Source organism: Lederbergia citrisecunda, from assembly GCF_018343695.1.
Classification (GTDB): Bacteria; Bacillota; Bacilli; order Bacillales; family Bacillaceae_C; genus Lederbergia; species Lederbergia citrisecunda.
In genome coordinates, this window is record NZ_JAGYPJ010000001.1 from 2,799,926 (window position 1) to 2,857,596 (window position 57,671).

At 39.2% G+C, this 57,671-nt stretch carries 52 protein-coding genes, 1 pseudogene and 2 riboswitches (2 of these 55 running past the window's edge); of the genes and pseudogenes, 5 read left to right on the forward strand and 48 right to left on the reverse strand.

What is annotated here, in order from left to right:
* The 29 genes from KHA93_RS13705 to KHA93_RS13845 form a co-directional block, all read right to left on the reverse strand.
* Nucleotides 1-42 carry the beginning of a DUF1146 family protein gene (locus KHA93_RS13705; protein WP_213112931.1) on the reverse strand. The gene continues 192 nt to the left of window position 1, outside the view, so only the first 42 of its 234 coding nucleotides appear in the window; its start codon is at nucleotides 40-42; its stop codon lies beyond the left edge, outside the window.
* Between the two features lie 123 nt (nucleotides 43-165).
* Nucleotides 166-567, reverse strand: a complete 402-nt coding sequence (locus KHA93_RS13710) for a F0F1 ATP synthase subunit epsilon (protein WP_213111242.1) — start codon at nucleotides 565-567, stop codon at nucleotides 166-168.
* 22 nt (nucleotides 568-589) lie between these two features.
* Nucleotides 590-2,011: a F0F1 ATP synthase subunit beta gene (atpD, locus tag KHA93_RS13715; RefSeq protein WP_213112932.1), complete on the reverse strand. Its 1,422-nt coding sequence runs from the start codon at nucleotides 2,009-2,011 to the stop codon at nucleotides 590-592.
* Nucleotides 2,012-2,092: 81 nt separating this feature from the next.
* Complete coding sequence (locus KHA93_RS13720) at nucleotides 2,093-2,950, reverse strand: F0F1 ATP synthase subunit gamma (RefSeq protein ID WP_213111243.1); 858 nt, start codon at nucleotides 2,948-2,950, stop codon at nucleotides 2,093-2,095.
* A gap of 72 nt (nucleotides 2,951-3,022) precedes the next feature.
* Nucleotides 3,023-4,531, reverse strand: coding sequence for a F0F1 ATP synthase subunit alpha (gene atpA / locus KHA93_RS13725; protein WP_213111244.1), 1,509 nt, complete (start codon nucleotides 4,529-4,531; stop codon nucleotides 3,023-3,025).
* 68 nt (nucleotides 4,532-4,599) lie between these two features.
* Nucleotides 4,600-5,136, reverse strand: a complete 537-nt coding sequence (locus tag KHA93_RS13730) for a F0F1 ATP synthase subunit delta (RefSeq protein ID WP_213111245.1) — start codon at nucleotides 5,134-5,136, stop codon at nucleotides 4,600-4,602.
* A 2-nt stretch (nucleotides 5,137-5,138) separates the two neighbouring features.
* Nucleotides 5,139-5,654: a F0F1 ATP synthase subunit B gene (gene atpF, locus KHA93_RS13735; protein WP_213111246.1), complete on the reverse strand. Its 516-nt coding sequence runs from the start codon at nucleotides 5,652-5,654 to the stop codon at nucleotides 5,139-5,141.
* Nucleotides 5,655-5,765: 111 nt separating this feature from the next.
* On the reverse strand, nucleotides 5,766-5,981 hold the full coding sequence (atpE, locus tag KHA93_RS13740) for a F0F1 ATP synthase subunit C (protein WP_213111247.1): 216 nt from the start codon (nucleotides 5,979-5,981) through the stop codon (nucleotides 5,766-5,768).
* Nucleotides 5,982-6,056: 75 nt separating this feature from the next.
* Nucleotides 6,057-6,773, reverse strand: coding sequence for a F0F1 ATP synthase subunit A (gene atpB, locus KHA93_RS13745; protein ID WP_213111248.1), 717 nt, complete (start codon nucleotides 6,771-6,773; stop codon nucleotides 6,057-6,059).
* Between the two features lie 6 nt (nucleotides 6,774-6,779).
* Nucleotides 6,780-7,172: an ATP synthase subunit I gene (locus KHA93_RS13750; protein WP_213111249.1), complete on the reverse strand. Its 393-nt coding sequence runs from the start codon at nucleotides 7,170-7,172 to the stop codon at nucleotides 6,780-6,782.
* A gap of 595 nt (nucleotides 7,173-7,767) precedes the next feature.
* Entirely contained in the window at nucleotides 7,768-8,397 is a 630-nt protein-coding gene (gene upp, locus KHA93_RS13755) for a uracil phosphoribosyltransferase (RefSeq protein ID WP_213111250.1), read from the reverse strand.
* 324 nt (nucleotides 8,398-8,721) lie between these two features.
* Complete coding sequence (gene glyA, locus KHA93_RS13760) at nucleotides 8,722-9,957, reverse strand: serine hydroxymethyltransferase (protein WP_213111251.1); 1,236 nt, start codon at nucleotides 9,955-9,957, stop codon at nucleotides 8,722-8,724.
* Nucleotides 9,958-10,087: 130 nt separating this feature from the next.
* Nucleotides 10,088-10,669 (reverse strand): TIGR01440 family protein, encoded by a 582-nt coding sequence (locus KHA93_RS13765; protein WP_213111252.1) that lies wholly within the window; start codon nucleotides 10,667-10,669, stop codon nucleotides 10,088-10,090.
* Nucleotides 10,670-10,756: 87 nt separating this feature from the next.
* Nucleotides 10,757-11,197, reverse strand: coding sequence for a ribose 5-phosphate isomerase B (rpiB, locus tag KHA93_RS13770; RefSeq protein WP_213111253.1), 441 nt, complete (start codon nucleotides 11,195-11,197; stop codon nucleotides 10,757-10,759).
* Nucleotides 11,198-11,270: 73 nt separating this feature from the next.
* Nucleotides 11,271-12,557 carry a methyl-accepting chemotaxis protein gene (locus KHA93_RS13775; RefSeq protein ID WP_213111254.1) on the reverse strand — a complete coding sequence of 429 codons (1,287 nt, stop codon included), beginning with the start codon at nucleotides 12,555-12,557 and terminating at the stop codon, nucleotides 11,271-11,273.
* Nucleotides 12,558-12,569: 12 nt separating this feature from the next.
* Nucleotides 12,570-13,004, reverse strand: coding sequence for a low molecular weight protein arginine phosphatase (locus tag KHA93_RS13780; RefSeq protein WP_213112933.1), 435 nt, complete (start codon nucleotides 13,002-13,004; stop codon nucleotides 12,570-12,572).
* Nucleotides 13,005-13,143: 139 nt separating this feature from the next.
* Nucleotides 13,144-13,680 (reverse strand): manganese efflux pump MntP, encoded by a 537-nt coding sequence (locus KHA93_RS13785; protein ID WP_233711162.1) that lies wholly within the window; start codon nucleotides 13,678-13,680, stop codon nucleotides 13,144-13,146.
* Between the two features lie 81 nt (nucleotides 13,681-13,761).
* Nucleotides 13,762-14,811, reverse strand: coding sequence for an L-threonylcarbamoyladenylate synthase (locus KHA93_RS13790; RefSeq protein ID WP_213111256.1), 1,050 nt, complete (start codon nucleotides 14,809-14,811; stop codon nucleotides 13,762-13,764).
* 144 nt (nucleotides 14,812-14,955) lie between these two features.
* Nucleotides 14,956-15,690 carry a stage II sporulation protein R gene (spoIIR, locus tag KHA93_RS13795; protein ID WP_349772296.1) on the reverse strand — a complete coding sequence of 245 codons (735 nt, stop codon included), beginning with the start codon at nucleotides 15,688-15,690 and terminating at the stop codon, nucleotides 14,956-14,958.
* A 58-nt stretch (nucleotides 15,691-15,748) separates the two neighbouring features.
* Entirely contained in the window at nucleotides 15,749-16,603 is an 855-nt protein-coding gene (gene prmC / locus KHA93_RS13800) for a peptide chain release factor N(5)-glutamine methyltransferase (RefSeq protein ID WP_213112935.1), read from the reverse strand.
* 2 nt (nucleotides 16,604-16,605) lie between these two features.
* A complete protein-coding gene (prfA, locus tag KHA93_RS13805; protein WP_213111257.1) occupies nucleotides 16,606-17,676 on the reverse strand; it encodes a peptide chain release factor 1 in 1,071 nt (356 codons plus the stop codon).
* A gap of 91 nt (nucleotides 17,677-17,767) precedes the next feature.
* Nucleotides 17,768-19,087, reverse strand: a complete 1,320-nt coding sequence (locus tag KHA93_RS13810) for a DUF4179 domain-containing protein (protein ID WP_213111258.1) — start codon at nucleotides 19,085-19,087, stop codon at nucleotides 17,768-17,770.
* The gene (locus KHA93_RS13815) at nucleotides 19,080-19,601 is read right to left on the reverse strand and encodes a sigma-70 family RNA polymerase sigma factor (protein WP_213111259.1); all 522 of its coding nucleotides are present in this window, start codon (nucleotides 19,599-19,601) and stop codon (nucleotides 19,080-19,082) included. The genes KHA93_RS13810 and KHA93_RS13815 overlap by 8 nt, the downstream gene beginning before the upstream one ends.
* 103 nt (nucleotides 19,602-19,704) lie before the next feature.
* Nucleotides 19,705-20,322, reverse strand: a complete 618-nt coding sequence (locus tag KHA93_RS13820) for a thymidine kinase (RefSeq protein ID WP_213111260.1) — start codon at nucleotides 20,320-20,322, stop codon at nucleotides 19,705-19,707.
* Between the two features lie 361 nt (nucleotides 20,323-20,683).
* On the reverse strand, nucleotides 20,684-20,884 hold the full coding sequence (gene rpmE / locus KHA93_RS13825; protein WP_213111261.1) for a 50S ribosomal protein L31: 201 nt from the start codon (nucleotides 20,882-20,884) through the stop codon (nucleotides 20,684-20,686).
* 168 nt (nucleotides 20,885-21,052) lie between these two features.
* A complete protein-coding gene (rho, locus tag KHA93_RS13830; protein ID WP_213111262.1) occupies nucleotides 21,053-22,339 on the reverse strand; it encodes a transcription termination factor Rho in 1,287 nt (428 codons plus the stop codon).
* Nucleotides 22,340-22,723: 384 nt separating this feature from the next.
* Nucleotides 22,724-24,010, reverse strand: coding sequence for a UDP-N-acetylglucosamine 1-carboxyvinyltransferase (gene murA, locus KHA93_RS13835; RefSeq protein ID WP_213111263.1), 1,287 nt, complete (start codon nucleotides 24,008-24,010; stop codon nucleotides 22,724-22,726).
* A gap of 487 nt (nucleotides 24,011-24,497) precedes the next feature.
* Entirely contained in the window at nucleotides 24,498-25,361 is an 864-nt protein-coding gene (gene fba, locus KHA93_RS13840) for a class II fructose-1,6-bisphosphate aldolase (protein WP_213111264.1), read from the reverse strand.
* 168 nt (nucleotides 25,362-25,529) lie between these two features.
* Nucleotides 25,530-25,904 carry a response regulator gene (locus KHA93_RS13845; protein WP_213111265.1) on the reverse strand — a complete coding sequence of 125 codons (375 nt, stop codon included), beginning with the start codon at nucleotides 25,902-25,904 and terminating at the stop codon, nucleotides 25,530-25,532.
* 357 nt (nucleotides 25,905-26,261) lie between these two features.
* Between KHA93_RS13845 and KHA93_RS13850 the strand changes: the two genes are divergently transcribed.
* A complete protein-coding gene (locus tag KHA93_RS13850; RefSeq protein WP_213111266.1) occupies nucleotides 26,262-26,783 on the forward strand; it encodes a DUF2529 domain-containing protein in 522 nt (173 codons plus the stop codon).
* A gap of 426 nt (nucleotides 26,784-27,209) precedes the next feature.
* Here KHA93_RS13850 and pyrG read toward each other — a convergent pair.
* The 12 genes and pseudogenes from pyrG to KHA93_RS13910 all read right to left on the reverse strand — a co-directional run bounded on the left by pyrG (nucleotide 27,210) and on the right by KHA93_RS13910 (nucleotide 45,142).
* A pseudogene (gene pyrG, locus KHA93_RS13855) lies at nucleotides 27,210-28,805 on the reverse strand (CTP synthase).
* 292 nt (nucleotides 28,806-29,097) lie between these two features.
* Nucleotides 29,098-30,606, reverse strand: a complete 1,509-nt coding sequence (locus KHA93_RS13860) for a DUF1846 domain-containing protein (protein ID WP_213111267.1) — start codon at nucleotides 30,604-30,606, stop codon at nucleotides 29,098-29,100.
* Between the two features lie 729 nt (nucleotides 30,607-31,335).
* Nucleotides 31,336-31,923, reverse strand: a complete 588-nt coding sequence (gene rpoE, locus KHA93_RS13865) for a DNA-directed RNA polymerase subunit delta (RefSeq protein ID WP_349772297.1) — start codon at nucleotides 31,921-31,923, stop codon at nucleotides 31,336-31,338.
* 383 nt (nucleotides 31,924-32,306) lie between these two features.
* Nucleotides 32,307-35,543: a fused isobutyryl-CoA mutase/GTPase IcmF gene (gene icmF / locus KHA93_RS13870; protein ID WP_213111269.1), complete on the reverse strand. Its 3,237-nt coding sequence runs from the start codon at nucleotides 35,541-35,543 to the stop codon at nucleotides 32,307-32,309.
* A 10-nt stretch (nucleotides 35,544-35,553) separates the two neighbouring features.
* The gene (locus KHA93_RS13875) at nucleotides 35,554-36,186 is read right to left on the reverse strand and encodes a TetR/AcrR family transcriptional regulator (RefSeq protein WP_233711163.1); all 633 of its coding nucleotides are present in this window, start codon (nucleotides 36,184-36,186) and stop codon (nucleotides 35,554-35,556) included.
* A 59-nt stretch (nucleotides 36,187-36,245) separates the two neighbouring features.
* Nucleotides 36,246-37,382, reverse strand: a complete 1,137-nt coding sequence (locus KHA93_RS13880; RefSeq protein WP_213111270.1) for an acyl-CoA dehydrogenase — start codon at nucleotides 37,380-37,382, stop codon at nucleotides 36,246-36,248.
* Between the two features lie 52 nt (nucleotides 37,383-37,434).
* Complete coding sequence (locus tag KHA93_RS13885; RefSeq protein WP_213111271.1) at nucleotides 37,435-38,574, reverse strand: acyl-CoA dehydrogenase; 1,140 nt, start codon at nucleotides 38,572-38,574, stop codon at nucleotides 37,435-37,437.
* A 24-nt stretch (nucleotides 38,575-38,598) separates the two neighbouring features.
* Nucleotides 38,599-39,450: a 3-hydroxybutyryl-CoA dehydrogenase gene (locus KHA93_RS13890; RefSeq protein ID WP_213111272.1), complete on the reverse strand. Its 852-nt coding sequence runs from the start codon at nucleotides 39,448-39,450 to the stop codon at nucleotides 38,599-38,601.
* A 1-nt stretch (nucleotide 39,451) separates the two neighbouring features.
* Nucleotides 39,452-40,648, reverse strand: a complete 1,197-nt coding sequence (locus KHA93_RS13895) for an acetyl-CoA C-acetyltransferase (protein WP_213111273.1) — start codon at nucleotides 40,646-40,648, stop codon at nucleotides 39,452-39,454.
* A 117-nt stretch (nucleotides 40,649-40,765) separates the two neighbouring features.
* The gene (locus KHA93_RS13900; RefSeq protein ID WP_233711164.1) at nucleotides 40,766-42,922 is read right to left on the reverse strand and encodes a 4Fe-4S dicluster domain-containing protein; all 2,157 of its coding nucleotides are present in this window, start codon (nucleotides 42,920-42,922) and stop codon (nucleotides 40,766-40,768) included.
* Between the two features lie 91 nt (nucleotides 42,923-43,013).
* On the reverse strand, nucleotides 43,014-44,759 hold the full coding sequence (locus KHA93_RS13905) for a methyl-accepting chemotaxis protein (RefSeq protein ID WP_213111274.1): 1,746 nt from the start codon (nucleotides 44,757-44,759) through the stop codon (nucleotides 43,014-43,016).
* A 47-nt stretch (nucleotides 44,760-44,806) separates the two neighbouring features.
* On the reverse strand, nucleotides 44,807-45,142 hold the full coding sequence (locus KHA93_RS13910; RefSeq protein ID WP_213111275.1) for a hypothetical protein: 336 nt from the start codon (nucleotides 45,140-45,142) through the stop codon (nucleotides 44,807-44,809).
* Between the two features lie 278 nt (nucleotides 45,143-45,420).
* A riboswitch (cyclic di-GMP riboswitch) is annotated at nucleotides 45,421-45,510 on the reverse strand.
* A gap of 405 nt (nucleotides 45,511-45,915) precedes the next feature.
* Here KHA93_RS13910 and KHA93_RS13915 point away from each other — a divergent pair.
* A complete protein-coding gene (locus KHA93_RS13915) occupies nucleotides 45,916-46,623 on the forward strand; it encodes a nuclease-related domain-containing protein (RefSeq protein WP_233711166.1) in 708 nt (235 codons plus the stop codon).
* Nucleotides 46,624-46,909: 286 nt separating this feature from the next.
* On the opposite strand, the gene KHA93_RS13920 is transcribed toward KHA93_RS13915, so the two are convergent.
* From KHA93_RS13920 to KHA93_RS13930, 3 genes are read right to left on the reverse strand one after another with little or no spacing between them, the layout of a single operon-like run.
* Nucleotides 46,910-48,181 (reverse strand): ABC transporter ATP-binding protein, encoded by a 1,272-nt coding sequence (locus KHA93_RS13920; protein WP_213111276.1) that lies wholly within the window; start codon nucleotides 48,179-48,181, stop codon nucleotides 46,910-46,912.
* A gap of 3 nt (nucleotides 48,182-48,184) precedes the next feature.
* Nucleotides 48,185-49,243, reverse strand: coding sequence for a FecCD family ABC transporter permease (locus KHA93_RS13925; RefSeq protein WP_233711167.1), 1,059 nt, complete (start codon nucleotides 49,241-49,243; stop codon nucleotides 48,185-48,187).
* Nucleotides 49,206-50,198, reverse strand: coding sequence for an ABC transporter substrate-binding protein (locus tag KHA93_RS13930; protein WP_213111277.1), 993 nt, complete (start codon nucleotides 50,196-50,198; stop codon nucleotides 49,206-49,208). The genes KHA93_RS13925 and KHA93_RS13930 overlap by 38 nt, the downstream gene beginning before the upstream one ends.
* A 197-nt stretch (nucleotides 50,199-50,395) precedes the next feature.
* Nucleotides 50,396-50,579, reverse strand: a riboswitch (cobalamin riboswitch).
* A 115-nt stretch (nucleotides 50,580-50,694) separates the two neighbouring features.
* On the opposite strand from KHA93_RS13930, the gene cls reads away from it, so the two are divergent.
* Nucleotides 50,695-51,897, forward strand: coding sequence for a cardiolipin synthase (gene cls, locus KHA93_RS13935; protein ID WP_213111278.1), 1,203 nt, complete (start codon nucleotides 50,695-50,697; stop codon nucleotides 51,895-51,897).
* A 153-nt stretch (nucleotides 51,898-52,050) separates the two neighbouring features.
* Here the strand turns inward: cls and argS are convergent, their stop codons facing one another.
* Together argS and KHA93_RS13945 are read right to left on the reverse strand one after the other, a co-directional pair.
* Nucleotides 52,051-53,721 carry an arginine--tRNA ligase gene (gene argS, locus KHA93_RS13940; protein WP_213111279.1) on the reverse strand — a complete coding sequence of 557 codons (1,671 nt, stop codon included), beginning with the start codon at nucleotides 53,719-53,721 and terminating at the stop codon, nucleotides 52,051-52,053.
* A complete protein-coding gene (locus KHA93_RS13945) occupies nucleotides 53,718-54,131 on the reverse strand; it encodes a YwiB family protein (protein WP_349772298.1) in 414 nt (137 codons plus the stop codon). Before KHA93_RS13945 ends, argS begins: the two co-directional genes overlap by 4 nt.
* Nucleotides 54,132-54,300: 169 nt before the next feature.
* Here KHA93_RS13945 and KHA93_RS13950 point away from each other — a divergent pair, with 169 nt between their 5' ends.
* Nucleotides 54,301-55,407: a GGDEF domain-containing protein gene (locus KHA93_RS13950; RefSeq protein WP_213111281.1), complete on the forward strand. Its 1,107-nt coding sequence runs from the start codon at nucleotides 54,301-54,303 to the stop codon at nucleotides 55,405-55,407.
* Nucleotides 55,408-55,445: 38 nt separating this feature from the next.
* Here the strand turns inward: KHA93_RS13950 and speB are convergent, their stop codons facing one another.
* Nucleotides 55,446-56,318, reverse strand: a complete 873-nt coding sequence (gene speB / locus KHA93_RS13955) for an agmatinase (RefSeq protein WP_213111282.1) — start codon at nucleotides 56,316-56,318, stop codon at nucleotides 55,446-55,448.
* A 35-nt stretch (nucleotides 56,319-56,353) separates the two neighbouring features.
* Complete coding sequence (speE, locus tag KHA93_RS13960; RefSeq protein WP_213111283.1) at nucleotides 56,354-57,217, reverse strand: spermidine synthase; 864 nt, start codon at nucleotides 57,215-57,217, stop codon at nucleotides 56,354-56,356.
* 356 nt (nucleotides 57,218-57,573) lie between these two features.
* Between speE and KHA93_RS13965 the strand changes: the two genes are divergently transcribed.
* A protein-coding gene (locus tag KHA93_RS13965; RefSeq protein ID WP_213111284.1) for a transglycosylase domain-containing protein crosses the window boundary here: on the forward strand, nucleotides 57,574-57,671 show its start. Its footprint extends 1,903 nt past the window's final position; only the first 98 of its 2,001 coding nucleotides appear in the window; its start codon is at nucleotides 57,574-57,576; its stop codon lies off the right edge, out of view.

The window sequence follows — 57,671 nt, forward strand, 5'->3', positions numbered from 1 at the left end:
GATTAAATTGATCAAGGCTTGCTGACCTAGATTCTCAAGCATCTTTAACCACCTCTGTCCCATGTTTGATTGATACATATGAACACCTTCTGATTGTAAACCAGAAGGTGTTCGATTTTTCATATCTGCTCAAGCTCCGTAAAACGGGAGCTAATTCATTCTAACTCAATGATGTTTGTATACGTCTATACGATTCATGGCCCTTTTTAGTGCCAATTCGGCGCGTCTAAAATCGATGTCATCTTGATTTCCTTGGAGTCGGCTTTCGGCACGTCTCTTTGCTTCTTCTGCACGAGCAATGTCGATGTTTTCGGATCTTTCAGCAGTTTGGGCAAGAATAGTTACTTTCTCAGGGCGAACTTCTAAAAATCCACCACTTACTGCAACATATTCTGTTTCTGTTCCGTTATTTAAACGGACAGCCCCAATTTGAAGCGGTGCAACCAATGGGATGTGCCCTGGTAGAATACCAAGTTCTCCCGATTCTGCTTTCGTGCTTACCATTTCAACCTCGGAGTCATAGACGGGACCGTCGGGAGTGACAATACTTACTTGCAATGTCTTCATTTCATACCCTCCTGGTCTCTGATTATACTTCTACGCCCATGTCTTGAGCTTTTTTAACAACATCTTCAATCGGGCCTACAAGACGGAAAGCGTCCTCTGGAAGATGGTCGTATTTTCCTTCAAGAATTTCTTTAAATCCTTTAACTGTTTCAGCTACTGGAACATAAGATCCTGGTTGACCTGTAAATTGTTCAGCAACGTGGAAGTTTTGCGATAAGAAGAATTGAACACGTCTAGCACGTGATACGACCAATTTATCTTCATCGGAAAGCTCATCCATCCCAAGGATCGCAATGATATCTTGCAATTCACGATAACGTTGTAATGTTTGCTGTACGGAACGTGCAATTTCATAATGCTCTTCTCCTACGATTTCTGGAGAAAGTGCTCTTGATGTAGAAGCAAGTGGGTCCACCGCAGGGTAAATACCCATTTCTGAAAGCTTACGCTCAAGGTTTGTCGTTGCGTCAAGGTGAGCGAACGTTGTCGCTGGCGCAGGATCCGTATAGTCATCCGCAGGAACGTAAATCGCTTGGATAGATGTAACAGAACCAACGTTTGTTGATGTAATACGTTCTTGGAGCTGACCCATTTCCGTAGCAAGTGTAGGCTGGTAACCAACCGCTGAAGGCATACGGCCAAGAAGGGCAGATACTTCAGAACCTGCTTGTGTAAAGCGGAAAATGTTGTCGATGAAGAAAAGAACGTCCTGTCCTTGTTCGTCACGGAAGTACTCAGCCATTGTTAGACCAGTCAAAGCAACACGCATACGTGCACCTGGTGGTTCGTTCATTTGTCCAAATACCATCGCTGTTTTATTGATAACTCCGGAATCTTTCATTTCATAGTAAAGGTCGTTTCCTTCACGTGTACGCTCTCCAACACCAGCGAATACGGAAATACCACCGTGTTCTTGGGCGATGTTATTGATCAATTCCTGAATTAATACCGTTTTACCAACGCCGGCACCACCGAAGAGACCAATCTTACCACCTTTAATGTAAGGAGCAAGCAAGTCAACAACTTTAATACCTGTTTCTAAAATCTCAACCTCTGTAGAAAGCTGTTCAAATTTAGGTGCTTGACGGTGAATAGAATCACGGCGCACGTCATTAGGAAGCTTTTCATCAAGGTCAATATTTTCACCTAATACGTTAAATACACGTCCTAGTGTAATATCTCCGACAGGAACGGAAATTGGTGCTGCAGTGTCAAGTACGTCCATTCCACGTTGGACTCCGTCTGTAGAAGCCATTGCGATTGTACGGACAGTATCATCACCAAGGTGAAGAGCAACTTCCAATGTCAAGTCGATATTAACTTCTGATTCGTTTTGAGCTACATACGTAACTTTAAGCGCGTTATAAATTTCAGGGAGTTGGCCATTGGCGAATTTAACGTCAACAACCGGTCCCATTACTTGTAGAACCTGTCCTTTGTTCATCATTTCCCCTCCTACCTGGGTTATAGAGGATGTTCAAAAAGTTTTTATCCTGCTTTTTGAACACTCAATTATATGAAAAAATTATTCTAGAGCTGCTACTCCACCGACAATTTCGGTAATCTCTTGAGTGATGCTTGCCTGACGTGCACGGTTAAATTGTAGTGTCAAGCTGTCGATAAGCTCACCTGCGTTATCAGTCGCACTCTTCATCGCAGTCATACCTGCAGCGTGCTCAGCTGCTTTTGCATCTAGAAGTGCACCGTAAATCAAACTTTCCGCATATTGCGGCAGCAACACTTCTAAAACTGATTCTGCAGATGGTTCATACTCATAAGACATAAGTTTTGTTGATGGTGCGATGTCAGTAAGCGGCAATACTTTCTTCTCTGTCACTTCCTGACTGATGGCACTAACGTAGTGGTTATAATACATGTATAGTTCGTCATACGTTTCATCTGAGAACATCCCAACTGCTTTGCTCGTGATTTCCATAATATCCACGAAAGAAGGCTGATCTGGAAGTCCGTTGATTTCAAGTACAACATTCATATTTCTTTTTAGGAAAAAGTCGCGACCCATACGTCCAATTGCAATAATGGCATAATCATCATTAGATTTGTGACGTTCCTGAATTTTGTTATGGACTGCACGTAAAACGTTACTATTATAAGCCCCTTTTAATCCACGGTCCGCCGTAATGACAATATAACCTGTTCGCTTAACTGGACGAGTGTCGAGCATTGGATGAGTTGCATCCCTGCTACCCATTGCAATACTTGCTGCAACTTCTTGAATTTTTTCCATGTAAGGAACGAATGCTCTTGCATTCATTTCTGCACGGTTTAATTTCGCAGCCGACACCATTTGCATGGCTTTTGTAATTTGTCTTGTTTTCTTCGTCGAGTTGATGCGAGATTGGATTTCCCTTAAGGATGCCACTGATTCTCACCACCCTTTTTTCAAAGTAGAGCAGAAACGGTTCGCACCGTTCTGCTATTTATTCACAGCTATTTATTCACTTTTCGCGAAAGTTTTTTTGAATGTATTGATTGCATCCATCATTTCTTCATCTGCAGGTAGAGCACCTGTAGTACGGATTTTCTCAAGTAATTCAGCACGATTATGATCGAGCCAAGAAGAGAGTTCTTCTTCGAAGCGAAGGATATCATGTACTGCAATATCATCAAGTAAGCCTTGAGTTAATGCATACAAAATCATAACTTGTTTTTCTACTTTAATCGGCTTGTTCAAGTCTTGTTTCAATACTTCAACTGTACGTGCACCACGTGCAAGTTTCGCTTGAGTTGCTTTGTCAAGATCCGATCCGAATTGAGCAAATGATTCAAGCTCACGGAATGATGCAAGGTCAAGACGCAACGTACCCGCAACTTTTCTCATCGCTTTAATTTGTGCAGATCCACCGACACGGGATACAGATAAACCTGCGTTAATCGCTGGACGTACACCTGAGAAGAACAAATCGGATTGCAAGAAGATCTGTCCGTCTGTAATCGAAATAACGTTCGTTGGAATGTAAGCGGAGATATCTCCTGCTTGTGTTTCAACGAATGGAAGTGCTGTTAATGAACCGCCGCCTTTTGCGTCACTCAGTTTCGCAGCACGCTCAAGTAAGCGGGAGTGCAAGTAGAAAACATCCCCTGGATAAGCTTCACGGCCTGGAGGACGACGAAGTAGCAAGGAAAGTTCACGGTACGCCGAAGCTTGTTTTGTTAAGTCATCATATACAACAAGTACGTGTTTACCGTTATACATAAACTCCTCACCCATTGTAACTCCTGTATATGCAGCAAGGAATAACAACGGTGCAGGTTGTGATGCAGATGCACTTACAACGATTGTGTAGTCAAGAGCGCCATGTCTACGAAGCGTTTCAACTGCTCCACGAACAGTTGATTCTTTTTGACCAATCGCAACGTATACACAAATCATGTTTTGGTCTGCTTGGTTCAAGATTGTATCGATTGCAACTGTTGTTTTACCAGTTTGACGGTCACCGATGATTAATTCACGTTGACCACGACCGATTGGAACAAGTGCGTCAATCGCTTTAATCCCTGTTTGTAATGGTTCATGAACCGACTTACGATCCATAACTCCTGGTGCAGGGCTTTCGATTGGACGAGTTTTAGATGTATTGATTGGACCAAGACCATCAATCGGTTGTCCAAGTGGATTTACAACACGACCAATAAGTTCTTCCCCAACAGGAACTTCCATGATACGTCCTGTACGGCGAACTTGGTCTCCTTCACGAATATCTGTGTATGGGCCAAGGATAATGATACCGACGTTGCTTTCTTCAAGGTTTTGTGCCATACCCATAACACCGTTGGAGAATTCAACAAGTTCTCCTGACATGACATTGTCCAGTCCGTAAGCGCGGGCGATTCCGTCCCCAACTTGGATAACTGTACCAACATCATTTACTTCCATATCAGACTGATAATTTTCAATTTGCTTTTTTATCAGCGCACTGATTTCTTCAGCTTTGATGCTCATGAAATTCACCCCTCATTTTTCAGCAGAATATAAAATCTGATGGAAGTTAACTTTATAAATTCCTAAAGTTAACTAATTAATGTACGCTCAAGACGGTCAAGTTTTCCACGTAGACTGCCGTCGTAAATGCGATTTTCAATTCGGATTTTTAACCCACCGAGAAGATTTGTGTCCACGATATTCTCGATGTTTAAAGAACGCCTACCAACTTTAGGTGCAAACGAAGCTGAAATACTTTCTACTTCAGTCGCAGTTAGTGGTCGTGTTGAGTATACAGTAGCTTCTGCCACTCCGTTTTCTTTATTGGCTAATTCGATAAAAGCCTCAGCTACGTCCAAGATGTCACTTTGACGATGACGGTCAATAAGCAGCTGTAATGTATGAGACACGAATGGAGAAACATTCGTGAAAACAGTTTGTAATACATTCTTTTTCTCATGAAGAGATAAATTTGGAGAGGTAAGCAAAGTGATGAAGCTTGCGTTTTCACTGACAGACTTTCTCACAACACGCAGTTCCTCTTCTATTTGTTGAACGAGATTATGTTCTTTGGCTAATTGGAAAAGAGCTAAAGCATAGCGCTCTGCGACAATGTTTTGACTCATCGCTATTCTCCTGCCCTTTGAATATAATCATTGATCAATTTTTGTTGATCTTCTTCTTTAAGTTCTTTCTCAATAACCTTAGACGCAATTAGAACTGATAAAGTTGCAACTTGTTCGCGTAAAGCAGTAATTGCTTGCTCTTTTTGTTGTTCGATTTCAATGCGAGCCAATTCTTTAAGACGTTCTGCTTCTTCACGAGCAGTAGCAATAATTTCCTGGCGTGAAATTTCGCCATGTTTTTTGGAATTCTCAATCATGTTTTGAGCTTCCAAACGAGCTTCTTTTAATAATTCTTTTTGTTCTTCTAGCAATTTACTTGCATCAGTACGACTTTTTTCAGCCGCTTCGATTTCATTTGTAATATAATCTTCACGTTGCTTCATGATGCCCATTAACGGACCCCAAGCAAACTTTTTCAGCAACGCTATAAGAATAATCATAATGACTAGTTGGAATAAGATATCGCCGCCGTTAAAATGCACACCTGCGATTTCAGCACCTAGCACGAATGTAGACACGCTCGCTCCACTCCTTTCAAAAACAACCCGAAATAGTACTGCTTATCCTAAATAAAAGGCGAAGGTTCTGGATTGTAATCTTCGCCATTTTATCCGTATTGTTTACTTAAATTACATTCTTCCTTGAACCATGAACGCGATAACAACCGCGATGATAGGAATCGCCTCAACTAATGCAACCCCGATGAACATTGTAGTTTGAAGCATACCTCTTGCTTCTGGTTGACGAGCCATACCTTCTACTGTACGAGAAACGATTAAACCGTTACCGATACCTGCTCCTAGAGCTGCCAAACCAATTGCGATTGCTGCTGCTAACATACCCATTATAAATTTCCTCCTTAATTGTATGAAAAGTATTTTTTCTTAAAATGGTTTGTCCATATAATGAACAGTTTTATATTAATGATCTGTGCTGACTTTATGTGCCAGATAGACCATCGTTAACATAGTGAAAATAAACGCCTGAATTGCTCCAATAAAGACTGAGAATCCCATCCAAGCAAGGGTTGGTATTGCTGCTGCTATCCAGCCCCATAATCCATTTGGTGCTGCCATTGAACCAGCAAGTAATCCAAGTAGGATTTCACCAGCATAAATATTACCAAAAAGACGAAGACCCAATGTTAATGTATTGGCAAATTCCTCAATGATTTTAAGTGGGAGTAAAAACCACATTGGCTTTACAAACCCTTTAAGATATCCGCCAATGCCATTTTGTTTAATACCATAATAATGAGATAACCCCACTACCATCGTCGCTAAAGTTAGCGTAATGACTGGATCGGCTGTTGGTGATTTCCACCATAATTCGTGATTGATTTGGATGGAAAAAGGTAGACCTAACATGTTGGAAACAAAAATATACATGATTAGCGTGACACCTAAAATATGAAAATGGCCTCCTGATTTCCAATCCATATTACTTTTAATGATACCTTTGACGAAATCGAATACCCATTCAAGGAAGTTTTGCATACCAGTGGGTTTTAATGCTAATTTTCTCGTACTGATAACTGCAATGAGGAAAACTATTAATGATGCAATGGTAATCATTAAAACGTTGGCGAGGTTAAACCATAGACCAAATATCTCCACTTCTGGTGCTGCATGACCCAATTAAACTCACCTCTCTTCTCTCTTTATGTGGGATTTGAAAATCTGTTGTAAAAAGAAATCTATAATAATGACTGCGTGTGCCGTCATTATTCCTATAAGGACACTGATTAGATCAAATAGATTTGGATACTTCCCCGCAATAAATACCGCTAATATGGCACTACACATTCTAATCATTGTACCAAAGGAACGCATTTTTTTACCCGATGAAGCGGCTTCACCAAATAACGTTGTTTTCCTTACTAAGTTCCAATGATTAAAAAGACTAACTGATGTGCCGAGGATCAAACCCATAAAAATTGTTTTATAGCTTGTAAATCCCCACCCCAATACATAGATTGCAATAAGGTATATTATGTACTTGCAGTGTCTATTGAATAATTGTTGGAGTTCCGGCATATCTTTTTAATCTCCTGAAAAGAAATGTCGAACTTTGAGGTTCCGCCAAATTTCGAGGCTTGGCATCGTGGAAGTTCGATGATTTAAACTAATACTAACTTTATCCATAAGCATGTGTGCACTCATGCTTTGAATCGTTATAATACAAGGGAATAACCATTTTGACCATACCCTTTGTTAGCATACAATAGCACTAAACATTAGTCAACGAGTTTTCAATGAATTTCGTACAAAGAATGTCAAGATTGTTCACAAAAAAATCATTTTAAAAATTTCTTCCAATTACGACTCATTTTGACAAAATTTTTAATAGATTACTCTGCAAAAAATGTCCGTTGATTTTCGCTACAGCCGCTCGCTTTCCGCGTTAAGGGGAATATCCCCCAGGAGTCTCGCGTCTTTCGCTGCAATCAACTCATCAGCAATAATTTGAAGTGCGCTTTCAAAATCAGTAACTTTAATATGTATAGGGACAATAGAGACGGAAATTTAATTTCCCCGTCTCTATTGCCGATTATCCATGAAAAAGTTCGGGCCTTTGTTTTCTTTATTGAAGTATCACAAAGTTTTTTAATCTTTTATTAAATGTTAATTCTTATTTCGTACCAAACAAGCGGTCTCCTGCATCACCAAGACCTGGAACGATGTAGCCATGATCATTTAATTTTTCGTCAAGTCCAGCGATATAGATATCAACGTCTGGGTGAGCCTTTTGCATTTCTTCTACTCCTTCTGGCGCTGCAATGAGGCACATGAACTTAATATTTTTCGCTCCACGTTTTTTTAGTGAATCAATCGCCGCTACAGCAGATCCACCAGTCGCTAGCATCGGATCAACTAGAATAAAATCGCGTTCTTCAACATCACTTGGGAGCTTTACGTAATATTCAACGGGCTTTAATGTTTCAGGATCACGATACAATCCGATATGTCCTACTTTGGCAGCTGGAAGCAGATTTAAAATACCATCTACCATTCCTATTCCGGCACGAAGGATCGGAACGATACCAAGCTTTTTCCCAGCTAAAATTTTTGATTTTGCTCTAGCAACTGGGGTTTCAACTTCAACTTCCTGTAGTTGCATATCCCGTGTAATTTCAAACATCATTAATGTAGCGACCTCGTCTACTAGCTCACGGAATTCCTTTGTACCTGTGTTTTTGTCGCGAATATATGTAATTTTGTGTTGAATGAGGGGATGATCGAATACATACACTTTGGCCATAATTTTACTCCTTCTTTTGTCAGATTCCATGTCTGAAATCATTAGATTTTTGTTTATCCTTCTATAACTTGTCCTTCATTATTTTACAGAATAGACTTTGCTTGAGCAAGAGATATGAGGAAATGACAAATTCTTGCCTTTTTCTGAATTTTTTTTGTCTAGATTATTAAAAAACATATTTTCTTCTATAAAAAAAACAGCTGCACTTAAAAAACGTTGCAGCTGTTTCTTTCTTTTTATTCAGATGGCTTTGTTCCAAGTATGTTGATTTTCGCTCCAGTCAACAGGAAAAATCAACAATGAACTTTAACAAAGTCATTCATATTATTCATATAACGAAAACTTTGCTGTTAATGCTTCTACACGATTTCTAGCTTCATCAAGCTTTGCTTCGTCATCGTGATTCTTCAATACAAATGCGATTAGTGATGCAATTTCATCCATTTCTTCTAAGCCAAAGCCTCTTGAAGTTACAGCTGGCGTACCGATGCGGATTCCGCTCGTTGTAAATGGACCTTCCGGATCGTATGGAATCGTGTTTTTATTTACAGTAATACCAACATCGTCCAATACTTTTTCTGCCACTTTTCCAGTAAGTCCAATGGACCGAAGATCGAGCAGCAATAAATGATTGTCTGTTCCGCCAGAAACGAGATCAAGTCCTTCTTTATTCAAAGATTCGCCAAGGCGTTTCGCATTATCGATAACATTTTGTATATATGTTTTGTAATCATCTGTTAGGGCTTCACCGAATGAAACGGCTTTAGCAGCGATGACGTGCATTAATGGGCCACCTTGAAGACCAGGGAAAACGGCTTTATCGATTTTCTTTGCGAATTCTTCTTTACAAAGCACCATTCCTCCACGAGGACCGCGCAACGTTTTATGAGTAGTCGTTGTAACAAAATGAGCATATGGAACTGGGTTTGGATGAAGGCCGACAGCTACAAGGCCAGCGATGTGTGCCATATCCACCATTAAGTAAGCCCCTACTTCATCGGCTATTTCGCGGAATTTTTTAAAATCAATCTCCCTCGGATACGCGCTTGCACCAGCTACGATTAACTTCGGTTTATGCTCAATAGCTTTTTGACGTACATCTTCGTAATTAATGCGATGATCTTTTTCGTCTACTCCATATTCCACGAAATTGTATTGAATTCCACTAAAATTAACAGGACTTCCGTGCGTCAAGTGTCCACCATGGGATAGATTCATACCGAGAACCGTATCACCATGTTCAAGAATTGTGAAATAAACTGCCATATTGGCTTGGGCACCAGAATGTGGCTGTACGTTAACATGCTCTGCTCCAAAAATATCTTTTGCTCGGTTGCGCGCTAGATCTTCGGCAACATCGACATATTCACAGCCCCCATAATAACGACGACCTGGATAACCTTCCGCATATTTATTCGTTAAAACCGAACCTTGAGCTTCCATTACAGCAGGGCTTACAAAGTTCTCAGATGCAATCAACTCAATTTTTGTGCGCTGGCGCTTTAATTCATTTTGAATCGCTTCAAATACTTGCGGATCTTGTTTTGCAATTATGCTCATTTCGCTCCCCCTCATCATTAAAAAAAGTCATGACCGTTTAATAAATTCTTTTTCATTTTACCATGTAAGAAAGTCTTTGCCAAACGAATTATCAACTTTTATCAGCAAAATCTGAACGTTTATCCAAAAATCAGCATTGAATGTTCAGTTTTTCCAGTTCGTATATCGCTCTCACTCCACCAATTAATTTCGGGCGGGTTGTCGCCATCGTTACATTTGCATTGCCTAATTTCTTCTGACCAATTCGAATTGGAACAGCGACATGTTTTATATGCATGCCGATAAATGTATCGCCGATATCAATTCCCGCATCTGCTTTAATGAATTCTACTACTACGGGTTCTTTGAACTGGTGATAAGCATATGTGGCCATTGAGCCTCCAGCATTCGGAGCAGGAATTACTGACACTTCTTCCAATCCTTTTTCAATTGCTGTTCGTTTTTCTACGACTAATGCTCTATTTAAATGCTCGCAGCATTGAAACGCTAAGTAGAAGCCTTGCTCATCTGCATATTTTTTCAGCTCAGAATAAATCACTTCGGCCGCTTCCATCGTCCCGGACGTGCCGATATTTTTCCCAGCAACTTCCGAAGTGGAACATCCGATAACTAACATTTTACCAACTTGAAGCTTTAACGCATCTCTACTTTCACGAATAATGGTTTGTAATTCTTTGCGCCATTGTTCTAAAGGCAATGTCACACTTTTCATCTCCTTCGACTATTATGATTTGACAAAATCCGGAGCGCGATTGACACGGTCCGGATTTTGTTTAATTCGATTTATTTACAAACTTAATTATTTTTCCTCATACTCTGCAATTTTTCCAATACGAGTTTGGTGGCGACCACCTTCAAAGTCAGTTTGCAGCCACGTTTGGGCAATTTCACGGGCCAATCCTGCACCGATGACACGCTCTCCCATCGCTAATATATTACTATTATTATGAAGGCGAGTCATTCTTGCGCTAAAAATGTCGTGAACGAGTGCACAACGAATCCCTTTTACTTTATTCGCTGAAATACTCATCCCGATTCCAGTACCACAAATTAAAATTCCTCTATCAAATTCCCCATTTGCCACTTTTTCTGCAACAGGTAGAGCATAATCAGGATAATCCACAGAATCTGCACACTCACAGCCAAAATCTTCATACTCTATATGTAATTCTTCTAATAACTTCCTAATCTCTTCACGGATTTGAATGCCACCATGATCCGACGCCAACGCTACCTTCAACTTCAAAACCTCCCTATTAAATAATGGGGACTGTCCCTATTGGACCTGTCCCCACTGAACCCGTCCCCGTTTATTATAATGTAAAACGGGAGATGGTGTCTTTTAATTTGTTAGCTTGTTCTCGCAGTTGGTCAGCGAGTTGGTCAATTTCTTCCATGTCTTCTGCTTGTTTTTTCGATTGTTTTGCCACTTCTTCTGCTCCAGCAGATGTTTCTTCCGCTATCGCTGCTACTTCTTGAGCTTGTGCAGAAGTAACGCTGACACTTTCCATTTGTTTGTCCACTAGATCGGAAATATTCGTAACGCTAGATGCCGATTCGTGTATCGCCTTCGTCATCGCTGTAATGGCAGAATTCGTTTGCGTCCCCTTATTCACTTCTTCATTAACAGAAGTAACTTGTGCTGCAATTTGCTTCACGACACTCGCAACCTCTGTTTGGATGTTTTGAATAAGCTCAGATATTCCTTGAACAGCTTTTGCACTTTCATCTGCCAGTTTTCTTACTTCTTCGGCGACAACTGCAAATCCTTTACCATGTTCACCGGCACGAGCTGCTTCAATCGACGCATTTAATGCAAGCAAATTGGTTTGGTTTGCAATATCACCGACAAGTTGAATAATTTGTTCAACTTTCGTAGCATTTTCTTCTAGCCTATGTACAGCTTCTAGTGATTTATTATTGCCAATCGCCAAATTCTCAATTCCATTAACGAGAGATTGAACAACTTGTTGGCTTTTTTGCAACTCATCTACCATGGTTTTCGTAATATTCTCTGATTCACGCGCCATCGTTTGAACTTTATTTGCGATTTGCGTAATATCTTCAACAGATTCCGCTGTTGCTTGAATCGCAGCAGCCGAACTTTCCGCACCTGCGGAGATTTCAGATATTGTTTGAGCAGCATTCTCTGCTTCTTCAGCCGCTTTTACTGATTTTTGAGAAATAGCGATTACGTTTTCATTCGTTTTATTAAAAGTCGCTTCAATTTGATAAACCATTTCTCTAAAATTATGAAGCATTCCATTGAACGCTTTTCCGAGTGAATTGATTTCATCATCTTTTCCATAAATTTTTACATCTGTACTTATATCCCCTTCTCCGACTTTTACAGCTGCCTGTTCAAGCCTTTGCAGAGGCCTTGTAATAAAAAATGCACCAAAATAGGTCAATATTCCCGACCAAATAATCCCGAGTAACAACGTACCAAGAGTAAATACTACCTCACTCATATATTCATCTACAAATGGATAGATAAAATAAAGAAAGAAGGCACTTGTTGAAAAAGTGATAGCTGCTACTAAAGTAATAAAAACGACTAGTTTTTTCTGCAAGCCAAATTTGTATTTGCGTTTTTTCACGTCAACATTCTCCTATTTTTCATAAATTCTTTTAATTAATTCCTTCAGTTCCATAAAAGTTGAGCGATAGATATTTACATCCCCTCCGTACGGATCGAGTACATCCAAATCAGTTCCATGCCCATTTACATATTCTTTCAATGTATATATTTTATCGGCAGCTCCTGGAAAAATGTTAAGCAACATATTTTTATGCGATGAAGTCATCGTAAGGACAAGGTATGCCCAATCCAAATCTTCTTTTGTTATTTGTTTCGATTGGTGGTTAACTTCAATTCCATGTTCTTTCAACACATGAATTGCGTTGATGGCAGCATTTTCTCCTTCCGAAGCAAACATACCACCTGACTTTGCCGCACCCTTTCCAAACCACTCGCTATTAAAAATCGCTTCCGCCATCGGGCTTCTGCAAGTATTTCCTGTACATACAAAAAGAACATTCACAATACTACCACCTTATCCATCGTCATTATTTTATTTAATAGGTAAAAAGGCCGACTAGAATATAGAGAAAATTATGGCATAATTCAATAAAAAAAGACAGCTCTCTTTAAAGAAAAGCCGCCTTTCTTACGATATCCAAATATTATGTAAATTGAAATAGAAGCTTAAGCCCAAATGCAATCAGTATAATCCCACCTAGCAATTCTCCATAAACACCGAGCAGACTTTGAACTTTCCTCCCAATCAATAGTCCACTCCACGTTAAGAGTACGGCAACTACACCAAAGCACAAGGCGGCAATTGCTGCCCTAGCTCCAAACATTCCTAAACTAAGTCCAGCTGAGAAACTATCCACACTTAAAATAAGGGAAAAAATAATGATTCCCCCGCCTACAGGCAATACAAGTGATTGCTGATCAGTTCTAAAACAAAATACAATCATTTGTAGGCCGAGAATGACAAGCAGAATTCCTCCGATATTTCCTGTAATTTTTCCAAATGTCTCTGATAACATGTGCCCTGCTAAAACGCCAATTAGTGGCATTACAACATGGAAAATGCCAACAGTAATTCCGATAAAAAAGATTTGCTTTAATCTTAGCTCATATATTCCCATGCCGAGGGAGACAGAAAAGGCGTCCATCCCGACCGCAAATGCCATGATTAATAATGTGATCATTTCTGGGAGCACTGTCTTCTTCCCCCTTTCCCCATTGGACGTGCCTATAGGGAACATATGCGAATAAAAAAGGGAATAGACTTATATTTTTTGACGAATCCAATTGTGGCCCGCAGCCTTGTCTAGTCGATTCATAATGGCTACACCTACCCCCGTTTCTGGAAACGTCTCTGAAAAAATGATATCTAGTTGAGCATCATCGAAAGCACGAAGAGAATAATATAGCGAGTGAGCGACTTCGCTTAAGTTATTTCTGCTGCCACAATCAAGAATCAAATCAGCCTCATAATAAGAAGCATTTTCTGACGAAGCCATGACCCCTACTTTTAAACCTTCATTTCTTTTTTCATTGACTAATGACTGGAGCCAATTAGGTTCACCTTCTACTAAAAATAAAGGAGCCGCAGGTGCATAATGCTTATATTTCATTCCGGGTGATTTCGGCTTTTGCTCTTTATTCTTTAATGTTGTATCCATTTCAACGTGATCTATAACGAACTCAATATCTTCCTTTGAAACTCCGCCCGGCCTTAAAATAATCGGTGTCGTTCCGGTACAATCAATCACTGTCGACTCAACGCCAACACCTGTTGGACCTCCATCAACTATACCAGCAATTTTTCCTTCCAAATCTTTTGCTACATGGTCTGCAGTTGTTGGACTTGGCTTTCCCGATCGATTTGCGCTTGGAGCAGCTATCGGAAGCCCTGATGCAGAAATAAGTGCGAGCGCCACTGGGTGATCCGGCATTCGCACCGCAACTGTATCAAGTCCTGCCGTTACATAATCGGACACAGCACCTTGCTTTTTTGGAAAAATTAACGTTAATGGACCTGGCCAAAACGCGTTCATCAGTTTCATAGACTTTTCTGGAATTGCGGCAACGAGGTCATCAAGCTGGCTTGTAGATGAAATGTGGACAATTAAAGGGTTATCCACTGGCCTTCCCTTTGCAGCAAAGATTTTAGCTACTGCTTCATCTGATTTGGCATTAGCCCCAAGTCCATATACTGTTTCTGTCGGGAAAGCGACGACTTCGTTTTTTTGTAAAAAAGTAGCTGCTTCATCTATCTGTGGATATTTTTTATTATTATCCACATTTTTATCCACAGACCATCTTTCTGTTTTCATTTTTAAAGCCTCATTCCTGTTTGTTGATATTCTAATATTTTTTAAGAGATTCGCAGTAAAATAAAGACGGTTTATACACATAATGTGGATAACAACCACATATCTAGTGGATAACTTCTGTGATTTATGTATATAAACTGCCTTTTAAAATATTTTATTAAACAATTCTACAATAAAAAATTTCACTTCTACTTTATTTTCCTCTTCTTTTACAAATGTAGGAGACTGTTCATTCTTTTGTCCATGCTCATTATCCACAGTTTTATCCACATCACTTGTAGATTTATCCACATTACTGTGGATATCATTATTCATATTTTCATCTTCCTCAAAGCCAGGGCTCACAGCTAAACTATTAGAAAAATCCAAGAAACAAAGAGGTGGAAAAAGGACACACCACCAATTAGAACCTTTTCCTTTCCCAAGTGTGATTAAGATCGCTTCATACGTGCCTGCAGGATAAAGATATTGACCATATAATTTAGTAGGAAACTGAACATTGCCGAATTCTACTTTCACTGAATAGTCAAGGTTACGTGCTGCTAATTCTTGCCTTGCAATTTCCTCCACATGATCTAGTCTTGAAGTTATTGTGGATCTTGCTGCTTCTATTGACGTTAAATCTTGTACCCAATTTGTGATCTCCGCATTAACCGCATCTCGGATCGCTCTCTTTACTTCTTGATCTGTTTCTCCATCACTGTTAGCCAATATTCTTAAACGAATCGCCTCTCCTGGAATGACAAGAGGATCAGACGCCTTTGCCATTTCCTGTTTAGGAATGAATAAACTCACCACAGTAGCGAAAACAAGAATAATTAGATATACCCAAGCTATATGTTTTTGATAGAATTTATGTTTCATATAATCATACATCATATCCATCTGCCCCCTCTAGAAGGCATTATGGACAAAATAATAGAATTCTAAACACTAATTAATTGATTTGCGTTAGTACAATTCTATCTTTTCCATTTATATCAAAGATTATCTCCGTTTTGCTATTTGGGAAAGCTTTTTTCATCAAAGCTGCGACTTCTTCTCCTTGACTAGCGCCAATTTCAAAAGCGACGAGTGCTTTTTCATTTACGATTTTTGGCAAGTCGTTAGCAAATCTTCGATAAAAATCAAGACCATCTTCTCCACCAAATAAGGCGTTATGTGGTTCATGTTCACGAACGACTTCAGATAAAATATCTTCTTCACCAATTGGAATATAAGGTGGATTTGAAATTACGATATCCCATTTTTCGTTTGAAAATGGCTCTAGTAAATCTCCATGCCGAAAATCTATTTCCGCTCCTAGCGTTTCAGCATTTTTCTGAGCTATTTTTAATGCAGCTTCTGAAATATCCGATGCAGAAACTGCCAGGTGCTGCCGCTCCAGTTTCATCGTTACCGCAATCGCTCCACTGCCAGTCCCGATATCTGCACATTTTAGCTTAGAAGACGGATCAAAATATGAATCCACCCTCTCTAACACAGCGACAATTAATTCTTCTGTTTCCGGCCTAGGAATAAGCACATGCTCATTTACACTAAATTTTCTTCCGAAAAATTCTTCGTACCCGATGATATGTTGAATCGGTCGGCCTGAAATATGCTCCTTAACTGCCTGAAGGAAATGATTGTATTTAGACTCAGGTAGAACCATTCTTAATTCCGATAGGAGCCGAGCCCTGTTCCATCCTAATATCCACATTAATAACAGCTCGCCTGCATTTTCATCTCGGCCATGTTCTTTTAAAAAAGAAGAAGCCCAATTGAGGGCTTCATACACTTTTTTGTGCATCATTATTCTTCCACGCTCTCAAGTTTTTTGGATTGATCTTCAATGATTAGAGTATCAATCACTTCGTCGAGCTTACCTTCTAAAATTTGATCAAGCTTTTGAATTGTTAACCCAATGCGATGATCTGTTACACGGTTTTGCGGGAAATTGTATGTGCGAATTCGTTCGGAACGATCACCCGTCCCAACAGCAGACTTACGGTTCGCATCATATTCAGCCTGTGCTTCTTGTTGAAACATATCATAAACTCGGGCACGCAATACTTTCATGGCTTTTTCTTTATTTTTAATCTGAGATTTTTCATCCTGACAAGAAACAACAACGCCCGTCGGAATATGTGTTAAACGAACTGCTGACATAGTCGTATTTACGCTTTGCCCACCTGGTCCGCTCGAAGCAAATGTATCAACTCGGATATCTTTTTCATGAATATCTACTTCAACTTCTTCTGCTTCAGGAAGTACAGCAACTGTCGAAGTCGATGTATGAATCCTACCGCCTGATTCCGTCTCAGGAACACGCTGTACGCGATGAGCCCCATTCTCATATTTCAACTTGGAGTAGGCACCATTTCCATTGATCATAAAAATGATTTCCTTATAGCCACCAAGTCCAGTCGAATGAGCTTCAATGACATCAATTTTCCAGTTTTGCGCTTCTGCATAACGGCTGTACATACGGTATAAATCACCCGCAAATAGCGCTGCTTCATCGCCGCCTGCTGCACCACGAATTTCCATAATGACGTTTTTATCATCATTCGGATCTTTCGGTACGAGTAGGATTTTGAGCCGAGCCTCTAGCTCCTCAAGCTGATCCTCGAGTTCACCGATTTCCTCTTTTACCATTTCACGCATGTCAGCATCCAGCTTGTCTTCAAGCATTTCTTTTGCTTCCTTATATTGAGCTTGCGCATTTTTATATTCACGATATACTTCAACGGTTTCTGCAATCGCCGATTGTTCCTTTGAATAATCCCTTAACTTTGTAGAGTCGCTGACTATTTCTGGGTCGCTTAAAAGCTCGTTCAACCTTTCGTAGCGCTCTTCTACAGATTGTAATTTATCAAACATCTTTTTCACCTCATACTGTTTGCATAAGTGCACTATTATAGTATAACGTTCACTTTATCCAAAGCAAATATTTCTTGTAAAAAAGACGTCCTTATTTAATTTTTATTTTTTCAGAGCCAACGATCCATGATGGGTAGAAGGAAAGTTCAAGGGAGATCGGACCTTTGACGGAATGTAGGCTTTTAATATTGATTGCGTGTTCATATACTTGATAATCTTCGTTATCAGCAAAATTCGAAAAGCCAGATTCCGAAATTAATTCCTTTCCATTGCGATCTTTAGGTGTACTAAACATAAAATAGGAAAACTCCTCTTTTGTACGCATCTTAAAAATTAAGTCATCTCCAGAAACTGTCACTTTAGGATTAAATCGGCTTCCTTTTGGCTGTTTGATGATTTTTTCCTTTTCGATGTCTATCACTAAATTGGCCTCATCCTTATCTATTGCTTGAATTTTATTAATAGCTAAATAAAGTTCCTTTGGTTCGTTGAAATAATTACTTTGCAAGTAGACAATTTCTTCATCATCAGAAATACGTGAGCCTGTAATACCGTTTTGAATTTTACTCCATGTTTCACCCTTTTCATCTACAAGACGTAAATCATCAAAATTTAATAGTTTTTTTGTGTTTTTTGGATCCATTTTTACATGAAGCGCCACTCTTAGTGGATAGATTTCTGCATTAACAAAGGTTATTTTTTGTCCTTGAATCGTCACATCTTTGTTAATGGCAAGTTGCTTTGCTGGCTTTACTTCTTTTAGTGTAAAAGGCATTTTGAATGCCTCAGAATAACCGCTTGCCCCTACTGTTATATCTAACTGAAAATTCCTTGCTTCATAAGGCTCTTTAAAGAAATATTCAATCATTCCTTGATAAGTAGAGCTTTTATCAGGAATATGCGGCGCCCCGAAACCAAAAGACGATTGATTTAATTCCTTTCCATCTACACTTTTTATATCTACTTTTTCAATCCACATCGATTCGTATTTTTTTTCGGGTTGCAATGAATAAAACAAAACAAGCCCATTTTCATCCGCAATCGCCCCATCTATTGTTAGCTTTACTCCATTTTTTTCTTCCGAAACACCAATTTCCTGATAATATTCATTCTCGACCGCTGCAATCATTCCTTTATCATGAATAATCATCTCAACGATTCTATCCATACCAGGAATGGCCGCGATGTAAGAAGCAAATGCAGGTGATACTCGAATGGAAGTAAAGAATCCGCCAAAAATAATAACAGCTGCTGCACAGGAAAATACCCACTTTTTAATATTTGTTTTCCTCTTTTGCTTTGCTTTTTGGAATCCTGCCAGAATAGCTGCATCTATTGCTTCTACCGGAATAGTGGCATCATCATATGTACTTTTGAAATCGGCCAGTTTCTTCTCTTCTTTTTCAAACACTCGAACCCGCTCCTTTCTCTTCCAATATGTCTCGCAGCCGCTTCAATGCTTTATGTAGCCAGGTTTTAACTGTCCCTTCCGGACATTGCATCGCCTCGGCAATTTCTTTTATTTTCATATCGTTGAAGTACTTTAACGTTAGTAGCTCACGGGACCTTTCATCGAGTTTTAACATCGCATCCTTCATTTCAAGCTCATCGAATTTTTCCGACACTGCCAAGGTCTGGATTATTTCATCATCAACTACATGCCGCTTTTTCATTTTTAATTGATCATTGCAGTAATTGATCATTATTCGAAACAGCCAAGTTTTAAAAAAATGGGCGTTCCGTAATGTTCGAATATTTTTATAGGCACGAAACGTCACTTCCTGAATGGCTTCTAAAGCCTCATTGTCGTTTTTCAAAAAAGCGAGTGCCGTTTTATATAAATCCACTTTATATTCATTCATAATTTCTAAAAAGGCTTCATCATTCCCTTTTATAGCCTTTTTAACTAGTTTCTCACCAATCACCAAAATCCCCCTTTCTATATATTAGACAGTGTAGCGTGAGAAAAGTTTTAGAAAAATTAAAAATAGTCCTTGAAGATGATCAAGGACTAACTTTATGTACTCTTTATTTACCGTTTTCAATTGGTTGATGCAAATTTGCATTCGTTCCTGCAGGTACTTCGTGATGATGTCTACATCTTGCTTCATACGCTTCGGAAGCCCCAACTAAAATAATCGGGTCATCATAACAAGCAGGTTCACCATTAATAAGACGTTGAGTTCTGCTAGCGGGTGAACCGCAAACTGCACAAACTGCATGAAGCTTTGTCACTTGTTCAGCAACAGCCATGATATGAGGCATCGGACCAAATGGTTCACCTCGAAAATCTTGATCCAACCCTGCAACGATCACTCTGTGACCACTATCTGCAAGCTGCTGAGCAACCGAGATAAGTCCGTCATCAAAAAATTGAGCTTCATCGATCGCAACTACATCGATATCTGCATGTACGGTCTTTAATATTTCAGTTGAATCTTTCACTGGTTGTGCATTCACAGCTGCCCCATTATGAGAAACAACTTCATTTATACTATAGCGGTCATCTAATTGTGGTTTAAAAACCATAACACTTTGCTTTGCGAATTGTGTTCTCCTAACACGTCGAATCAATTCTTCTGACTTTCCAGAGAACATACTTCCGCAAATGACTTCAATCCATCCTGTGTGCTTAATTATATCCATGAGATGACTGCTCCTTTCAAATTTATATAATAGGCATGCTATATGAAGGTTTATGCTTCTTATGCCAGAGTAAAAAACTTTTATACGAGAGTATGGCCACTTTATACGAGTGAAAGTGTGTTTAACCGAGAGTCCAACACTCATACGACAATCGAAACTTTTTAAAAGAGAATTATCATAACATATGCGGCAATTGAATCCACTTATGCAGGAAATATGTCATTCGTGACTACTCATGCGACTAATAAATTCCCTTATTCTGGATGTCTTTATTATGAAAAATAACCTTATCGTATCATTTTGTCCCATTTCAGGCAATAAAAAAACAGGCAAGCAATTCTTGCCCGTTTTTTTCGGTTTATTACTTAAGACCGTATTTTTTATTAAAGCGGTCAACGCGGCCATCCGCAGATGCGAATTTTTGACGTCCTGTGTAGAATGGGTGGCATTCTGAGCAAATTTCAACGCTTACCTTATCTTTTACAGATCCGCTCTCAAATTCATTTCCACAAGCACATTTAACCATTACTTTTTTATATTCTGGATGAATTCCTGCTTTCATTACTTTCATCTCCTTATGCCCTGAATCATTTGCTGAAACAGAGTTATCTATCGTGATGCTTTTTGCATATTTTACTTCAAAAATACATTTTTCATTATAACAAGTGCTTATTCAAAATGCAATATTTCAATATGAAAAAATTAAGCCTTATAGTTTTTGAACATCCTCTTAGAGAATTGTTTTTCCATTCGTATTTCCTTTTGCTTCCGCAGCTGCCAACATACTGAAAAAATCTTCGTTCGTTTTGGATTGACGGAGCTTTCGTAAAAATTTCTCTGCAAAGTCCGGGGAGTCCGACATGACCTTACGAAGCTTCCAAAGCTTTTCAAGCTGTTCTCTCGGAATAAGTAGCTCCTCTTTTCTTGTTCCGGAACGCCTAATATCGATTGCAGGGAAAATTCTTCTTTCTGCAAGCGAACGGTCAAGGTGAAGCTCGAGGTTTCCGGTTCCTTTAAACTCCTCGTAAATCACATCATCCATACGAGAACCTGTGTCGACAAGAGCTGTAGCTAAAATCGTTAAACTGCCGCCTTCTTCGATATTTCTAGCTGCTCCGAAAAATCGCTTCGGACGGTGAAATGCTGCAGGATCGATACCACCTGATAGTGTTCGTCCACTCGGTGGAATTACTAAGTTATAAGCGCGGGCAAGTCTAGTAATACTATCCATCAAAATGACGACATCGCGTTTATGCTCCACTAATCGCATCGCTCGTTCTAAAACAAGTTCAGCTACTTTTATATGATTTTCTGGTACTTCATCAAACGTAGAGCTAACAACCTCTGCATTGACTGAGCGCTCGATGTCTGTAACTTCCTCAGGACGCTCATCAATTAATAGAACGATCAATTCCGCTTCCGGATGATTCGTCGTAATTGAATTTGCAATTGATTTTAAAAGCATTGTTTTCCCAGCTTTTGGAGGTGCAACAATCAATCCACGTTGCCCGAATCCGACCGGTGAAATTAAATCCATGATTCTAGTTGATAGATTCGTTGGTGTTGTCTCAAGCTTAATTTGGCGGTCAGGATAGAGAGGTGTTAAAGCAGGAAAGTGAACCCGTTCTTTTGCACTTTCAGGATCGTCGCCATTGACTGCTTCTACATGCAATAAACCGAAATAACGTTCGTTTTCTTTTGGCGGTCTTACTTTCCCCGATACTTTATCCCCATTACGTAAATCAAAACGACGGATTTGCGAAGCGGAAATATAAATATCCTCTGAACTTGCCGAATAGTTAATCGGTCTTAAAAAACCAAACCCCTCTGATTGAATGATTTCCAGAACGCCTTCCATGAAGAAGTACCCTTCACGTTCTGCCCTGACTTTGAGGATCGCAAATATCAATTCTTTCTTAGTCAATTTGCTGTAATATGAAACCTTATATTCACGGGCTAGCTCATACAATTCTTTAAGTTTCATATCTTCCAATAGTGAAATTGTTAATTCAGCCATTTCGACACCACTCTTTTTAAATTTGATCTAAAGATAAAAGTACAAGCACCTGAGTCCTATTTTTGACTATGGCTATTTAATCTCAAAGGACTACCAGGGCTAGACAAAAAAACATACTTCATAAAAATAATATTCACAATAATACATAAAATAAGATCAAGATCGTTATTCACCGGAAAAAGGAATCTATACATACCTTAGGTAGAAAAAACTCTCGTTGAAAAAACATTGATTAGGAGGAAAATAATAATACTTACAGTAAAACATTCGAAGAGTATGAAGAGGTTGAGGAAATATGGCCTCATCCATATGCCTATTTTACATGGAAATGGTAGTACTTGCAAAGGAGAGTCTAGCTTTTTTAGACTCTCCTTTAAAACTTTATTAAGAACTTTTTAATTGTTCCATTTCTTCCTCTGTCATTTTTTCACGCCAGATGGTTGCCCCAAGTCCATTTAACTTCTCAACTAAATCACTGTATCCTCGATCAATATGCTCAAGTCCCGCTACTTCTGTTATCCCTTCTGCAAGCAATCCTGCAATTACAAGAGCCGCACCCGCTCGCAAATCAGAAGCTTTTACTTTGGCACCTTGTAAATTCGATGGTCCATTTACGATAGCGGAACTGCCTTCCACTTTAATGTTAGCATTCATTCTCCGTAATTCATCTATATGTTTAAAGCGCGCGGAATAGATTGTATCTGTTACAATCGATGAACCCTCTGCCTTTGTCAACAGTACGGTAAACGGCTGCTGCAAGTCTGTCGGAAATCCAGGGTAAACAAGTGTTTTAATATCTATCGGTTTGAAATCAGTATTTTTTCCGATAAAAATCTGATCGTCCCCTGTCTCAACCGGCACTCCCATTTCACGCAGTTTAGCAGTTAGTGATTCAAGGTGATGCGGAATAACATTATCAATTAATATTCCTTCTCCAGCTGCTGCACCAAGAATCATAAATGTACCTGCTTCAATTCGATCTGGAATGATCGTGTGACGGCACCCGTCCAAACGATCAACCCCATCGATACGGATTACATCGGTTCCAGCACCTTTGATTTTAGCTCCCATATTGGTTAATAATGTAGCAACATCAATGATTTCAGGCTCTTTAGCTGCATTTTCAATGATGGTACGGCCTTTTGCCCTCACTGCTGCTAGCATAATATTAATCGTAGCGCCTACACTGACGACATCTAAATAAATTCTAGAGCCCCTAAGTTCGTCTGCACGGAGATATATGGCTCCTTGTTCATTCGTCACGGTTGCCCCTAAAGCTTCAAACCCTTTAATATGTTGATCAATTGGTCGTGGGCCTAAATGACATCCACCCGGAAGACCAATCACTGCTTTTTTAAAACGTCCAAGCATGGCTCCCATTAAATAATAAGAAGCTCTAAGTTTCTTAACTTTACCATTTGGAAGCGGCATGGAAATCATTTTACTGGGATCAACAGTCATTTCTCCATCTTGAAAAGTGACCTCTCCTCCTATTTCTTCTAGGAGTCCTTTTAATGTATGAACATCTGAAATATCCGGAAGGCCTTCTATCGTCACAGGTGATTCAGCTAATATCGTAGCAGGGATTAGTGCAACGGCGCTATTTTTTGCCCCACTCACTTTAATTGTCCCTTTTAACGGATATCCACCTGCTATTTTTAGCTTTTCCATTTTAGTCTTCCTTTCCAACTCTTTGGGTACATATTCCAAATCATATTTTTAAAAAAATCGATATTTTACATGTATTATATACGAATTTAACATAAACATGTAGAAATAAAGTAAGTTATTAACAATATTATCGAATAATATGGATTTATTGCAAGTGCGGTAATAAAAATGGGGGATGTTTACTTGGTCTCCGGTATGACAATATGATATCAACTTGGAAATCCTTCTAATTGTATAGAAACCGTCCATTAAACATGGACGGTTTCGTCATCAAAGCAAAAAGACACTAAGTCCTTATAAGTCATAATATGTAAACTTTGACTTTTGCTGTCCAGCTTCAGCACCTATCGACTAGCAAACTTCTTGCCCCTCTCTTTTGCGTAAGTCTACATCGATTCGTCCTATCGGACTCATCGTGTTTCCTTTATCTCAGTCGATGGCCCTGAAGTTTGTACGTCGATGGGCAAGACGCATTCGCTTTTCTTAATTATGCCTTTTCAGATGAACCAAATTCACGCATTTTGCCTTTTACCGTTTCTTTAATGGCATCGCGTGCAGGTCCCAAATATTTACGTGGATCATACATATCTGGATCTGCTGCTAACACTTCACGAACACGTGCTGCAGAAGCAATTTGGTTTTCAGTATTTACATTAATTTTCGCTGTTCCAAGTGAAATCGCACGTTGGATGTCTTTTGTTGGAATGCCTGTTCCGCCATGAAGAACAAGTGGTACTCCAGTTAAATTCATGACTTCTTCCATACGATCAAATCCTAGGTTAGGTTCACCTTTATAAGGACCGTGAACTGAACCTAAAGCAGGAGCGAAGCAATCTACTTTCGTTTCACGAACGAGTCGATCACACTCTTCTGGAATTGCATAAGCTGCATCAGCATCGTCAACTGACAAATCATCTTCTTGACCACCGATTCTGCCAAGTTCAGCTTCAACAGAAACACCGAACATATGTGCAAGCTCGACTACTTTCTTCGTCAATTCAATGTTCTCTTCAAGTGGATAATGAGATCCATCAATCATGACAGATGTGAAGCCAGCATAAATTGCTTTTGCACAAGCTTCAAAGCTTGATCCATGGTCTAAATGGATGGCTACAGGAACGGTTGTACCATATTCCTCCATAAGGGTTTCGACCATTTTAACGACAAACTTGAAACCACCCATATAGCGTGCAGCACCTTCTGATACACCTAGTATAACAGGAGATTTTTCTTCTTCTGCCGCTAGTATGATCGCTTGTGTAAATTCAAGATTATTTAAGTTAAATTGACCTACCGCGTATTTTCCTTCCTTCGCTTTATTAAGCATTTCGGTCATGGAAACTAAAGGCATTCTTTTTTCCTCCTCTGAGTTAAACTGCGCACTGATGTGCATGATTAATCCCTTCCTCAGGCAAGGACAGAGATATTTTTCATTTTCATCATATCAAATTCATCAATTGTTTACCAACTATGAAAATGATTTTTGTCAGAGGAAATTGAAATATAAAAAATTTTATTACTATGTGTCTAATTTTAAAGGTATGTATGTTTTAATAGTTTGACGAAGTTCAACAATGTCAAACGGTTTTGTAAAATGTGCTAAGGCTCCTAATTTCTTTGCCGCTTCGATTTTTTCTAGTTCTCCATATGCAGTCATAATAATGACACGAATGTCTGGTTTTATTTTTTTCATTTGCTGCAGTATTTCTAATCCATCCATCCCAGGTATTTTCATATCAAGTAAAACAAGATCAAGGGTATGTTTTTTGGTAATAGCAAGAGCTTGTAACCCATTTGCTGCTTGGAAAACTTGATAGCCTTCTTTTTGTAAAATTTCATTCAATAAAATACGAATTCCAAATTGGTCATCGACAATCAAAATTTTCTCCTTCATTTTATCCCCCTCTTTGCTTTCATTATAACGAACATTCCAAAAAATTAATAGAGCATTTAGATGGATTTAGTTAAATGTTTTCTCGGAGAATACAAAACAACAACTAATGTATTCTCCATCACACCCTTATTGTCCTTCCTATAAAAAACAATCTTATTTGACATAATTTAATGTTTATGTTGATTTGCATCAAGGTTCTCCTTTTTACTAGTGGTACATTAGCTCCAATTGACACGTTTTTTCCATATGAGACTACGCCTTCAGCTCTAAACAACATAGTGGAAAATCAGTAGTGAACTTTAGTGAGCTTTAATAAAAACAAATGTAAAAGTATAATAGTAAAGAGGAGTGGATAACATGCAGAAAATGTTTACGACCCAGTTAGCGGGTTTGTTCAAACGAATATTTGAAAAAGAAGAATTTAATATAGAAGATGGTGCTCGATTATTGGCACAAGCTCCTGTTGGAGAAGGTGCCATTTTTATAAAAGGTTTTAAGGAAATGGAAGGTATTTTGGCAGAAGCAATAGATGGAGCAGAACCTTTAAAAAGCGCATTGCGTTTGGAATCAGTGGATACATTAACGAACGCTGATAGAGTATTATTGATCACACGTTTTGCGGATGATATAGAAGCAATCTCAATTGGTGAAAATCTTATAGAAAAAAACATACCGTTCGTTGCGATCGCTGGTGAAAATAAGTCGGAAGGTAGAAGCTTAGCCGATTTGGCAGATGTTTTTATTCCAACGTATATAGTTAAGCCACTACTTCCAACCGAAGATGGTAGTCGTGTTGGGTTCCCTTCCTTAATGGCAGCACTTTATATTTATTTTTCATTGAAGTTTTCGATAGAAGATATTTTAGAGGAATATGAATAAGTTATTAGCTCTTAAGAAGAAAAGGAGGACGATGCCGGTTTCCCGATTGCTCGTCCTTCCCTTAAAAACTCCCTCATTTGGTCATAATTGCTGCTCGATTAAGTTCGAATTACGCAAGGCCCCCCCTCGTTTGTCACAATTCCTGATCAATTGGCCCAAACTTACATAAGTACTGATACGTTTCTTACAATTCATTATCAATGATATCTATGAAACTTATTAATAATTCCATTAAAGTAAGAGTTATACTTCCTTATATCAAGATCTCAGCTATTTTTTGAAAAATAGTAGGATCCACCATTTCCGTGCATAACATTATTGATCCACTATACAAAAAGGACCGGTATCAAAGTATACCGGCCCATTCAAATTATTGGTTATACATATGTTCAACAGACAAAGCGTTATATTTTTCAACGCATAAAATTACTTTTTATTCAAAGATGCTTCAATGAACCCGTAGAAAAGTGGATGTGGGCGCGTTGGACGTGAAGTAAATTCTGGATGGAATTGGCAGGCAACGAACCAAGGATGATCGGCAAGTTCAATGATTTCCACTAATCGTCCATCTGGACTAGTTCCTGAGAAAATAAAGCCTTCTGCTTCCATCTGTTCACGATATTCATTATTAAACTCATAACGATGGCGATGGCGTTCTTCTACTAAATCTTCTTGATAAGCCTCATATGCTTTCGTACCAGGTTGAAGCTTACAAGGATATAGTCCTAAACGCAATGTTCCGCCAAGATCCTCGACTCCTTCTTGGTTAGGTAAAAGGTCGATGATTGGATATGGTGTTTCAGGATTAATTTCAGAAGAATTTGCTGTTTCTAAACTTAGAACATTTCTAGCATATTCAACAGAAGCAAGTTGCATTCCTAAGCAGATTCCAAGGAAAGGAATCTTATTTTCACGTGCATATTTTATAGCTGCAATTTTACCTTCTATTCCTCTGTCCCCAAAACCTCCAGGAACAAGAATGCCATTAACATCGCCAAGCTCAGCTTTTGTATTTTCTTCAGAAATAAGTTCAGCATTAAGCCATTTAATTTCTATGTCTGAGTCAAATGCATATCCTGCATGCTTTAATGCTTCAACTACAGAAATATAAGCGTCCTGCAATTCAACATATTTACCAACAAGTGCAATCTTTGTTGTTTTAGAAAGACCTTGCACTTTTTCAACAAGCTGTTTCCACTCCGTCATATCTGCTTCGCGGCAGTCGAGTTTCAAATGCTCACATACAAGTTGATCTAGCTTTTGATCTTGTAATGAAAGTGGAATGGAATACAATGTACTTGCATCAGCAGCTTCAATAACGGCTTCTTTATCAATATCACAGAATAAGGCCCTTGTCCTTCATTTCTTGAGAAATTGGCATTTCCGTACGAACGACAATGACATTCGGCTGAATACCTAGACTATGAAGTTCTTTCACACTATGTTGTGTTGGCTTTGTTTTCATTTCTCCCGCAGCCTTTAAATAAGGAACGAGGGTACAATGAATGTACATGACATTTTTACGGCCAACATCATTTTTCATTTGCCTAATTGCTTCTAAAAATGGTAGAGATTCAATATCCCCAACCGTACCGCCAATTTCTGTAATGACGACATCGGCTTTTGTTTTTTCCGCAGCACGAAAGATGCGATCTTTAATTTCATTCGTAATATGAGGAATGACTTGAACCGTGCCGCCAAGATAATCGCCGCGACGTTCTTTTTTGATGACTTCTGAATATATTTTTCCAGTTGTCACGTTACTATATTTATTTAAATTAATATCTATAAAGCGCTCGTAATGCCCTAAATCTAGATCGGTCTCAGCACCATCATCTGTAACGAAAACTTCCCCATGCTGGTAAGGGCTCATCGTTCCGGGATCTACGTTAAGATACGGATCGAATTTTTGGATAGTAACCTTAATCCGCGGTTTTTTAGCAACCTGCCGAGCGATGCAGCTGTAATTCCTTTTCCTAAAGATGATACAACTCCGCCGGTTACGAAAATATATTTTGACACTACTATTTCCTCCTTTATGACATTAGTAAGCCCCTAATCAAACAACGCATATCTTTACGTTGGCACCTCTTAGTATGATCAATGTATCAACAGAAGGAGATGCTTTTCTAATGCCACAAAACCCAGCGACTCTATCTTCCCCCTGATTTCTATACGTATTGTCAAAACCTATATAGTAAAAAGTTAATAATTCCTTGATTTAAAAGGGGTTATAAGAAAAAACTTGCCACTCCCTAAATTCCGGGGATAATCCGATTAGGAAGTGACAAGTTGTTGTTCTCTCAATTATTAATTAATTATAATACAGATTCTCTGTCGGGTATACCGGGTCATTGGTGATATCGATGCCAAGTTTTTTCAGGGTCTGTTCGTTTTCTGTGTTCAAAATGACCGTAGAATGAGCTTGTGCGGTTTTTAAATTCGGCAGTTGCTGATAAGCGAGCTGAGCAGTAGGATTGGTGACCGCACTGATTGCCAATGCAATCAACAATTCGTTTGCACTTAATGTCGGTACTCTACTGTTTAGATCATCGGTTTTTAAACGCTGGATGGTTTGCAAAATCATCGGTGCTAAAAGATCAATTTCATCCGCTACATTAGCCAATAACTTCAACCCATTCAGAATCGCCGCTGCCGAAGCATCCATTAGTTTTGTGGTTCGACCAGTAATGATCTCGCCGTTTGGCAGTTCGATCGCAATCACTGCCTGAAGATTCGTGCTGCCGATCCTATCCTGCACCGTGATTGCATAGTCGCGTGCTGGCAATACGGGTACCCGATCTTCTTTTTTCAAGTCGATTTCTTCCAAAATCACTTGCATACGCCGAAGAGTATCTTCATCTGCCAATCCTTTTTTATAGTCGTTTTCTACAGCGAAACTGCGCCGAATGATTTCTTGCTTTGCAGCTTCCCGTACGACTTGATCATCTATAATACCCGACTTAAGGCGATTGACACCCATATCGGTCGGCGATTGATAAACAGATTCTTTACCCGTGATTTTTTCAATAATCCGTTTGATGACTGGGAACGTTTCGATATCGCGATTGTAATTGACCGCCACTTCTCCATAAGCTTCATAGTGGTAGTTGTCGATCATATTTACGTCTTTTAAATCCACAGTAGCGGCTTCATAAGCAATATTCACCGGATGCTTCAATGGTAAGTTCCAAACGGGAAAAGTTTCAAACTTTGCGTAGCCTATTTTGTTTCCTAGTTCATGTTCGTGGTACATTTGGTTTAAACAAGTCGCGAGTTTTCCGCTTGCCGGACCTGGCCCTGTTACCACTATGATCGGCTTTGACGTTTCAATATAAGGGTTCTTTGCAAATCCTTCCTCGCCGAGGATCGCTTCCACATTCGTCGGATAACCTTCAATCGCGCGATGAGTGTAAACGTTGATACCGTTCCGTTCCAGCTTCGCCATGAATACTTTGGCATTCGGTTGCTCTTGGTAACGTGTAATCAAGACACTGTTAACAGATATGCCGTATCCGCGATATTCATCGATCAAGCGCAAAACATCTTGGTCATAAGTAATGCCATAATCTTCGCGTATTTTGTTCCGTTCAATGTCACTTGCATACACACAGATAATGATCTCCGCTTTTTCCTTCAGTGTTGCCAACAACTTCAACTTTGCATCTTCATCAAATCCCGGCAAAACACGCTTGGCATGTTTGTCGCCGATCAATTTGCCGCCGAACTCCAAGTAAAGCTTATCATAGTGTTGTACCCGTTCAAGGATATAGGAAGATTGTTCTTTCAAGTATTTCTCTGAATCAAATCCAACTTTTTTCATCTTTCTTCCGCTCACTTTCGAATGTGAATAACAAATTCTCCATCTTATGTATGATACACTATAGTTCCCTCTTTGCACGAAAGAACTCTTTATTAGTATCTTTATCGGAAACTCATTTTCCTCTTTGCTAACATTACATCTATATTGGCTATTAAAGCCATATTTTCACCTCAGATAGTCAAATCATTTTGATTGCATTTTTAATATACTTTTTCAAAAGTTCTTGAAAAACAGTTGTAATGAGATGTAAAAAACGATGACCCAGCTAATGATGGCAATACTCGGGATTCATCTTAGCCGATTAACACGCCAGCGTTAGTAAAGCAAAGATACATGACTAATTACCCCCCTTTGGTCACATAAACATAGTTGTAAAATCGTGGCTTATTTTGATTATGTTAAGAAGTCCATAAAAAATGCCCTTTGTAAAAAGGCATCTCAAAATTTTATACTTGTACCTCAATGTTAAGGCATCGTTTTTTTAGTTCCGTAATAAATTCAAACACATCTACCTTTGAACGAAAAACCATTGGATAATCGCACCCCCGTATAATTATTATACGGGTTATTTTGACATTTCATATGATTCCTCAATTTGTAGATTCCTAAGAAAAAAATAAAAAAAGCCCCCACTACAAAAGTAAGGGAGCGTGAAATCATTATTCTTCAGTCCTTTTTCAAGGAGCCCAAATAAAATTCTACATACTCACGGAATGTAAGTCAAGAGGATTATTCTTCTTCCTCATCCTCTTCTTCTTCGAGGTCTTCATCTTCATCATCTAAATCAAGATCTTCCTCTTCTTCTTCTATTTCATAATCATCTTCTATTATTTCATCATCTTCGAAGTCTTCTTCTTCTTCTTCTTCTTCACGCAATGCTTCAAGACTCTCATCTTCATCATCTAGATCATCATCAGTATCATCGAAATCTTCGTCTTCATCGAGATCATATTCAAGATCTTCATCTTCAAGATCCAAATCATCATCCAATGCCGCTTTAGCCTTTTTCTTCTTCTTCGTTTTTACAGGAGCGATAATTTCCTCATCGATCTGATCAATCGGATACCACTCACGTAAACCCCAACGATTCTCTCCAAGTGTTAAAAAGCGGCCATCCACATTCAAATCTGTATAAAATTGTAGCATCCGCTGAATTTTCTCTTGTTCTGTCAGTTCAAGATAATTTGCAATTTCTTCTACGAGATCTTTAAATAAAATTGCTTCTCTTTTCTCTTCAAAAATATGTTGAGCAATTTCAATGAAAGACATTTCTTTTAATTCTTCTTTGGACAATTGCAATAAATTCAAAAACCGCACATCCCTTCACTCTAATTACTAAATAATATGCGCTTTATTTACTTATTATCGTAAAATAATAAGCGCTAGAGCTAGACATAATATGCCTAGTTTAAAAATGATAAGTCCATAAACTAAAAATCCATACTCACCATTATAAACAAATTGTTTTCATTTATGCCACTGTTTTTGCCAATTATTAAATGTTTTTATATATTCATCCTTCAACTAAAGAAAAAACATAGAAATTTTGAATAGAAAACTTATTGTTTCAAGTAAATTTACTTCTTTTACTTGGGATTGTACTACCTTTACAAAACATTAGATTTGTTGAAGGGTTTATGAACTCATTGTGTAATTTCAAGGTTTAGACTTGTGAGGGATCATTCACCCACACTGTCCTTTTACATATTCCTACGGTACTTGCCGCCGACTGCATAAAGGGCATTTGTAATTTGTCCAAGACTAGCCACTTTTGTTGTTTCCATTAGTTCTGCAAATATATTTCCTCCAGTAATGGCCGTTTCTTTTAATCTGGCAAGTGCCTGCTCCACCTTATCTTTATGTTTATGTTGGAACGATGTTAAGTTTCGAATTTGCGTTTCTTTTTCTTCTTTTGACGCACGGGCAAGTTGGATGTCGTTCATTTCTTCTTCTGTCGGTGGATTCGGATTCAAATACGTATTGACTCCAATGATTGGTAGTTTTCCTGAATGCTTTAGCATTTCGTAATACATGGATTCTTCTTGAATTTTCCCGCGCTGATACTGAGTTTCCATAGAGCCTAATACTCCACCACGGTCGTTTAGTCGCTCAAACTCTTGTAAAACGGCTTCTTCAACCAAATCCGTCAGTTCTTCAATGATAAAAGAACCTTGAAGAGGATTTTCATTTTTTGATAAGCCATGCTCTTTCGTTATGATCATTTGTATTGCCATAGCGCGACGGACTGACTCTTCAGTCGGAGTCGTTATCGCCTCATCGTACGCATTTGTATGAAGAGAATTACAATTGTCCTGGAGGGCCATCAACGCTTGTAATGTTGTACGGATGTCGTTAAAATCGATTTCTTGAGCATGCAGAGACCGCCCAGATGTTTGAATATGATATTTCAACTTTTGACTACGTTCATCCCCTCCATATTTATTACGCATAACCGACGCCCAAATTCGTCTTGCCACTCTGCCAATTACTGTATATTCGGGGTCTAAACCGTTTGAAAAAAAGAATGAAAGATTCGGAGCAAAATCATTAATATTCATTCCTCGACTCAAATAATACTCCAAATACGTGAAGCCATTAGCAAGGGTAAATGCCAACTTTGATATCGGATTAGCCCCTGCTTCTGCAATATGGTAGCCAGAAATCGAAACGGAATAGTAATTCCGGATCTTATGATCAATAAAATATTGCTGGATGTCCCCCATCATGCGCAAAGCAAATTCGGTTGAAAAAATACATGTATTCTGTCCTTGATCTTCTTTTAAAATATCAGCCTGTACCGTTCCTCTAACTGTTTCTAAAGTTCGAGCCTTTACTTTTTCATATTCTTCGTCTGTAATCGTTCTGCCTAGTTCTTTCGATTTCATTTCGGCTTGCTGGACAATGGCTGTATTTAAAAACATCGCTAATATAATCGGTGCTGGCCCATTGATCGTCATCGATACAGACGTTGTTGGTGAGCAGAGATCGAAGCCTGCATACAGTTTATTCATATCATCCAGTGTACAAATACTGACGCCACTTTCCCCTACTTTTCCATAAATATCCGGCCGATAATCCGGATCTTCCCCATACAAAGTAACGGAGTCAAAAGCAGTGCTCAATCGCTTTGCTTCATCATCTTTCGATAAAAAATGAAAACGGCGATTTGTTCGTTCAGGAGTTCCTTCCCCTGCAAATTGTCGTTTCGGATCTTCTCCTTGACGTTTAAAAGGAAATACACCTGCAGTAAAAGGGAACGCCCCCGGAACATTTTCCTTATACACAAATCTTAATATTTCTCCGTAGTCTTCGAATTTCGGAAGGGAGACTTTTGGTATAGAAAGTCCAGACAATGTATGAACTTTTAACTCGGTTGTGATTTCACGATTGCGAATGATAGTGGTGAACCGATCGGCTGCGTATTTTTCTTTTGTTGTCTCCCACTCTTCTAGAATTTTAATTGAAGTCGGAGTAAGTTGAGCTTTTGTTGTTTCTTTTACATTTATAAGTTCCTCTATTACATTAGGGGTCACTTCACTCTCTTTTGTCGCTACAATCGCTCCTTCAAGCTGAAACAGCTTGCGCGCTAGTTTTACTTGCTCTTCCGATTGTTTGTGATAATTGCGGACGGATTCGACAATTTCACGCAAATAATATTGACGATTAATCGGTATGATTACGTCCCTTTTTTCACTAACTTCTATCGGCTTTCTGGAAAAATTCCATTTCGAACCGGTTTTTTCATTTATCTTTTCAATCAATGCTGCAAACAAAGCATTCGTACCTGGGTCGTTAAATTGGCTAGCGATTGTACCGTACACAGGCATCGTTTCGAGTTGATGATCAAATAATATATGGCTACGCTGGTATTGCTTTCGAACCTGATTTCTAGCATCCTCTGAACCTTTTCGCTCAAATTTATTAATGACAATAAGATCGGCATAATCAATCATGTCGATTTTTTCAAGCTGTGAAGGAGCTCCAAATTCACTTGTCATGACGTACATTGAAATGTCGCTAACATTAATTATTTCCGCATCCCCTTGACCAATCCCACTCGTTTCAACAATAACAAGGTCTACCCCGGCCGCTTTCACGATATGAACGGCATCCTGGATCGCATTGGAAACCTCACTTCTAGAACCACGGGTTGCTAAGCTTCTCATATAAACATTTGGTGAAAAGATGGCGTTCATTCTGATTCGATCACCCAAAAGTGCTCCACCTGTTTTTTGTTTTGTCGGATCTACGGATAGAATCGCGACTTTTTTGTCCGGAAACTCATTTACAAAACGACGGATGATTTCATCTGTGAGTGAGCTTTTTCCTGCTCCGCCCGTACCTGTAATTCCAAGTACAGGAGCATTTCCTGGCTTTATATTTTCAAATATATTCGTGAGAGCTTCTTTATTGTTTTCAATAACGGTAATAAGTTTAGCGGCTGCTTGCATATTACCATCGATCAGTTTTTCAACTTCACTTTCCAGCATTGGAATGGGTGTTTCCGTATCACATTCCTTAAGCATTATATTGATCATGCCTTGTAGACCGTGGGTACGCCCGTCCTCAGGAGAAAAAATCCTTGCGATCCCATAATCGTGAAGTTCCTTTATTTCACGTGGAATGATGACTCCGCCTCCACCGCCATAAATTCTGATATGTTGAGTACCTTTTTCAACAAGTAAATCATGCATATATTTAAAATATTCAACATGGCCACCTTGATAAGAAGAAATAGCAATCCCTTGTACATCCTCTTGTATCGCTGCATTGACCACTTCTTCGACAGAACGATTATGACCGAGGTGGATCACTTCTGCACCACTCGCCTGTAAAATTCTCCTCATAATATTGATGGAGGCATCATGGCCGTCGAATAAACTGGATGCTGTTATGAATCGGATATGATTCTTCGGTCTGTAAACATCAGTCGTCACGTTACCCCTCCTATTTCGTTTGGTAGCCTTTAATCCCCGAAAATAGTAAGTCGATTTGAAGCGTAATATAGTCCTCGATAGAATAATTTTTTTTAAAAGCCCAACGTCGGAATCCCCACATTTGCCCTTGAACAAAGATATTATGCGCGAGTAAATGTTGATGTTCTTTTCCAATATCTAACTCGCCATTTTCCACACAACGATTGATCAATCGTTCAAACATCGAGACCATTTCCAGCTCTTTTTTCAAAACATAGGGAATCGCTTCTTGAGAAAGTGCCTTCGCCTCTTGGTACATGACGAGCACTTCATCCTGCATATCGTCGATTAGCTTAAAATAATGTCTGATTCCAAGTTTAAGACTTTCAAGCGTTCCTTGGCCGAGGTCGATGCTGCTTAATCGTTTGCTCACCTCATCGTAAATACTGTCGCAAACAAGATAGAGAACATCTTCTTTCGTTCTGATATATTCATATAATGTTCCAATACTGAACCCTGACGCTTTGGCAATTTCTCTTGTTGTTGTTCGATGGAAGCCCTTCTCTTTAAAAAGTGAGACCGCCCCGTGAATCATTTGATCACGACGTTTTTTAATAAGGTTTTCGTCTTTTACGGATGCATGAACCTCTCGTTTCTGCTCCAATTCCGCTTTCACCCACTTTCTATTTTGAATGTGCTAGATTCATTAGAATTACAAAACGACTATTTCGTTAACATTCGAGAAATAACGAGACGTTGAATCTCTTGAGTACCTTCATAAATCTGAGTAATTTTCGCATCTCTCATATAACGCTCTACCGGATAATCCTTCGTATATCCATACCCTCCAAATATTTGGACTGCTTCTATCGTCACTTTCATTGCCGTGTCTCCCGCCATTAGCTTAGACATTGCAGATTCTTTTCCGTATGGTAGACCCGCTGATTCCAGCCATGCTGCTTGATATGTGAGGAGGCGTGATGCTTCAATCGATGTCGCCATATCAGCAAGCTTGAAAGAGATTCCTTGATTTTCGACAATTGGTTTTCCGAATTGCTTTCTCTCTTTTGCGTAAGCTATTGCAGCATCTAGCGCTCCTTGGGCGATCCCAACCGCTTGGGCAGCAATTCCGTTTCGACCACCATCAAGTGTCATCATCGCAATTTTGAAACCTTGCCCCACTTCGCCGAGAACATTTTTAACAGGTACTTTGCAATCTTCAAAAATGATTTCAGTAGTCGGTGATGAGCGAATGCCCAGTTTTTTCTCCTTTTTCCCCACAGCAAAGCCTTCAAAATCTTTTTCAATAATAAATGCCGTTGTACTTCGGTTGTCATTCGGATTGGTTAGGGCAAAAACAATATAAATGTCCGCAATTCCACCATTTGTGATGAAAATTTTCGATCCGTTTAATATATAATTGTCACCATCCAGACGAGCCGTACTTTTCATCCCGCCTGCATCAGAGCCAGATCCAGGTTCAGTAAGTCCGTAAGCACCTATTTTTGATCCTTCAGCCAGTGGTCGTAAATATGTTTGTTTCTGTTCTTCCGTTCCAAATTTAAATAATGGCCAACAGGCGAGTGATGTGTGAGCAGAAAGTGTAACACCTGTTGATGCACACACCCGTGAAAGCTCTTCTACCGCGATACAGTACGCCAAATAGTCGCTCCCTATTCCACCGTACTCCTCCGGCCAAGGTATTCCCGTCAATCCAAGTTCAGCCATTTTTTTAAATATCTCCATATCAAAGCGCTCTTCTTCATCTCTCTCTGCTGCAGTTGGCGCAACTTCATTCTCAGCAAAATCCCGGACCATCTTACGAATCATTTCATGCTCTTCACTTAGTCGAAAATTCATCCCTTTTTCCTCCTAACCCGTCCCTATGGGGACTGTCCCCATAGGGGCGGGTTCACTTTTTTAGTAGATGTTTTGCAATGACAATACGTTGAATTTCGCTTGTGCCTTCATATATTTCGGTGATTTTGGCATCGCGAAAATAACGTTCGACCGGGTAGTCCTTCGTGTAGCCGTAGCCGCCAAACACTTGGAGAGCTTCTGTTGCCACTTCAACGGCAGTTTTAGAAGTGAACAGCTTTGCCATGGAGGCTTCTTTTCCGCATGGGATTCCTCTTTGCCACAAATCGGCAGCTCGATAGACTAAGAGACGTGAACTTTCAACAGCTGCCGCCATGTCTGATAATTTAAAGGCAATTCCTTGTTGTTCAGCGATAGGCTTTCCGAATTGTTTACGTTCACCAGCATATTTAATTGCCGCTTCAAAAGCGGCCTCTGCAATCCCTAACGCTTGAGCCGCAATTCCAATTCGACCAATATTTAAATTGGAAAGCGCAATTTTGAAGCCTTTCCCTTCTTCGCCAAGCCTATTTTCGACCGGCACTAAAGCATCCTCAAACGTTATTTGCACTGTTCTTGAGCCATGGAGTCCCATTTTTTTTTCATCTTTTCCTATGATTAAACCCGGCGTATCCTTCTCCACGATAAAAGCGGTCATCCCTCTGCTGCCCGCATTCGGATCCGTTAAGGCAAATACAATATAAAGGTCGGCTTCTCCGCCATTCGAAACAAAGGCTTTCGTTCCATTTAGTTTGTAGTGATCATCAACTCGGGTCGCACGAGTTTGAATATTAGCAGCATCCGATCCTGCATTTGGTTCTGTAAGCGAAAATGCTCCTAAATATTCTCCTTTTGCAAGCTTCGTTACATATTTTTGTTTTTGATCTTCCGTTCCAAAGTAAACAATCGGATTTGTACCGACGGAAGTATGGACAGATAAAATGACCCCCATAGTCGCACTAATCTTAGAAATTTCGTGTATAGCGATAATATAAGAAGTAAAATCCATTTCCGAACCACCATATGTTTCAGGAACGGTAATTCCCATTAATCCGAGTGGCCCCATCTTTTTTAAAGCTTCACGTGGAAATTCACCAGCTTCCATTTTTTCAATACATGGTGTAATTTCCTTTACCGCAAAATCACGAACCATATTCCTCATCATCAACTGTTCATCGGTAAATTGGAATCTCATAGTGGACCTCCTAAAATTAAGGAATCAGCCGTATTCGTAAATACCGCGTCCAGTCTTTTTACCAAGCCTACCTGCCTTCACGTATTTTCGTAAAAGTGGACATGGTCGATATTTATCGTCGCCAAAGCCATCATGCAACGTTTCCATAATATAGAGGCATGTATCGAGTCCAATAACGTCAGCTAATGTAAGAGGCCCCATTGGGTGATTCATCCCAAGCTTCATCACTTCATCAATCGCTTCCTTCGTTGCTACACCTTCATAAAGAGTAAAGATAGCCTCGTTGATCATAGGCATAAGGACACGATTCGAAACAAATCCTGGAAAATCATTCACTTCAACAGGTACTTTCCCAAGAGCTTTCGCCATAGCTTCAACCACTTCATATACTTCATCATCTGTGGCAAGCCCTCGAATAATTTCTACCAATCTCATAACTGGTACAGGATTCATAAAGTGCATGCCGATCACTCTTTCCGGTCGATTTGTTGCGGCAGCGATTTCTGTAATCGGGAGTGAAGATGTGTTGGAGGCGAGGATCGCATGTTGCGGAGCAATCTCATCTAACTTAGAGAAAATCTCTTTTTTTATCCCCATATTTTCGGTTGCAGCCTCAATGATGATATCCACGTTATTTGCATCGATTACATCAGTGGAACTGTATAAGTTTTCCATTACATTTTCTTTCTCTATTTCTGTCATTCTTCCTTTTGTAACTTGGCGGTTTAAATTTTGCTCGATTATCTTGAAACCTTTTTCCACAAGTTCATCCGCCAAGTCATTCAAGTACACTTTGTATCCTGCCGCTGCACATACTTGGGCAATCCCTGAGCCCATTTGCCCAGCACCGACGACCATCACTGTTTTGATATCCATATTATGATTCCACCACCTGTGCAACTTCGATTAGAACCGCATCACCTTGACCGCCGCCTGAACATATCGACGCTATTCCTAGTCCACCTCCACGTCGTCTCAATTCGTATGCCAAAGTTAAAATAATCCTCGCTCCACTAGCTCCGATTGGATGCCCAAGCGCGATTGCACCACCGTTTACATTCACTTTTTCGGATAGGAGATTAGCAATTTTATTACTTGTAAGAGCTACAGCTGCAAAAGCTTCATTGATTTCAAATAGATCAATGTCCTCTAAAGTTTTTCCGTATTTATTTAAAAGTTTATTGATGACAATTCCAGGAGTTTGTGGGAAATCCTTCGCTTTTACTGCCACTTCTGCATGCCCGAGAATGTAAGCAAGTGGCTGCTTCCCTTCCTTTTTGGCACGTTCTTCACTCATTAATACAAGTGCCGCTGCACCATCGTTTACTCCAGGGGCGTTTCCAGCCGTGATCGTTCCATCTTTGTCGAAGACAGGCCTGAGCTTTGCCAATTTATCTAGCGTCGTATCCTTGCGCGGTGCCTCGTCATCCTTTATGACTAGAGGATCGCCTTTTCGCTGTGGAATTTCTACTTCAACAATTTCCTCGGCTAACCTCCCTAACTCGATTGCTTTTACGGCTCTTTCGTGGCTCCTAAATGCCCATTCATCTTGCTCTTCCCTCGTAATCTCAAATTCTCTTGCCGTCTGATTTCCGTACGTTCCCATATGCACACCTGCAAACGAACAAGTGAGACCATCATGAGTAAGTAAATCGACTAATGCAGCATCGCCCATTTTGTATCCCCATCTTGCGTTCGGCAACATATAGGGAGCATTTGACATGGATTCCATTCCACCAGCTACAATCAGTTCTTCTTCTCCTAATCGAATGATTTGATCCGCAAGTGTGACAGCTCTCATTCCTGAGGCACAAACTTTATTAATCGTTTCTGTTTTTACATTCCAAGGGATTCCGGCCTCCCAAGCAGTCTGTCTTGATGGCAATTGCCCCTGCCCGCCTTGTAAAACAGTTCCAAGTATGACCTCCTGCACCTCTTCAGGTCTCACATTGGCTCTCTCCATTGCCTCTCTTACTGCAATCCCACCTAGTTCTGAAGCTGTTAATGAACTAAGAGCTCCTCCAAATTTTCCAAAAGGAGTCCGTGCACCAGCAAGAATAACTGTTTTCGCCATAAACGATTCTCTCCTTTTTTAAAAAAATTAGTAAACGCTTACAATACCTTCGACTGAACGCTCGCTCAATTTCATTTTTTAAATAAGCGCTTCAAATAATATTGAAGCGCTTATGTTTTATGAAACAAGATCTGCTTCTTCTCCAAAGACTGCTTTCTCCAACAGCTCTGCTACATCATACGTTTTCACCGTGTCTTCTACTTCCTTCGCTTTCGTACCATCTGAGAGCATCGTCAAACAATAAGGACATCCTGAACTGATGATTGAAGGATTGAGGGCAAGGGCTTGTTCTGTTCTAGCTACATTCACACGCTGACCTATATCCTCCTCCATCCACATTAGTCCTCCCCCAGCTCCACAGCACATGGCATTTTCGCGATTACGCTTGATTTCTACGAGTGTTACGCCAGGAATGGATTTAAGGATTTCTCTCGGTGGATCATACACATCGTTATAACGTCCTAGATAGCAAGAGTCATGGAATGTAATTGTTTCTTTTACAGCATATCGCGGATGTAAACGACCTTCTTTAACAAGTTGATCAAGGAGCTCTGTATGATGATATACCTCCGCTTTGAATCCAAAATCAGGGTATTCATTTTTAAAAATATTATATGCGTGCGGATCGATCGTTACGATTTTCTTCACGTCATTTTTTTCGAACTCAGCAATATTGGCAGTTGCAAGTTCTTGGAATAAAAATTCATTTCCAAGACGACGTGGTGTATCACCCGAATTTTTTTCCTTATTTCCAAGAATGGCAAAGGTAACCCCAGCTTCGTTTAACAATTTTGCAAAGGAAAGAGCAATTTTTTGACTACGATTATCAAAAGCCCCCATCGAACCAACCCAGAATAAATATTCGAAGTCTTCTCCTGCTTTTTTCAATTCTTTAATAGTTGGTACAAATACATCTTCGTGAGCCTCCCGCCAATTTTCTTTTTCCTTGCGGTTCAGACCCCATGGATTTCCTTGTCGCTCAATGTTTTGCATCGCTCGCTGTGCATCGGGGTTCATTTTTCCTTCAGTTAGAACAAGATAGCGGCGCATATCAATGATGTGACTGACATGTTTATTCATCACTGGACATTGGTCTTCACAGTTACGACATGTTGTACAAGCCCATAATTCCTCTTCCGTAATAATTTCACCTATCATGCTAGGCTCATAGTTTAGAGTAGCAGCCGTTTCTTCTGCTCCCTGACCTTTAGCCGCTTTTGCGATTTTGTTCCCGACAGTTCCTCCAAAAGCAAAAGTAGGAACCCATGGTTGCTTTTGAGTGACAGCCGCCCCGTAGTTCGTTAGATGATCACGAAGCTTCGTCATAATATCCATCGGGGAAAGCATTTTTCCTGTTCCTGATGCCGGGCACATATTCGTACAGCGGCCACATTCGACACAAGCGTATAAATCAACGAGCTGGAGATCGGTAAATTCATTAATTTTCCCAACACCAAAGCTTTCTTGTTTTTCATCTTCAAAGTCAATTGGCGCGAGTTTCTTCCCACTATCTAGTGGTTCAAGATATACATTGGCAGGGCCCGCAATTAAATGAGCGTGCTTTGATTGAGGTACATAGACAAGAAAAGCGAGTAACAAAAACAAATGGACCCACCAGAAAATATAAAATACAACTGCCGCAGCTATCGGGCTCATCCAACCGAAAAGAGACGCAATAGCGGAAGCGACAGGCTCAGTCCATGTTAATGATTCTTCTTGCCAAATGAGGGACATGCCATTTCCGAACAAAACTGATAGCATAAGCCCACCGATAAAAATTAGAACAAGACTAGGGTAAAATCCACGTTTTAAACGGGCTAATTTTTCAATATAACGTCTATAAAAAGCCCATACGACCGCTATTAGAATAAGAAGAGTAACTAATTCTTGGAAAAATTTAAAACCTGGATAAAGAGGACCGAGAGGAAGGTGAGAACTTGGTGCTAGGCCTTTCCAAATGAAGTCAATCGCACCAAACTGAACAAGGATAAATCCGTAAAAAAACATGACATGAATCAAACCGCTTTTTTTATCTTTAAGGAGTTTCTTTTGACCAAACACATTGATCCAAATATTACTTAAACGCGCTTTAACATCATTATGAAACTCTGCTTTTTTTCCTAGTTTAATATAAGTAATTCGTGTTCTGACAACATACACGAATAAGGAAATGGCGTAAGCGGTTACAAACAGAAACGCTAGCCAATTTAGCCAAAATAACATCTCAATAATCGCACTCCCTTCCAGCGTAATCCGAACTTTTATTACCTCCATTATATAATGAATGAGCATTCAGTCAAGACTGAAATTACTCTAATAATGTATATGAAAAAAGTTCTGGGAATTATCCCAGAACTTTCATAGATTACAATTTAAATTGGCTAACGTGGCTATTGAGTTGTTCTGCTAAAGCTGCGAGATCTTCCGCACCTCTTGCGATTTCTTCCATGGAACTGCTTGATTGCTGTGCGGATGCTGCAGCCTGTTCGACTCCAGCTGCTGCCTCTTCAGCTACGGCTGCCACTTCCTCGATTGATTTATTCATTTCTCCGCTGTTTTCGGTCAATTCTTTTAGATTTGTAGAAATATTTTGCGCCTTGCTAACCATATTCGTAACAGATTCATTGATGTTTCCAAATGTTTTTCCTGTTACCCTAATTTGATTTGTTCCATTTTCAACTTCTTCATAGCTAGACTGCAATGAAACGACGGCCTCATTGGACCCATGAATAATGCGCTCTACAATATTTGTAATCTCACTCACCGAATCCGAAACTTGCTCTGCTAGCTTTCGGACTTCAGTAGCCACAACGGCAAATCCCTTCCCTTGTTCGCCTGCTCTTGCTGCTTCAATAGCCGCATTTAACGATAAAAGATTCGTCTGTGCCGCGATTTCCTGAATGACATGAACGAGCTGGGAAATTTCTTTCGTTTGTGTATTTAAACCTTGTACATTTTCCACTGCGGTCGTGACTTTTTGATGGATATGTTCCATTTGTTTAACAGATTCATCCATCAAAATTCTTCCTTCTTCTGTCATTGCCAATACATCATCGGAAGTATTTACAATATCTTCTCCATGCTTATTCGCTTCCACGATTTTAAGATTAAAATTCTCCATCATTTCCGTAAGTTCTCCAGCACTATGAGCTTGAGATTCAGCACCGGATGATAGCTCTTGCATGGTGGAAGCAATCTGTTCCCCGCCCTCTCTTACTTCATTGGCGGATTGAGTGAATTCTTCACTTTGACTTGTAATGGTTTCCGATGCAGTTGATACATTTTGGATCATTTCCTTTAGACTGCTTTGCAACTGATTCATAGCATTTGCCAGTTTTCCAACCTCATCCTTAGATTTTACTTGAAGGAACGCTTGGCTCAGATAACCTTTCGAAAGGTGCTCCATATGCTCAGATACTTGATTGATTGGCTTTGAAATACTTGATGAAAACACCCAAATGATAAGTATGCCGATTACTAATGCGACACCTATCACAAGCATTACAAGATTTAGTATTTCTTTTGCAGGCTTGTTGAAATCCATCATGTATGTACTTGCACTTACTGTCCAATTCCAATATGGATCTGTTTTCGAAAAGGCTACTTTAGGCATATCTTGATTCGGATTACTTGGTAATGACCAACTATAGTAGGTCAAACCACCACCGTTATTTCCAACTTCAATCAATTCTTGAATAAACTTTACACCATTAACATCTTCAGAATCCCAAAAATTTTGACCTTCTGTATTTGGAGAGGCAATGTCTACTCCATTTTTATCAGTGACGAACATATAGCCATTTTTACCTAAATTTAGATTAGGATTAATTGGCCTTGTTCCATCTGCATTCTTTTCTCCTAAAATAGCAACTTTAACTCTCTCCTGTGCATCCTCGAGAGAAATATTACCTTTCTCCACTTCTTTATTCAACGTATCAATCATAGAGATAGTCATTTCTACACTATTTTTCAAAATTGTTGCTCCAAGATAATCTAAACTTGAAGAGCTTTTATTATAAGCTAGTATTCCTGTAATAATTAGTGGGATTGTTAATAATAAAAACGATATTGTGATTAGTTTTAACTTTATGGAAGTTAATAATTTCAACACTGCACCTTCTCGATGTAAATTTTTTGACAGAAAAGTAGTTTACTAACTTATAAGTTAATCCATCGATCCGAATTAATAAGGGATAAATCAATATGTACATGGTGATTAATTTGTTTATGATTTCTCAAATATTTAAGGAAAGATTTAACGTCCTTAACCGCCTCTATAAAAGAGATGTCTTTAAACTGATTAGTGCGATGATATTCCAAATACTGAATTAAGATATCTTCTCTTATAAACCCAAGATAATAAATATTAGTATGCTTATACAAGAAGTTGAAAATTCTTTCAAACGATTTTACGTTTGTAATATTATATTCTTCATCTAATTTAAATTGTGAATATAATAAATCGTACCTAGAGCATTCCTTTGTAACTGACATTTAGATCGACAACCCCTTTTATCTCTCTATAATGGAATATCCCTTCCCATTTTATTAAAGAATATTATCCCCCTTTTTCCGGAATTTCATCAGCAAAGGAAAAGTTTATTGTCTTTTTAAGAAAAGCAAAGCTTATATCGCCTATGTAAAAGCAAACGGCTGCGCTGTTCTCTCTAGACAACAATGAACTCCTACTCTATGCTTTTTAATCGCTAAAAAAGGCCATTCTAAATAGAATAGCCAAATAAAACTATCTCATATGTGAAATAGTTAACTATTTTGGCAGCCAGGCGATCATAGTTGTCTCAATAAACCTTAGACCCTTTGCTTTGCGTCCTACCCTTTCAGATAGTTTGCCTTTATCTAGGAAATTTTATCCATTCTATTTGGAGTATAAAACAAATTTCCTCAATATTCAACAATATTCTACAAACACACTTTCTATTAGATGTTAAAAGTGGAAGATATTTAATGCCTTGAAAATGCAGGTAAACTTTCCTATCATAGACTCAAGTAGACTTTTTTCAAAAAAATAAAAGGACGTGTAACATGGTTATTAAGCCTCTATTAGAACCAATGGGATCGATAGTTTATAGGATCTTAAATAATCGTATGATTTTAACCCCAAAAGAAAAGTCACATTATTTAAACCTTCTTAAAGGGTATAAAGGTGAGAAAGGTTTTAATGCTTTATTACAGAATCTTCCTAGTGACTTCCTCATAATGAATGACTTACTCCTCGAAAAAACAACACATTGTTCCAAATCGACACTTTGCTAATTTCTCAAAACACAATTTACCTTTTCGATGTAAAAAATTATGAAGGTGATTTTTATATCAAAGAAGATAAATGGTATTCAATTGCAACTGGTAAAGAAATTCAAAATCCATTGAACCAGTTATCAAGATGTACATCCTTATTTAGGCGATATCTGCAAGATTTAGGGATAAACAACTTCTCCATAAATGAATTCCTTATCTTTATCAACCCCGAGTTTACCCTATACGAAGCCCCTCGTAATCAACCAATTGTTCTTCCTACTCAGCTAAATCGATTCTTAAATAATCTAAATTCCAAAACATCAAAAATAAGTGATTATCACTTTAAGTTAGCAGAACAAATAATGTCAGATTATTTAAATCAAAATCCATATATCCAACTACCGAAGTTCGAATATAAACAATTTAAAAAAGGAGTTGCTTGTAAGATATGCTACTCCTTTTTGGCAAATTTCAATGATAAAGAATTCATTTGTAAGAATTGCGGATGCAAAGAGAGGAATGAATCTGCCATTATCCGCAACGTGAAGGAATTTAGCATTCTTTTCCCGGATAATAAAATCACAACAAACATTATTCATGAATGGTGTAATTTACAGATTTCTAAAAAGGCCATCAGAAGAATTCTAATGAAATATTTATCGGTATGCTATCATGGGAGGTATTCATACTATGTATATCCGCCACAGAATAATGAATAAATGTCCTAAGAACTAAATCAATTTTTACATAATCATAATGAAACTTTATATATGAGCAATGAAACCATTTTTCATATCCGAGTTCAAGATGGACCTTTCATTGTGACCTTCAGGCGATTTTTTTCGCGACCAAGGGCACGTTGGAACCTTCATCGTGACCTTCAGACACTTTTTTTCACCGTCAAGTGCACGATCAAACTTTCAGCGTGATCTCCAAATGCTTTTTTATCCCATGATCACGACGGTCCTTCAATTGGACAACAACAGTGGTTTTTCTCCTACGCAATCAAAATCTTTTTAACATGCCCGCTATCTCCTGCACACCTTTTCGGATTTCTGTGACTAGCAGTTCTCCATCAAGTGGCTCGCCCTGCTGACCAGAAGCGATCACAATCCCACTTCCACTACTTTTCCCGGTTGCCAATGCTCGTTCTTCACTTGCAGCTATGATTCCTTGAAGGAACGCTTCTTCTGAAATGATTCCATTTACAAAGATGCATAGGTTTATATCTGCATGATTTCGTCCTGCTGACGCAAGAACAAAAATATGCTCGTAGGCAGCAAACCAAACCAGTTCCGAGCTTTTTGCAGGTATAGCGACCGCTTTTTCTATTCCATAAAGCCCATCGGAAAAATGCATGATAAACCTATTATACCAACCAATTCCCGCTCCAGCCGCTGATGAAGCCATAACTTTTAACGGCATGGGTGAAATCAACTCGGCATGATCTTCCTTTATCTTCAAAAAAGTCTCGTCTATTTTTAGAGAGTTTATCTTCTCTTCATCCGGAAGCAAGATCATTTGCGGCTTAGGTACTATCGGATGAGGCTGAACGTCAATGTTTGTTTCATACACCTCTTGAATTCGTTGTTCCTGTAAAACATCGCCAGCTTTTCCAATCGCACTCATTTGGCCGTTGTGTAAAAGCATAAGTCGATCGCAATAAAGGCTAGCCAAATTTAAATCATGAAAAATCGATACGACGGTCAACCTACGTTCACGAGTCCATTTTTTCATTAAATCCAATAAATCTTTTTGAAACGATAAATCTAAATGATTCGTCGGCTCATCTAGTAAAAGAATTCTTGGCTCCTGAGCAAGGGCTTGCGCAAGGAAAACACGTTGACGTTCTCCACCTGAAAGCTCATGTAACAGTTTACCTTGAAAAATATCCACTCCCGTTAAAGCCATTGCTTCATCTATTATTTTTTCATCAAGATCATCAGTACGACTCAACCAGCCTCGTTGATGGGCATAGCGGCCTAACGAAACGGTTTCTCGGACTGTATAAGCAAAAACTTCTGACGATACTTGTGGCAACACCGCTGTTATTTTTGCCAGTTCCTTTGTTGAGTAGTTCTCGAGAGGCTGATTATTTATTAAAATTTCTCCTCGATCAGGTTCAAGCAAGCCGCTAATCATTTTCAACAAAGTCGTTTTTCCACTGCCATTAGGCCCTAAAATACCGAATAACTCGCCTGCCTCAACGGAAAAAGAGACGTCTTCCAAAACACTAAAACCGGGATAGCCCCCATATAAGCCGTTCACTTGAAGCATGATCTATCCCCTTCTTTCCATACGTCTTTTTACTAAAATGGCTGCAAAAGCAGGTGCTCCAATTAAGGCCGTGATGACTCCGATTGGGAGTTCTGCTGGTTGAATGATCGTCCTTGCTACTAAATCTGCCAAAATAAGAAATCCTGCCCCAACTAACATCGATAATGGCAGCAAATGCTTGTGATCTGGTCCCGAAAGCATCCGTACGAAATGTGGAATGACGAGTCCAACAAAGCCGATTGTTCCTGAAACCGCTACAGCCGCACCAGTAAGCAGAGAGCCCGCTAATAAAATTGCTAACTTTCTTCTCTCTACATTTACTCCTAGATGCTTTGCACGATCTTCACCAAATGACATCGCATTAAGTTCTCGGACATTCATCATGAGGATCAATCCACCAACGATAAAGAAAGGGAGAATGATACGGACATAACTCCAGCCGCGCATAGACACGCTACCGAGCAGCCAGCCAATAATTTGTCTTAATTCTTCTCCAGAAAGTGCAATCATTAATGACAGAACCGACCCAAGAAATGAGCTAAAGATGATTCCGGTTAAAATAATCGTCTCCACTTTCATAGAAGGCTCTATCGTTCTTGCAAAAAATAATACAAGGAAAATAGTGATGAAGGATGCCACTATACTTATGAGCGGCAGAGTAAATAGTCCAGCGAATGGCAGTGATATTTGAAAAAACAACACTACAACTGCACCGACAGAAGCTCCAGATGAGACACCTAGTGTATAGGGATCGGCGAGTGGATTTCGCAGTAGTCCTTGGAAAGCCGCTCCTGCAACCGCAAGAGAAGCTCCCACTAGACCTGCCAATATAACGCGAGGAAGGCGGATATTCATGACAATGTTTGCCATAAGATCCGCCTCATTATTTTGATGTAAATGGAAAATTTCTTTCATTAAAATAGATGCAATTTCACTAAAAGGCACGTGTACAGCGCCGATGGCGATTCCTAGAAAAATCGCCATTAGTAAAAATGCGCACGCACTCACGTATGAAACTAATTTTTTATTTCCCGAAAACGTCCGGGTAAATGGCTTTTGCAAGCTCCTCTACTCCTTCAACAATCCGCGGACCTGAACGACTTACGAGGTCCTCATTCACTAAATAAACTTGGTTTTCTTTTACGGCTGTTATATCTTTCCAAGCTGTTCGTTCTTTTATCTGATCCACAGCATTATCAACAAAACCAACGGTCGTAATAATGGTATCAGGATTCATCTGGACTACTGCTTCTTCATTAATCGGAACCCAGCCTTCCTGGTCACTCACGGCATTTTTGGCATGGATTACTTCAAGCATTTCATTCATAAATGTATTTTTTCCAGTTGTGTAAATATCTGGAGCTGGCGATACTTCAACAAATACCGTTTTTTGGTCTTCTTCTGAAATCGTAGCTGCTTGCTTTTGAATGTCATCTAATTTCGATTTCATATCTTGGATCAGTTTTTCAGCTTCAGCTGTTTTTCCAGTTGCTTTTCCGACCATTTCAATAGACGAATACACAGCGTCAAAACTTTGAGCATCATTCACAACAAGGACTGTTACACCGCTATCTTTTAGCTGCTTAAGACCAGCTTCCCACATATTGGCAGTTGATCCGTGTGCTAGAACTAGATCTGGGTTTAGAGAGAGTATTTTTTCTACATTTAATTCCATGCCTGCTACTTTCTCTTTCGAAGCTGCCTCTTCTGGATAATTATCAAGTTCGGATACTCCGACTACAGCATCCCCCTCGCCTAAAGCATAGACGATCTCTGTATTACTTGGAATAAGTGAAATAATTTTTTCAGGTTTTTTCTCAATCACAACATCTGTATCACTTGCATCTTTTATCGTAACTGGGAATACTTCCTCTGTTTGATTTGTATTTTCGTCCGCCTGTTCCGAAACAGGTTGTTTGTTGCTATCTTCATTTTTATTATTAGCTTCATTTCCGCATGCTGCTAAAAGGCCGAATAAAAGTAAAAATGCAGCAACTAAACCAAATAACTTTTTCATTTTTTACGTTCCCCCTGAAAGTTTTTTCTAAAGCTGTTTAGAGAAGTTCAAGCTCCCTGCCCGTAGACGAATATGAATCCGTACTTTTGCTACTTCCGCTAGACACAAATAAAATAAAAAACATCCCCAAAATATGGAGATGTGCGCCAACGAAAAATAAACTTGCTTCTTCTCCACCTCCCTATCCTCGTAGGTTTATTGGTGCAATGGTATCGGCAGGTCTCCTGGCTTATGGTCATCACTTACTGCCCCTTCCCATGCCTATGGCACAGTGGTTCATACAGCAAGCTCCCAATTACAGTGGCGGGACCGCGTTGGAATTTAACCAACTTCCCTTTTCAGCTTCCCTATCAAAGAAGCACCGATATCCGAGCTATGTAATTATTTATTGATTCCCATTAATTATACATCTTTTTTTCTGATCCTACATCTTTTTTATGGGCTTCTGGTCATAATAATTAAGTATACTATTTATTTTATAGCTGGAGGTTTGAAAATGGGATGGTTCATAGGCATCTTACTCGCTATATTCTTGTTCGCTGTATGGTGCTACGCCGATTTTCACCTCGGTTATTATCTGCATAAAAAACAATGGAAAAAACGCTCGTATCCATGTAGAAAAGGTCATCTTCAATTAATTACGAACGGACCGGAATTATTTGAAACATACTTTCAAGACTTAAAAGACGCTAAGTCGAGCATTCATATATTATTTTACATCGTAAAAAATGATCCTTTTAGCCAGACCTTTTGGGATGTATTAATGGATAAGGCGAGGGAAGGTGTAAAAGTTCAATTACTCCTCGACTGGTTAGGCAGCCGCCATGTTCGGAAAAAATGGATTAAAACAGCTCGTAGTTGTGGAATTGACATTGCTTTTTGTCATACACCACGTTGGCCGTTTCTTATTTTTACTCTACAACAAAGAAATCATAGAAAAATCACCATTATTGATGATTGTATAGGCTATTTAGGCGGATACAATATTGGCAAAGAATATATCGACTTGGATCCGAAGCTATCACCTTGGCGCGATTATCATATGCGTATGAGTGGCGAAGGAATTTCAGATTTACAGGATGAATTCATGGTGGACTGGGTGAGAGCTACGAAAATGTCAGAACCAGAGTATGAGAGTAAAAAAGTTATTAATGAAGATTGGCAAATGCTCCATCGCTTTTACCCATCAGAAGGAATTGCTGTGGAATATCATCTTCTTAAACTGATTGATGGTGCAAAAAAATCTATTATGATTGGGACTCCATATTTCATACCAACCGAAGCGATTATGAAATCAATCGAAACTGCATTAAAAAGAGGCGTTTCTATAACCGTTTTAGTACCGGATACGGCTGATCACCCGATCGTAAAGGAAGCATCTTTTCCTTATTTGCGTAGGCTGCTTTCCGGTGGTGGACAAGCCTACCAGTTCGAAAAAGGTTTTTTCCACGCTAAAGTGATGATTGTAGACGGAGACATTTGTGATATTGGTACTGCCAACTTTGATCGTAGAAGCATGTTATTGAACCATGAAATTAATTGCTATATCTATGATAAAACATTCATAACTGAGGTTGAACATGCTCTATATGACGATATTAGCCATTCACACAAAATGTCGTTGGAAAAACTGAATAACTTAAGCTTCGGTGTGCGGTTGAAGGAATGGATTGGGTGGGCCATTAAAGGGTTATTGTAATAGGTAAAGTGTAAGCGCCTTGCTCTTTGACGTACAAGCCCGCAGTATGCGGGTCCTTCTATGTAGGAAATGCGTTTTTTAGTCGAGGTATCTCTGTTATTCTTTTTCTTAAGCAAAAGGCGTCTCCTATTAATAAGAGACGCCTTTTCCCACTTACATTTTTTCCGGTGCTGAAACACCAACTAATGCTAGTGCATTCTTCAACGTAATTTGCACGGATTTTATTAAGGCCAACCGAGCTTTCGTTTCTTCTGGGTTTTCTTCATTTAATACTTTCTCCGCATTGTAAAAGCTATGGAAGAAGGAAGCTAACTCAAAAATATAATGGGTGATTCGATGCGGAATTCGTTTTTCTGCTGCATCCGCAATGATTTGCGGAAATTCACCGAGTTTTTTCAACAAATCAATCGACTTTTCGCTCGTCAATACGGAAAGATTTGTATTGCTCTCAACCAAAAATCCTTTTTCTTCTGCCGAACGAAGGATACTCCAAATTCGAGCATGGGCGTATTGAGCGTAGTACACAGGGTTTTCGTTCGATTCGGAAACCGCCAAATCCAAGTCAAAGTCCATATGAGTATCTGAACTTCTCATTGCAAAGAAATAACGTACAGCATCAAGTCCAACCTCTTCAATCAATTCGCGCATTGTAACTGCCTTCCCAGTCCTCTTGCTCATCTTCATTTTCTCGCCATCTTTATATAGATGAACGAGCTGGATGATTTCAACTTCAAGACGATTACGTTCGTAACCTAGTGCCTCGATTGCTGCTTTCATACGCGGAATATAACCGTGGTGATCTGCGCCCCAAATGTTAATAAGCTTATCAAAACCACGATCTAGTTTATCTAAATGATACGCAATGTCAGGTGTTAAGTATGTGTACGTTCCATCATTTTTAATGAGGACGCGGTCTTTGTCGTCGCCAAACTCAGTTGATCTAAACCAAGTAGCTCCGTCCAACTCGTAAATATGACCCCTTTCACGAAGTTGGTCTAAAGCCGGCTGAATCTTGTTATTTTCGTATAAAGAAGTTTCCGAATACCAAACATTAAAATAGACTCTAAAATTTTCCAAATCCTTCTTTAATTTTTCCATTTCGTATGCTAATCCATATTTACGGAAAAAATTAAAGCGTGTTTTTTCATCTACATTGACGTATTTATCCCCAAATTCTTCGGCAAGTTTTTCCCCAATGCCAATGATATCCTGACCGTGATACCCATCTTCTGGCATTTCTTTTTCAAGTCCAAGTGCTTGAAAATAGCGAGCTTCAACAGATAATGCCAAGTTATGGATCTGGTTTCCTGCATCATTAATGTAATATTCGCGTGATACATCGTATCCTGCTTTATCTAAAATATTGCAAAGTGAATCCCCAACTGCTGCTCCACGAGCATGTCCAAGATGAAGGTCTCCAGTAGGATTCGCAGAAACGAACTCAATTTGAACTTTTTCACCTTTTCCAGCATTTGAACGGCCGTACTCTTCTCCTTGCTCGAGAATTGTACGGATAATATCCGTTAAATAGCTGTTATCCATATAAAAATTAATAAATCCGGGACCTGCAATTTCAATTTTTTCAATCGAAGCCTTTGTCTGGTCAACGTTAGCTTGAATTTGTTCAGCTATCACCCGAGGCGCTTTTTTCGCAATACGAGCAAGCTGCATCGCCATATTTGTAGAATAATCTCCATGTGCTTTGTCCTTTGGTGTTTCGAGGATGACTTCGGGAAGCTGCTCTTCCGTTGCAAGTTCCGCTTTTAAAACAGCTGCCTTAATTTCCTTCTTTAAATTTTCTTGAATTTGCTCCACAATGTTCATAACTTGTCCTCCTTATATTCAAGATCCATTTCGTAGTATCCAGCAAGTGTGCCTTGCATAGATAAATCGTAGGCTAGACTTAATTTACCTTCTTCATGACTTAGTTTTTTTGTATCTGTCATTAAAAAAATAGTTCCTAATGTGCTTTCATGTGTACCTTGCTTTTGCTCTGATAAGCTAAAGCTTAAACGCATTTTTATAAGACCACTTCGCATAATAACAGCTTCATCTTGCAAAATTTTAACAACTGTATGGATTGTACCTTCTTCTTGAACTTCATCATATTTTAAATAAATCGTATTCCCCTTCTGATAACGAGTACCAAAAACGGTCAATTCATATGTCTCAATCTCATCATCGATCCTCACTCTTGTCGTGAGTTGGATTTTGACTGAGGTTTGTGTATCCACGGTCAAAAAACCACCTTTTATCTATAGTTAACCTTTATATTATAGGAAAATTTCATGCGGAAGTCTATTTTGCTTGTCGTGTTCTATTCATAAAATTTATTATTCCCTTTATTTATGATAGACAAATCGCTATAATTGAAGCGACAAATTTCGATAGTAGGGGATTTTAATGTTATTAGAAATGGCAATAAATTTTTGTGTTTTGTTTACATTTAGTGTGCTCTCTTACTGGCCTTTTCAAAATCGGGTTCGTTTTCATATTCCTTTTCCATCCTTGCATCCAATATTCATTGCGTTTTTTAGTGGAATTACAGGAATTGTATTAATGGGTACCTCCATTACGATTACAGATTCAATCATTATAGATGCTCGCATGGTTGTTATTGTGATATCTGGAATATTTGGTGGCCCAATTGCCCCCCTGATTAGCGGTTTAATTATTGGCGGAACACGTATTTTTATTACTGGAGTAACGACTACTTCTATTATTGCCGGTGCAGGGACTATCATTGGTGGATTAGTTATTTTTGTTTTTACAATGAGAAAGCGAATGACATTTCGCAATGCACGGTTTTATTTTTATTATTTAGTAATTCAAACGGTAGTGTTACTGGCTTGTTTAATGGATTTTTCATGGACAGCGGCTGTTCAAATCTTTTCTTTCATTATATTTTCACTTCTATCATTCTTTACTGTTCTGTTCATTTTGCGAGAGTTGGATATTCATTTTACTAAAGTAGGTTTGGCGGAAAAATTATCCGAGACTGACTTTTTAACAGGGCTTTATAATAATAGAATGTTTCAGAAAGTGACGGAATCTATTACTAAAAATGCAGATGAACCTTTTTCACTCCTTCTACTTGATATTGATCATTTTAAAAAGGTAAATGATACATTTGGGCACCCTATTGGTGACGAAGTGCTTCGTGAACTTGCATCGAGATTGCGACGTGAATCACATATTTATAATGGAATTGTTTCGAGAAATGGTGGAGAGGAATTTTCAGTGATTATTCCTCATGCTGAAAAAGAACTGGGAATGGAAGTGGCTGAAATCATACGTAAAGCAGTGGAAGATTTTCCGTTTGAAACATCTAATGGTTTAGAACTCCATATTACCATCTCAGTTGGAATAAGTACCTTCCCTAATAATGGCGATGAAATACAGAAACTTTTCAATCAATCTGATATTGCCTTGTATCATGCAAAAAATACTGGTCGAAACAAAGTGGTTCATATTGAAGAAACAGAAAAAGCTAACCTTTTATCAGTTTAACTGATGTAAGGTTAGCTTTTTTATTCACGATCAGATCCTCAAGGGCACCATCCAAGCATCATTTCTCTAATTAGTTTGCTCGCTGTATTAGCTGTTTGCTCTGAATGGTCGTAAATAGGAGCTACTTCTACGAGATCGCAGCCGACGACTTGAACATCGGAATTTGCAATTTCGTGAATGGAAGCTAATAGTTCTTTTGACGTAATTCCTCCCGCATCTACTGTGCCTGTCCCAGGAGCATGAGCTGGGTCTAGAACGTCAATATCGATTGTCACATAAACTGGACGGCCAGAAAGGGATGGTAGAACTTTTTTCAACGGCTCAAGTACTTCAAATTTTGCAATATGCATCCCGTTTTCTTTTGCCCATTCAAATTCTTCTTTCATGCCAGATCGGATTCCGAAAGAGTATATGTTTTTCGGGCCAATCAAATCTGCAGCTTTTCGAATTGGGGTAGAATGGGAAAGGGGCTCTCCCTCGTACTCCGTACGAAGATCCGTATGGGCGTCCATATGAATGATGGCTAAATTAGGATATTTTTTATACATTGCTTTTATAACTGGCCAAGAAACTAGGTGCTCTCCACCCATTCCTAGAGGGAATTTTCCTTCCTCTAATAACTTGTCAATATATTCTTCAATCATATCAAGACTTCTTTGTGCATTACCGAATGGAAGCGGAATGTCACCTGCATCAAAATATTTAACTTCAGACATTTCACGATCGAGATACGGACTGTATTCCTCAAGTCCAATCGACACTTTACGAATTTGCCCAGGACCAAAACGGGATCCAGGACGATAACTAACTGTCCAATCCATTGGCATTCCGTAAATAACAACTTGGCTCTCATCATAATTCGGGTGACTACCGATAAACACATTCCCCGAATAAGCTTCATCAAAACGCATCAATCATTCTCCTCATCTAACCTGTCCCTTTGGGGTCAGTCCCCATTTGACCTGTCCCCTTTGGACCCGTCCCCAATAAGATCGGAAACGAATTTTGGAAGGACGAAGGCAGCTTTATGCAGGTCTTTTGTGTAGTAGTTTGTTTCAATTGAATGGAAGCGGCTTTCTTCTACCGCAAGCGGGTCATAGCGCTTGGACCCTAATGTGAAGGTCCACATTCCACTTGGATAAGTTGGGATATTTGCAATATAGAGCTTTGTGATTGGGAAGATTTCCTTCACATCCTGCTGCACTTCGCGAATGAGGTCTGCTTTAAACCAAGGATTATCCGTTTGGGCTACAAAAATCCCATCTTCTTTTAAAGCCTTCGAAATTCCTGCGTAAAAACCTTTTGTAAATAAATTTACTGCAGGACCTACCGGCTCTGTCGAATCAACCATGATAACATCATACTCGTTTTCGCTCTGAGCTATTTCCATAAATCCATCGCCAACTTTTACTTCGACACGCTCATTATCCAATTCATGTGCAATAGAAGACAAATATTTCTTTGAGTATTCTATCACTTTCCCATCAATATCAACAAGAACAGCTTTTTGAACACTAGGATGTTTCATTATTTCACGTATGACCCCGCCATCACCTCCACCTACAACTAGAACACGCTCTGGATTTGGGTGTGTGAATAACGGCACATGGGCTACCATCTCATGATAAACAAATTCATCTTTTTCCGAAGTCATAACCATTCCATCTAAAAGAAGCATATTGCCCCATTCTTCTGTTTCTACCATTTCAAGCAATTGAAAATCTGTCTGTTCCGTATGTAATGTACGCTTAACTTTCATTGTGATGCCGTAATGATCAGTCTGCTTTTCTGTAAACCATAAACCTCCCATTATTCAGCCATCCTTCCATGTGCTTGAGCACAAAATTTGTTAAGTCTAGACAAGCAGCCATCGACTTGCAACTTCATGTCCATCTCTTTTGCGTAAGTCAACATCGATTCGTCCTATCAGACTTATCGTGTTTCCTTTATCTCGTCAGGGAATACGAAATCCATACGTCGATGAACAGGCGCTTCTGCTTTTCTATCTAGTTTTCCACTAACGTACATTTACAAACACAAAAATTATAGAAAAAACGACCAGCAAAGTAAAGATTCCTTTAAAAAATTCCATGAAATATGAATAAAACAACCCTTTTTCTTTCATACTGATGATAAAAGATTGCTAGATTGAGGTGATGAAAAAGTATGGAAACAGAAACGAGGGCCCAAAGAAAAAAGTGGCGAACCATTCGATTGCTGACATTTACTAGTATTTTAGCAATTGGAGCATTAGGAGCTCTTAT

What these genes read in the sequence shown, in the direction of transcription:
- KHA93_RS13710 (WP_213111242.1), bottom strand. Translation starts at nt 567, where the DNA reads ATGAAGACATTGCAAGTAAGTATTGTCACTCCCGACGGTCCCGTCTAT.
- atpD (WP_213112932.1), bottom strand. Translation starts at nt 2,011, where the DNA reads ATGAACAAAGGACAGGTTCTACAAGTAATGGGACCGGTTGTTGACGTT.
- atpA (WP_213111244.1), bottom strand. Translation starts at nt 4,531, where the DNA reads ATGAGCATCAAAGCTGAAGAAATCAGTGCGCTGATAAAAAAGCAAATT.
- KHA93_RS13730 (WP_213111245.1), bottom strand. Translation starts at nt 5,136, where the DNA reads ATGAGTCAAAACATTGTCGCAGAGCGCTATGCTTTAGCTCTTTTCCAA.
- atpE (WP_213111247.1), bottom strand. Translation starts at nt 5,981, where the DNA reads ATGGGTATGTTAGCAGCAGCAATCGCAATTGGTTTGGCAGCTCTAGGA.
- KHA93_RS13750 (WP_213111249.1), bottom strand. Translation starts at nt 7,172, where the DNA reads ATGCCGGAACTCCAACAATTATTCAATAGACACTGCAAGTACATAATA.
- upp (WP_213111250.1), bottom strand. Translation starts at nt 8,397, where the DNA reads ATGGCCAAAGTGTATGTATTCGATCATCCCCTCATTCAACACAAAATT.
- glyA (WP_213111251.1), bottom strand. Translation starts at nt 9,957, where the DNA reads ATGAGCATAATTGCAAAACAAGATCCGCAAGTATTTGAAGCGATTCAA.
- KHA93_RS13765 (WP_213111252.1), bottom strand. Translation starts at nt 10,669, where the DNA reads ATGAAAAGTGTGACATTGCCTTTAGAACAATGGCGCAAAGAATTACAA.
- KHA93_RS13785 (WP_233711162.1), bottom strand. Translation starts at nt 13,680, where the DNA reads ATGATCACATTATTAATCATGGCATTTGCGGTCGGGATGGACGCCTTT.
- KHA93_RS13790 (WP_213111256.1), bottom strand. Translation starts at nt 14,811, where the DNA reads ATGAAAACAGAAAGATGGTCTGTGGATAAAAATGTGGATAATAATAAA.
- spoIIR (WP_349772296.1), bottom strand. Translation starts at nt 15,690, where the DNA reads ATGATGTATGATTATATGAAACATAAATTCTATCAAAAACATATAGCT.
- prmC (WP_213112935.1), bottom strand. Translation starts at nt 16,603, where the DNA reads ATGCACAAAAAAGTGTATGAAGCCCTCAATTGGGCTTCTTCTTTTTTA.
- prfA (WP_213111257.1), bottom strand. Translation starts at nt 17,676, where the DNA reads ATGTTTGATAAATTACAATCTGTAGAAGAGCGCTACGAAAGGTTGAAC.
- KHA93_RS13820 (WP_213111260.1), bottom strand. Translation starts at nt 20,322, where the DNA reads ATGGATATAATTAAGCACACAGGATGGATTGAAGTCATTTGCGGAAGT.
- rpmE (WP_213111261.1), bottom strand. Translation starts at nt 20,884, where the DNA reads ATGAAAGCAGGAATTCATCCAGAATATAAAAAAGTAATGGTTAAATGT.
- rho (WP_213111262.1), bottom strand. Translation starts at nt 22,339, where the DNA reads ATGGCTGAATTAACAATTTCACTATTGGAAGATATGAAACTTAAAGAA.
- murA (WP_213111263.1), bottom strand. Translation starts at nt 24,010, where the DNA reads ATGGAAAAGCTAAAAATAGCAGGTGGATATCCGTTAAAAGGGACAATT.
- fba (WP_213111264.1), bottom strand. Translation starts at nt 25,361, where the DNA reads ATGCCTTTAGTTTCCATGACCGAAATGCTTAATAAAGCGAAGGAAGGA.
- KHA93_RS13845 (WP_213111265.1), bottom strand. Translation starts at nt 25,904, where the DNA reads ATGAAGGAGAAAATTTTGATTGTCGATGACCAATTTGGAATTCGTATT.
- KHA93_RS13850 (WP_213111266.1), top strand. Translation starts at nt 26,262, where the DNA reads ATGCAGAAAATGTTTACGACCCAGTTAGCGGGTTTGTTCAAACGAATA.
- KHA93_RS13860 (WP_213111267.1), bottom strand. Translation starts at nt 30,606, where the DNA reads ATGAAAAAAGTTGGATTTGATTCAGAGAAATACTTGAAAGAACAATCT.
- KHA93_RS13880 (WP_213111270.1), bottom strand. Translation starts at nt 37,382, where the DNA reads ATGAATTTTCGACTAAGTGAAGAGCATGAAATGATTCGTAAGATGGTC.
- KHA93_RS13885 (WP_213111271.1), bottom strand. Translation starts at nt 38,574, where the DNA reads ATGAGATTCCAATTTACCGATGAACAGTTGATGATGAGGAATATGGTT.
- KHA93_RS13890 (WP_213111272.1), bottom strand. Translation starts at nt 39,450, where the DNA reads ATGGATATCAAAACAGTGATGGTCGTCGGTGCTGGGCAAATGGGCTCA.
- KHA93_RS13895 (WP_213111273.1), bottom strand. Translation starts at nt 40,648, where the DNA reads ATGGCGAAAACAGTTATTCTTGCTGGTGCACGGACTCCTTTTGGAAAA.
- KHA93_RS13900 (WP_233711164.1), bottom strand. Translation starts at nt 42,922, where the DNA reads ATGGAGGTAATAAAAGTTCGGATTACGCTGGAAGGGAGTGCGATTATT.
- KHA93_RS13910 (WP_213111275.1), bottom strand. Translation starts at nt 45,142, where the DNA reads ATGTCAGTTACAAAGGAATGCTCTAGGTACGATTTATTATATTCACAA.
- KHA93_RS13920 (WP_213111276.1), bottom strand. Translation starts at nt 48,181, where the DNA reads ATGCTTCAAGTGAACGGCTTATATGGGGGCTATCCCGGTTTTAGTGTT.
- KHA93_RS13930 (WP_213111277.1), bottom strand. Translation starts at nt 50,198, where the DNA reads ATGAAAAAGTTATTTGGTTTAGTTGCTGCATTTTTACTTTTATTCGGC.
- cls (WP_213111278.1), top strand. Translation starts at nt 50,695, where the DNA reads ATGGGATGGTTCATAGGCATCTTACTCGCTATATTCTTGTTCGCTGTA.
- argS (WP_213111279.1), bottom strand. Translation starts at nt 53,721, where the DNA reads ATGAACATTGTGGAGCAAATTCAAGAAAATTTAAAGAAGGAAATTAAG.
- KHA93_RS13950 (WP_213111281.1), top strand. Translation starts at nt 54,301, where the DNA reads ATGTTATTAGAAATGGCAATAAATTTTTGTGTTTTGTTTACATTTAGT.
- speB (WP_213111282.1), bottom strand. Translation starts at nt 56,318, where the DNA reads ATGCGTTTTGATGAAGCTTATTCGGGGAATGTGTTTATCGGTAGTCAC.
- speE (WP_213111283.1), bottom strand. Translation starts at nt 57,217, where the DNA reads ATGGGAGGTTTATGGTTTACAGAAAAGCAGACTGATCATTACGGCATC.